The organism is Shinella sp., assembly GCF_049651085.1.
Classification (GTDB): Bacteria; Pseudomonadota; Alphaproteobacteria; order Rhizobiales; family Rhizobiaceae; genus Shinella.
Genome location: NZ_JBASBL010000033.1, coordinates 1 through 55806, shown reverse-complemented (window position 1 = coordinate 55806; position 55806 = coordinate 1). Strand labels below are relative to the sequence as shown.

54 protein-coding genes, 2 tRNA genes and 3 pseudogenes (1 of these 59 only partly in view) are annotated in these 55806 nt (G+C 61.0%); 26 read left to right on the top strand and 33 right to left on the bottom strand.

What is annotated here, in order from left to right; translation table 11 throughout:
- Window positions 1-1475, bottom strand: partial view of an NAD-glutamate dehydrogenase gene (locus tag WA950_RS22670; RefSeq protein WP_424554005.1) — the 5' portion only. 3307 nt of this gene lie to the left of the window's left edge; 1475 of the gene's 4782 nt are visible here — the first part of the coding sequence; its start codon is at window positions 1473-1475; its stop codon lies beyond the left edge, outside the window.
- Window positions 1476-1752: 277 nt separating this feature from the next.
- Here WA950_RS22670 and pdxY point away from each other — a divergent pair, with 277 nt between their 5' ends.
- Entirely contained in the window at window positions 1753-2628 is an 876-nt protein-coding gene (pdxY, locus tag WA950_RS22665; RefSeq protein ID WP_424554004.1) for a pyridoxal kinase PdxY, read from the top strand.
- A gap of 107 nt (window positions 2629-2735) precedes the next feature.
- Complete coding sequence (locus WA950_RS22660) at window positions 2736-3377, top strand: carbonic anhydrase (RefSeq protein ID WP_424554003.1); 642 nt, start codon at window positions 2736-2738, stop codon at window positions 3375-3377.
- A gap of 95 nt (window positions 3378-3472) precedes the next feature.
- Here WA950_RS22660 and WA950_RS22655 read toward each other — a convergent pair whose 3' ends face one another.
- Both WA950_RS22655 and WA950_RS22650 read right to left on the bottom strand, forming a co-directional pair.
- Window positions 3473-4294 carry a lytic murein transglycosylase gene (locus tag WA950_RS22655; RefSeq protein ID WP_424554002.1) on the bottom strand — a complete coding sequence of 274 codons (822 nt, stop codon included), beginning with the start codon at window positions 4292-4294 and terminating at the stop codon, window positions 3473-3475.
- Window positions 4295-4512: 218 nt separating this feature from the next.
- Window positions 4513-5547, bottom strand: a complete 1035-nt coding sequence (locus WA950_RS22650; RefSeq protein WP_424554001.1) for an aspartate-semialdehyde dehydrogenase — start codon at window positions 5545-5547, stop codon at window positions 4513-4515.
- 487 nt (window positions 5548-6034) lie between these two features.
- Between WA950_RS22650 and WA950_RS22645 the strand changes: the two genes are divergently transcribed.
- Complete coding sequence (locus tag WA950_RS22645) at window positions 6035-7924, top strand: MFS transporter (protein WP_424554000.1); 1890 nt, start codon at window positions 6035-6037, stop codon at window positions 7922-7924.
- Window positions 7925-7981: 57 nt separating this feature from the next.
- Here WA950_RS22645 and WA950_RS22640 read toward each other — a convergent pair whose 3' ends face one another.
- The 5 genes from WA950_RS22640 to WA950_RS22620 form a co-directional block, all read right to left on the bottom strand.
- Complete coding sequence (locus WA950_RS22640; protein WP_424553999.1) at window positions 7982-8680, bottom strand: phosphatase PAP2 family protein; 699 nt, start codon at window positions 8678-8680, stop codon at window positions 7982-7984.
- A 122-nt stretch (window positions 8681-8802) separates the two neighbouring features.
- A complete protein-coding gene (gene leuB, locus WA950_RS22635) occupies window positions 8803-9912 on the bottom strand; it encodes a 3-isopropylmalate dehydrogenase (RefSeq protein WP_424553998.1) in 1110 nt (369 codons plus the stop codon).
- Window positions 9913-10063: 151 nt separating this feature from the next.
- Complete coding sequence (locus tag WA950_RS22630) at window positions 10064-10444, bottom strand: RidA family protein (RefSeq protein WP_424553997.1); 381 nt, start codon at window positions 10442-10444, stop codon at window positions 10064-10066.
- Window positions 10445-10448: 4 nt separating this feature from the next.
- Window positions 10449-11054, bottom strand: coding sequence for a 3-isopropylmalate dehydratase small subunit (gene leuD / locus WA950_RS22625; RefSeq protein ID WP_424553996.1), 606 nt, complete (start codon window positions 11052-11054; stop codon window positions 10449-10451).
- A gap of 154 nt (window positions 11055-11208) precedes the next feature.
- On the bottom strand, window positions 11209-11466 hold the full coding sequence (locus WA950_RS22620; RefSeq protein WP_424553995.1) for a hypothetical protein: 258 nt from the start codon (window positions 11464-11466) through the stop codon (window positions 11209-11211).
- A 106-nt stretch (window positions 11467-11572) separates the two neighbouring features.
- Here WA950_RS22620 and WA950_RS22615 point away from each other — a divergent pair, with 106 nt between their 5' ends.
- Together WA950_RS22615 and WA950_RS22610 are read left to right on the top strand one after the other, a co-directional pair.
- The gene (locus WA950_RS22615) at window positions 11573-12484 is read left to right on the top strand and encodes an HpcH/HpaI aldolase/citrate lyase family protein (protein WP_424553994.1); all 912 of its coding nucleotides are present in this window, start codon (window positions 11573-11575) and stop codon (window positions 12482-12484) included.
- Entirely contained in the window at window positions 12481-12687 is a 207-nt protein-coding gene (locus tag WA950_RS22610) for a DUF1737 domain-containing protein (RefSeq protein ID WP_424553993.1), read from the top strand. The genes WA950_RS22615 and WA950_RS22610 overlap by 4 nt, the downstream gene beginning before the upstream one ends.
- A 22-nt stretch (window positions 12688-12709) precedes the next feature.
- Here the strand turns inward: WA950_RS22610 and WA950_RS22605 are convergent, their stop codons facing one another.
- Entirely contained in the window at window positions 12710-13144 is a 435-nt protein-coding gene (locus WA950_RS22605; RefSeq protein WP_424553992.1) for a metallopeptidase family protein, read from the bottom strand.
- A 349-nt stretch (window positions 13145-13493) separates the two neighbouring features.
- On the opposite strand from WA950_RS22605, the gene WA950_RS22600 reads away from it, so the two are divergent.
- Together WA950_RS22600 and bfr are read left to right on the top strand one after the other, a co-directional pair.
- Entirely contained in the window at window positions 13494-13847 is a 354-nt protein-coding gene (locus WA950_RS22600; protein ID WP_424554093.1) for a (2Fe-2S)-binding protein, read from the top strand.
- Window positions 13813-14298, top strand: coding sequence for a bacterioferritin (gene bfr, locus WA950_RS22595; RefSeq protein ID WP_424553991.1), 486 nt, complete (start codon window positions 13813-13815; stop codon window positions 14296-14298). Before WA950_RS22600 ends, bfr begins: the two co-directional genes overlap by 35 nt.
- 55 nt (window positions 14299-14353) lie before the next feature.
- Here bfr and WA950_RS22590 read toward each other — a convergent pair whose 3' ends face one another.
- The 10 genes from WA950_RS22590 to obgE form a co-directional block, all read right to left on the bottom strand.
- Complete coding sequence (locus tag WA950_RS22590) at window positions 14354-14881, bottom strand: RNA pyrophosphohydrolase (protein WP_424553990.1); 528 nt, start codon at window positions 14879-14881, stop codon at window positions 14354-14356.
- Between the two features lie 9 nt (window positions 14882-14890).
- Window positions 14891-16093 carry a divergent polysaccharide deacetylase family protein gene (locus WA950_RS22585; RefSeq protein WP_424553989.1) on the bottom strand — a complete coding sequence of 401 codons (1203 nt, stop codon included), beginning with the start codon at window positions 16091-16093 and terminating at the stop codon, window positions 14891-14893.
- Between the two features lie 73 nt (window positions 16094-16166).
- The gene (locus WA950_RS22580; protein WP_424553988.1) at window positions 16167-17489 is read right to left on the bottom strand and encodes a S41 family peptidase; all 1323 of its coding nucleotides are present in this window, start codon (window positions 17487-17489) and stop codon (window positions 16167-16169) included.
- Window positions 17479-18867, bottom strand: coding sequence for a murein hydrolase activator EnvC family protein (locus WA950_RS22575; protein WP_424554092.1), 1389 nt, complete (start codon window positions 18865-18867; stop codon window positions 17479-17481). The genes WA950_RS22580 and WA950_RS22575 overlap by 11 nt, the downstream gene beginning before the upstream one ends.
- A gap of 238 nt (window positions 18868-19105) precedes the next feature.
- Window positions 19106-19588 carry a 23S rRNA (pseudouridine(1915)-N(3))-methyltransferase RlmH gene (gene rlmH, locus WA950_RS22570; RefSeq protein ID WP_424553987.1) on the bottom strand — a complete coding sequence of 161 codons (483 nt, stop codon included), beginning with the start codon at window positions 19586-19588 and terminating at the stop codon, window positions 19106-19108.
- Between the two features lie 132 nt (window positions 19589-19720).
- Window positions 19721-20152, bottom strand: a complete 432-nt coding sequence (rsfS, locus tag WA950_RS22565) for a ribosome silencing factor (RefSeq protein ID WP_424553986.1) — start codon at window positions 20150-20152, stop codon at window positions 19721-19723.
- An 81-nt stretch (window positions 20153-20233) separates the two neighbouring features.
- The gene (locus tag WA950_RS22560) at window positions 20234-20842 is read right to left on the bottom strand and encodes a nicotinate-nucleotide adenylyltransferase (RefSeq protein WP_424554091.1); all 609 of its coding nucleotides are present in this window, start codon (window positions 20840-20842) and stop codon (window positions 20234-20236) included.
- 40 nt (window positions 20843-20882) lie between these two features.
- The gene (locus WA950_RS22555) at window positions 20883-22160 is read right to left on the bottom strand and encodes a glutamate-5-semialdehyde dehydrogenase (RefSeq protein ID WP_424553985.1); all 1278 of its coding nucleotides are present in this window, start codon (window positions 22158-22160) and stop codon (window positions 20883-20885) included.
- The gene (gene proB, locus WA950_RS22550; RefSeq protein WP_424553984.1) at window positions 22153-23325 is read right to left on the bottom strand and encodes a glutamate 5-kinase; all 1173 of its coding nucleotides are present in this window, start codon (window positions 23323-23325) and stop codon (window positions 22153-22155) included. Before proB ends, WA950_RS22555 begins: the two co-directional genes overlap by 8 nt.
- 1 nt (window position 23326) lies before the next feature.
- Complete coding sequence (gene obgE / locus WA950_RS22545) at window positions 23327-24337, bottom strand: GTPase ObgE (RefSeq protein ID WP_424553983.1); 1011 nt, start codon at window positions 24335-24337, stop codon at window positions 23327-23329.
- Between the two features lie 85 nt (window positions 24338-24422).
- Between obgE and WA950_RS22540 the strand changes: the two genes are divergently transcribed.
- Entirely contained in the window at window positions 24423-25283 is an 861-nt protein-coding gene (locus WA950_RS22540) for an endonuclease/exonuclease/phosphatase family protein (RefSeq protein ID WP_424553982.1), read from the top strand.
- 39 nt (window positions 25284-25322) lie between these two features.
- Here WA950_RS22540 and WA950_RS22535 read toward each other — a convergent pair whose 3' ends face one another.
- The 4 genes from WA950_RS22535 to rplU all read right to left on the bottom strand — a co-directional run bounded on the left by WA950_RS22535 (window position 25323) and on the right by rplU (window position 27335).
- Window positions 25323-25913: a GNAT family N-acetyltransferase gene (locus WA950_RS22535; protein ID WP_424553981.1), complete on the bottom strand. Its 591-nt coding sequence runs from the start codon at window positions 25911-25913 to the stop codon at window positions 25323-25325.
- On the bottom strand, window positions 25910-26542 hold the full coding sequence (locus WA950_RS22530; RefSeq protein WP_424553980.1) for a GNAT family N-acetyltransferase: 633 nt from the start codon (window positions 26540-26542) through the stop codon (window positions 25910-25912). The genes WA950_RS22535 and WA950_RS22530 overlap by 4 nt, the downstream gene beginning before the upstream one ends.
- A 126-nt stretch (window positions 26543-26668) precedes the next feature.
- Window positions 26669-26938, bottom strand: a complete 270-nt coding sequence (rpmA, locus tag WA950_RS22525; RefSeq protein WP_134648437.1) for a 50S ribosomal protein L27 — start codon at window positions 26936-26938, stop codon at window positions 26669-26671.
- A 25-nt stretch (window positions 26939-26963) separates the two neighbouring features.
- Window positions 26964-27335, bottom strand: coding sequence for a 50S ribosomal protein L21 (gene rplU / locus WA950_RS22520; RefSeq protein ID WP_306033028.1), 372 nt, complete (start codon window positions 27333-27335; stop codon window positions 26964-26966).
- Between the two features lie 344 nt (window positions 27336-27679).
- Here rplU and WA950_RS22515 point away from each other — a divergent pair.
- Window positions 27680-27769 (top strand) — tRNA-Ser (locus WA950_RS22515).
- Window positions 27770-27821: 52 nt separating this feature from the next.
- Here WA950_RS22515 and WA950_RS22510 read toward each other — a convergent pair.
- The 3 genes from WA950_RS22510 to WA950_RS22500 all read right to left on the bottom strand — a co-directional run bounded on the left by WA950_RS22510 (window position 27822) and on the right by WA950_RS22500 (window position 30492).
- Window positions 27822-28544 carry a DUF6998 domain-containing protein gene (locus WA950_RS22510; RefSeq protein ID WP_424553979.1) on the bottom strand — a complete coding sequence of 241 codons (723 nt, stop codon included), beginning with the start codon at window positions 28542-28544 and terminating at the stop codon, window positions 27822-27824.
- Window positions 28545-28572: 28 nt separating this feature from the next.
- Entirely contained in the window at window positions 28573-28902 is a 330-nt protein-coding gene (locus tag WA950_RS22505; protein WP_424553978.1) for a DUF2322 family protein, read from the bottom strand.
- 318 nt (window positions 28903-29220) lie between these two features.
- On the bottom strand, window positions 29221-30492 hold the full coding sequence (locus WA950_RS22500) for a PAN domain-containing protein (RefSeq protein WP_424553977.1): 1272 nt from the start codon (window positions 30490-30492) through the stop codon (window positions 29221-29223).
- A 181-nt stretch (window positions 30493-30673) separates the two neighbouring features.
- Between WA950_RS22500 and WA950_RS22495 the strand changes: the two are divergent.
- Window positions 30674-31664, top strand: a pseudogene (locus WA950_RS22495) (integrase).
- Between the two features lie 874 nt (window positions 31665-32538).
- A complete protein-coding gene (locus WA950_RS22490) occupies window positions 32539-33636 on the top strand; it encodes a hypothetical protein (protein ID WP_424553976.1) in 1098 nt (365 codons plus the stop codon).
- A gap of 340 nt (window positions 33637-33976) precedes the next feature.
- Here the strand turns inward: WA950_RS22490 and WA950_RS22485 are convergent, their stop codons facing one another.
- Together WA950_RS22485 and WA950_RS22480 are read right to left on the bottom strand one after the other, a co-directional pair.
- Window positions 33977-34126: a hypothetical protein gene (locus WA950_RS22485; protein WP_424553975.1), complete on the bottom strand. Its 150-nt coding sequence runs from the start codon at window positions 34124-34126 to the stop codon at window positions 33977-33979.
- 81 nt (window positions 34127-34207) lie between these two features.
- Window positions 34208-34420 (bottom strand): annotated as a pseudogene (locus tag WA950_RS22480) (recombinase family protein); the annotation flags it as partial.
- A gap of 367 nt (window positions 34421-34787) precedes the next feature.
- On the opposite strand from WA950_RS22480, the gene WA950_RS22475 reads away from it, so the two are divergent.
- Window positions 34788-35222, top strand: coding sequence for a hypothetical protein (locus tag WA950_RS22475; protein WP_424553974.1), 435 nt, complete (start codon window positions 34788-34790; stop codon window positions 35220-35222).
- A 23-nt stretch (window positions 35223-35245) separates the two neighbouring features.
- On the opposite strand, the gene WA950_RS22470 is transcribed toward WA950_RS22475, so the two are convergent.
- Both WA950_RS22470 and WA950_RS22465 read right to left on the bottom strand, forming a co-directional pair.
- A complete protein-coding gene (locus WA950_RS22470) occupies window positions 35246-35389 on the bottom strand; it encodes a hypothetical protein (protein WP_424553973.1) in 144 nt (47 codons plus the stop codon).
- A gap of 165 nt (window positions 35390-35554) precedes the next feature.
- The gene (locus WA950_RS22465) at window positions 35555-35734 is read right to left on the bottom strand and encodes a hypothetical protein (protein ID WP_424553972.1); all 180 of its coding nucleotides are present in this window, start codon (window positions 35732-35734) and stop codon (window positions 35555-35557) included.
- A gap of 319 nt (window positions 35735-36053) precedes the next feature.
- Between WA950_RS22465 and zorA the strand changes: the two genes are divergently transcribed.
- From zorA to WA950_RS22440, 5 genes are all read left to right on the top strand, one after another.
- Entirely contained in the window at window positions 36054-38213 is a 2160-nt protein-coding gene (gene zorA / locus WA950_RS22460) for an anti-phage ZorAB system protein ZorA (RefSeq protein ID WP_424553971.1), read from the top strand.
- A gap of 7 nt (window positions 38214-38220) precedes the next feature.
- On the top strand, window positions 38221-39165 hold the full coding sequence (locus WA950_RS22455; RefSeq protein WP_424553970.1) for an OmpA family protein: 945 nt from the start codon (window positions 38221-38223) through the stop codon (window positions 39163-39165).
- Entirely contained in the window at window positions 39162-40574 is a 1413-nt protein-coding gene (locus tag WA950_RS22450; protein ID WP_424553969.1) for an EH signature domain-containing protein, read from the top strand. Before WA950_RS22455 ends, WA950_RS22450 begins: the two co-directional genes overlap by 4 nt.
- A 9-nt stretch (window positions 40575-40583) precedes the next feature.
- Window positions 40584-43550: a DEAD/DEAH box helicase gene (locus WA950_RS22445; RefSeq protein WP_424553968.1), complete on the top strand. Its 2967-nt coding sequence runs from the start codon at window positions 40584-40586 to the stop codon at window positions 43548-43550.
- 119 nt (window positions 43551-43669) lie between these two features.
- Window positions 43670-43759, top strand: a tRNA-Ser gene (locus WA950_RS22440).
- Window positions 43760-43937: 178 nt separating this feature from the next.
- On the opposite strand, the pseudogene WA950_RS22435 reads toward WA950_RS22440, so the two are convergent.
- A pseudogene (locus tag WA950_RS22435) lies at window positions 43938-44055 on the bottom strand (SAM-dependent methyltransferase); the annotation flags it as partial.
- Window positions 44056-44260: 205 nt separating this feature from the next.
- On the opposite strand from WA950_RS22435, the gene WA950_RS22430 reads away from it, so the two are divergent.
- Window positions 44261-45004 carry a YbaY family lipoprotein gene (locus WA950_RS22430; RefSeq protein ID WP_424553967.1) on the top strand — a complete coding sequence of 248 codons (744 nt, stop codon included), beginning with the start codon at window positions 44261-44263 and terminating at the stop codon, window positions 45002-45004.
- A 13-nt stretch (window positions 45005-45017) separates the two neighbouring features.
- A complete protein-coding gene (locus tag WA950_RS22425) occupies window positions 45018-46010 on the top strand; it encodes an alpha/beta hydrolase (RefSeq protein ID WP_424553966.1) in 993 nt (330 codons plus the stop codon).
- Between the two features lie 179 nt (window positions 46011-46189).
- Here the strand turns inward: WA950_RS22425 and WA950_RS22420 are convergent, their stop codons facing one another.
- Window positions 46190-47251: a class I SAM-dependent methyltransferase gene (locus WA950_RS22420; protein ID WP_424553965.1), complete on the bottom strand. Its 1062-nt coding sequence runs from the start codon at window positions 47249-47251 to the stop codon at window positions 46190-46192.
- A gap of 151 nt (window positions 47252-47402) precedes the next feature.
- Between WA950_RS22420 and WA950_RS22415 the strand changes: the two genes are divergently transcribed.
- The gene (locus tag WA950_RS22415; RefSeq protein WP_424553964.1) at window positions 47403-48071 is read left to right on the top strand and encodes a pseudouridine synthase; all 669 of its coding nucleotides are present in this window, start codon (window positions 47403-47405) and stop codon (window positions 48069-48071) included.
- A gap of 11 nt (window positions 48072-48082) precedes the next feature.
- Entirely contained in the window at window positions 48083-48730 is a 648-nt protein-coding gene (locus WA950_RS22410; protein WP_424553963.1) for a class I SAM-dependent methyltransferase, read from the top strand.
- On the opposite strand, the gene WA950_RS22405 is transcribed toward WA950_RS22410, so the two are convergent.
- A complete protein-coding gene (locus WA950_RS22405) occupies window positions 48693-49634 on the bottom strand; it encodes an NAD-dependent epimerase/dehydratase family protein (RefSeq protein ID WP_424553962.1) in 942 nt (313 codons plus the stop codon). The genes WA950_RS22410 and WA950_RS22405 overlap by 38 nt on opposite strands.
- Before the next feature lie 279 nt (window positions 49635-49913).
- Between WA950_RS22405 and WA950_RS22400 the strand changes: the two genes are divergently transcribed.
- The 5 genes from WA950_RS22400 to WA950_RS22380 all read left to right on the top strand — a co-directional run.
- Entirely contained in the window at window positions 49914-50870 is a 957-nt protein-coding gene (locus WA950_RS22400) for a UDP-glucuronic acid decarboxylase family protein (RefSeq protein WP_424553961.1), read from the top strand.
- The gene (locus tag WA950_RS22395) at window positions 50867-51550 is read left to right on the top strand and encodes a cytidylyltransferase domain-containing protein (protein WP_424553960.1); all 684 of its coding nucleotides are present in this window, start codon (window positions 50867-50869) and stop codon (window positions 51548-51550) included. The genes WA950_RS22400 and WA950_RS22395 overlap by 4 nt, the downstream gene beginning before the upstream one ends.
- Complete coding sequence (locus tag WA950_RS22390; protein ID WP_424553959.1) at window positions 51547-53793, top strand: N-acetylneuraminate synthase family protein; 2247 nt, start codon at window positions 51547-51549, stop codon at window positions 53791-53793. Before WA950_RS22395 ends, WA950_RS22390 begins: the two co-directional genes overlap by 4 nt.
- Window positions 53793-55316, top strand: coding sequence for a lipopolysaccharide biosynthesis protein (locus tag WA950_RS22385; protein WP_424553958.1), 1524 nt, complete (start codon window positions 53793-53795; stop codon window positions 55314-55316). The genes WA950_RS22390 and WA950_RS22385 overlap by 1 nt, the downstream gene beginning before the upstream one ends.
- 33 nt (window positions 55317-55349) lie before the next feature.
- Window positions 55350-55806, top strand: a 457-nt coding sequence (locus WA950_RS22380) for a hypothetical protein (protein ID WP_424553957.1), incomplete at its 3' end; no start/stop codon positions are given.

The following is a 55806-nucleotide window of genomic DNA, read 5'->3' as shown; positions in this document are numbered from 1 at the left end:
GAGAGCGCTTCGAAGCGATCCGTCCAGCGCGTTGCGATATCGCGCACGGCCTGTTCGAGCTTGCCCTGCGCAATACGTGGCGTCTTGCCGCCTGAACGGCCGATGATGAAGTGCACGCGGGCAAGCCCGCCCTCCGGGAAAGCCGGATAATAGGCCGAGACGCGGCCGTCATAAGCCGATTTCAGATAGTTGCCGATCTTTTCGCGGACATCGGAATCATACTGTTCACGCGGCACGTAGACGATGACCGAGACGAAGCGATCGAAACGGTCGATGCGCGGCAATACGCGGATGCGCGGCCGGTCGGACAGTTCGTTGATCTGTTCGCAGAAGCTGGCGAGCAGGCCGGTGTCGATCTGGAAGAGATCGTCGCGCGGATAGGACTCCAGCGTATTGATCAGCATCTTGCCGGAATGGCTCTTCGGATCGAAACCGAAATGCTCGATGACCGTCTCGGCCTTCGAGCGCAGCAGCGGGATCTGGCTGGCGGCATGGGTATAGGCGGTGGAGGTGAAGAGGCCGACGATGCGCAGCTCGCCGATCACCTTGCCCTTCTCGTCGAACCGCTTGAGGCCGACATAGTCCATATAGGCACGGCGGTGCACGACGGATTTCACATTGGCCTTGGTGACGATCAGGAAATCCGGGCCTTCGAGGAATTCGAGGATTTCGGGCGTCGTCGTCACGGCGTCCTTGCCGAGGCGCAGTACCCGCACATCAGGATCGGAGAGGATGCCGAGGCCTTCACCGCCGCGTTCCACGGTCGCGCTCTCGCCCTTGCCGGAATAGCTGTATTCTCGCATTCCGAGGAAGGTGAAATTGTTGGCGCGCAGCCAGGTGAGGAAGGCGAGCGCCTCGTCCTTTTCGGCCTTTGCCTTGGAGTAGCGTTCCATGTCGGCCATGGCGCTGTCGAGCTTGTCCACCATGGCGTGCCAGTCGTCGACGGCGAGATGGACCTGATCGAGCACGTTGTTCATTCGTTCGACGAGCGAGGCGGCCTCGGCCGGCGAAAGCTCGGAAAGATGAATCTCGATATGGCTGACCCGGTGCGCGGGATCGCTCTCCTCGTCCGGGGAGAAAAGTTTCGGGGCTTCGCCCGGCGTCACGACGAGGATCGGGTGGATTGCAAGGTGGATGTCGCGATAGGTGCTCGTCACCTCGCCCATAACCGAATCGTAGAGGAAGGGCTGGTTACGGTCCGTGACGGAAAGCACGCTGACAGGCTGGCCCTTGGGTTTTACGCCGGGCAACGTTGTAACGGTGACGCGCGGCTGGGTGCCGTCCCAGGCCTCGATCTCGGCCAGCGCGTGGGCGGCGGCAACCGCCAGCATTTCGCCGGTATAGTGCTCGATATCGTCCTTGCTGGCGCGCCCGAAAAGGATATCGGGGTTGAGCGTTTTTGCCCCGAGGGCAGCTGCTGCGGCCATTGCCGCCTCGATGTGTTTTCCCCGCTTCACGTTGGTCCTCGCACCCATGGAATTCTCCTCGAAACCGATCGGCCGGACGTTAGCAGAAGAAAAAAGGCGCGCGACGAAATTTGTGAAATTACGAGAAAATTCAATCGATTTTGTCCGGAATAGGTCAGTTTTACTGTCGTTTTGACATGAATTTCGTGCTTTTTCGTCGAAAAGCAGCCAAAAACCGTCCGGGACGGCTCAAATCCGTCTTGCGGGTGGAGGGCAATCAGAGGGCGGGCGTTGACAGGAAAAGACCCCCTTGCCATCACGTCGGGGGAAGCGAAGGGAGCCGGTTATGAACGACAGCGACAAGGGCGCGGTCATCGTCATTTCGAGCCATGTCGTGCGGGGCGCCGTCGGCAATCGTGCTGCGGTCTTCGCGCTGGAGACGCTTGGCCATCCGGTCTGGGCGCTGCCGACCGTCGTCCTGCCCTGGCATCCCGGCCATGGCCCGGCAAGGCGGGTCGCGATTTCGGCCGATGATTTCGATGCGATCATTTCCGATCTTATCCGCGCGCCCTGGCGCGGCGAGGTGAAGGCGGTGCTCTCCGGCTATCTCGGCAGTGCGGGGCAGGCCCGCTCCGTCGCGCGGCTCGTCGAAAGCCTTCGCGTCGACAATCCCGATCTTCTCTATATGTGCGATCCGGTCTGCGGCGACGAGAGGGGTCTCTACGTGCCGGAGGAAACGGCGGTGGCGATCCGCGACAGCCTGATCCCGCTTGCATCCGTCGCGACGCCGAACCGGTTCGAGCTGGCCTGGCTGGTCGGCGCGCCGCTGGAGACGAATGCCGCGATCATGGATGCGGCCCTGTCGCTGGGCCCGGCCCGCATGCTCGTGACGTCCTCGCTGCCGCTCCTGGCCGGCAGCACGGGCAATCTCTACCTGTCGGGCCGCAATGCGCTGCTTGCCGAGCACCGGCTCGTGCCAAACCCGCCGAATGGCACTGGCGACCTGCTGGCGGCGATCTTCCTTTCGCGGCTGATGGAAGGCGTGCCGGAAGAGCGGGCGCTGATGACGTCCACCGCCAGTGTCTTCGAGATCGTCGCGCGCACCGCCAAGCGCGGTGCCGACGAGCTGACGCTGGAACAGGATGCGGCCAGCATCTCGACGCCGATGGCCATGGTGCAGATGCGGCGGCTTGTTCATCCCGCCCAAACACGTCGATCGTGATAGGCGATCCTGACGGATCCGATCTTGCGTCATGCCTTTCGGAGTGGTTTATGCAAAACTGGATGGGGCCTCATCCGGTAGATCGTTCCCACGAGGTATTCCGAACCATGAACCGCTTTCCCGACCGCCTTCTGAATGGCTACCGCAATTTCATGTCCGGCCGCTATGCCGAGCAGTCGGCCCGCTACCGGGCATTGGCCGAGACCGGCCAGAAACCGAAGACACTGGTGATTGCCTGTTGCGACTCCCGCGCCGCGCCGGAGACAATCTTCGACAGTGGCCCGGGCGAACTTTTCGTCGTGCGAAACGTCGCCAATCTCGTGCCGCCCTATGAGCCGGACGGCCAGTTCCACGCGACATCGGCGGCCCTTGAATTCGCCGTTCAGTCGCTGAAGGTCAGCGACATCGTGGTGATGGGCCACGGCCGATGCGGCGGCATTTCCGCTGCGCTCGACCCGGATGCCGAACCGCTGTCGCCCGGCGATTTCATCGGCAAGTGGATGGGCATGCTGAAGCCGGTCGCCGAGCAGATACAGGGTGCCGAGATTCTCACGCAGGCAGAACGTCAACGCGCGCTGGAGCGCGTCTCCATCCGCAACTCGCTCGCCAATCTCAGGACGTTTCCCTGCGTGCGCATCCTCGAGGAAAAGGGCCGGGTACAACTGCACGGCACCTGGTTCGATATTTCGACCGGCGAACTCTGGATCATGGACGCCAAGACCGGCGATTTCGTCCGGCCGGGCGCGTAGAAAAACAACCACGCACGCCTGCTGAAACTGCTGCAAGAAAAAACCCGGTGCGACAGGTCGCACCGGGTTTTTCGTGGTTCAAGTGTGCCCGGCGATCAATTGCCGTCGATTTCCGCACCGATGATGGCGATTGCCTGCTGGTAGACGCTGGCCGCGTTCCAGCCCTGAATTGCGCCGAAATTGGCCTGGCCCGGCTGGTAACCGCCGCCGGCGTTCCAGCCGTGACCGCGCAGGAAGTTTGCGGTAGAGGCGAGCGCATCGGCCTTCGAGCCGACGAGATCGATGCGGCCGTTGCCGTCGCCGTCGACGCCGTATTTCAGGACGTTTGCCGGCAGGAACTGCGTCTGGCCGATTTCGCCATGCGCCGCGCCGCGCGCCGAGGTGCTGAGCGTGCCGTTCTGTACGAGCTGCAGCGCCGCATAGAGCTGATTGGTGAAGAATTCCGAGCGACGGCAGTCATAGGCGAGCGTTGCGACGGCCGAAACGGTGTGTTCCTTGCCGAGGAAGCCGCCGAAGCCGGTTTCCATGCCCCAGATCGCCAGAAGCGGACCGGCCGGCACGCCATAGCGGCTTTCGATGCGCTTGAAGAGGGCCGCATTCTGTTGCTTCAGGCTCTTGCCGCGACGGATGATCGCCTGGCCGCCACGCTTCTGCATGAACTGGTCGAGCGAGAGCTTGAAGCTCTTCTGGCCGCGGTCGGCGCGGATCGTGGCGCGGGCATAGCTGACATTGCCGAAAGCCTTGTCCAGCGTCGAGCGGCTGATGCCGCGGCCGGCCGCCTCATCCTTGAATGCTTCCACCCAGGCCGGAAAGCCGCTCGCATCGTTGCCGCACTTGGCAGCTTCTGCCACCGCCGGCACCGCTGCCGTGGCGATCATTGCGGCCAGCACCTTGGCCACGCTCTTTGTCATGCCCATGAAAAACCCCGTAATCTTTATCGTGTTCCGCTGCGGGAGCATGGCATGCTCCCCTGTTCCTGTCACCGCATCACGCCGTGAACCGCTCCGGTTCGAAGCGAAGTCCCGATTGCTCTCAGACGGAACAATCGGGACTTTTATTTAAAGTCGGTTAACGGAACGTTGCCACTTTTCATCAAAATGCGGAAACGTTCCGATTGTCTTCTTGCCGTTACGGCTCAGGCGGCCTGCTTCTTCGCCTTGATCAGGCCCCGGGCGACGAGCAGTTCCGCGATCTGGATGGTGTTGAGCGCGGCGCCCTTGCGCAGGTTGTCGGAGACGATCCACATGTTGAGGCCGTTTTCGACCGTGGCGTCCTCGCGGATGCGCGAGATGTAGGTGGCGTCTTCACCGGCCGATTCGTACGGGGTGATGTAGCCGCCGTTCTCGTGCTTGTCGATGACCTGGCAACCCGGCGCCTCGCGCAGGATCTCGCGGGCTTCGTCCGCCGTGATTTCCTTTTCGAACTCGATGTTGACCGATTCGGAGTGACCGATGAAGACGGGCACGCGAACAGCCGTGCAGGTCACCTTGATCTTGGGGTCGAGCATCTTCTTGGTCTCAGCCAGAACCTTCCACTCTTCCTTCGTGTAGCCGTCTTCCATGAAGCTGTCGATGTGCGGAATGACGTTGAAGGCGATGCGCTTGGTGAACAGCTTCGATTCGATCGGATCAGCGACGAAGACGGCGCGGGTCTGGTTGAAGAGCTCGTCCATGCCATCCTTGCCGGCGCCGGAGACGGACTGGTAGGTCGAGACGACGATGCGCTTGATCGTGGCGCGGTCATGCAGCGGCTTCAGCGCGACGACGAGCTGAGCGGTCGAGCAATTCGGGTTGGCGATGATGTTCTTGCGGCTGAACAGCGAGATGGCGTCCGGGTTCACTTCCGGAACGATCAGCGGAACGTCGGCGTCGTAGCGCCAGGCCGAGGAGTTGTCGATGACGACGCAGCCCTGCGCGCCGATCTTCGGCGAATACTTTTGCGAAATCGTGCCGCCGGCGGACATCAGGCAGATGTCGGTGTCGGAGAAATCGTAGTTTTCGAGGTTCTGGACCTTCAGCGTCTTGTCGCCGAAGGACACTTCGGTGCCGATCGAGCGGCTGGATGCGAGCGCCACGACTTCATCGGCCGGGAAGCCGCGTTCGGCCAGGATGTTCAGCATCTCGCGGCCGACATTGCCGGTCGCGCCGGCGATTGCGATCTTGAAACCCATATCTAAAGCTCTCTTTCTCTGTCTCTCCGCGGGTCAGGAGGGGAAACCCGCCGGCCTCGACGCGGGTTTCGGTCCCCGGCCATACCGGGGAGAGAGCGGTGGGCCAGAGACGTCAGACGGTTTTCGTCGTCGTTTTGGCCGTTGTTTTGGAAATCGATACGCCATGGTAAACCCGTCCGGCGTTGAAGGCCGGAGCGATCATGCGGGCGATGGACAGTCCAAAGCGATACATGGCGGTTCCCTTGCGTGCGTGCTGAATACGCTCATCTCGCGAAGAGTCAAGCGTTCCGTGGCAGAACGGGTGTTTCGGCCCTGCCCGGCGCCTTCGACCTAAGTCTTACGCCAAAAGACATAAGCCCAAAGCAGCGCTGATGTCACAAAGCGTTTTCTGCCATCCTTTCACAAGGCGCACCCCGTCCGGCGTTTTAGGGAGAAACTCCGGACTGTCATGGGCTGCCCGACACGCCGTTTTGTGGAGGACAAACAAATGGCAAATGTTTCGACGGTGGGCGACGCCAAGGCGGCACCCATGACGAGCGAGCAGAAGAAGGTGATCTTCGCCTCTTCGCTCGGCACTGTTTTCGAATGGTACGATTTCTATCTTTACGGTTCGCTGGCGATCTATATCGGCGCGACCTTCTTCAGCCAGTATCCGGAAACGACGCGCAATATCTTCGCGCTGCTCGCCTTCGCTGCGGGCTTCCTCGTGCGCCCGTTCGGCGCGCTGGTCTTCGGCCGCCTGGGTGACCTTGTCGGGCGTAAGTACACCTTCCTCGTCACCATTCTCATCATGGGCTTCTCGACCTTCCTCGTGGGTCTCCTGCCCGGCGCCGCCACCATCGGCATCGCTGCCCCGATCATCCTCGTGCTGCTGCGCATGCTGCAGGGCCTGGCGCTCGGCGGTGAGTATGGCGGTGCTGCGACCTATGTGGCGGAACACGCTCCGAAGGGCCGTCGCGGTTACTTCACCTCGTGGATACAGACGACGGCGACGCTCGGCCTGTTCATGTCACTGGTGGTCATCCTCGCGGTGCAGTTCCTGCTCGGCAAGGAAGCTTTCGCCGCCTGGGGCTGGCGCATTCCGTTCCTGCTTTCGGCATTCCTGCTCGGCGTTTCCGTCTGGATCCGCTTGAAGATGAATGAATCGCCGGCCTTCGCGAAGATGAAGGAAGAGGGCAAGGGCTCCAAGGCCCCGCTGACCGAAGCCTTCGGCCAGTGGCGCAATGCCAAGATCGCATTGCTCGCCCTGTTCGGCGCTGTCGTCGGCCAGGCCGTCGTCTGGTATTCCGGCCAGTTCTACGCCCTGTTCTTCCTGACGGGCGTGCTGAAGGTCGATGGCCAGTCGGCGAACATCATGGTCGCCATCGCGCTGCTTCTCGGCACCGGCTTCTTCGTCTTCTTCGGCTGGCTGTCGGACAAGATCGGCCGCAAGCCGATCATCATGGCCGGCCTGCTGCTCGCCATGCTCACCTACTTCCCGCTGTTCAAGGCCTTGACCTGGGCCGGTAATCCGGCGCTGGCACAGGCACAGGCAACGATCCGCGCGACCGTTACCGCCGCTCCGGGCGACTGCAAGTTCCAGTTCAACCCGACCGGCACGGCGAAATTCACCACGTCGTGCGATATCGCCACGTCGTTCCTTACGCAGAACTCCGTACCCTATGACGTCGTCACGACGGCGCCGGCCGGAACCGCTGCAACGGTGAAGATCGGCGATGAGACGGTCACGAGCTACGACGCCATCGCCGCCGGCGACCAGGCCAAGGGGCTTGACGCGGCCTTCCGCAAGGGTATCAACATCGCCCTCCACGACGGCGGTTATCCGCTGGTTCGCGGTGCCGCGAAGGTTCCCGACAGCAAGCTCGACGCTTTCGTTGCAGCCAATCCGGAACTTGCGCTCGATGCCGCCGCTATTCGCGCCGGCGAGAAGGCGACCATGCCGTCTGCCGACCTGGTTACGGCCAAGCTGCTGACGGCCGATGAAGCCGCCGGCGTCACGGACATGGCTGTCTACACGGTCGACAAGGGCGGCGCCTTCACCATGGTCGCCGATCCGGCTGCCGTGAACTGGACCACGATCATCGCGGTTCTGACGGTCCTCGTGATCTACGTCACGATGGTCTACGGCCCGATTGCGGCCCTGCTGGTCGAACTCTTCCCGACCCGTATCCGCTACACCGGCATGTCGCTGCCCTATCACATCGGCAACGGCTGGTTCGGTGGTCTGCTTCCGGCAACGGCCTTCGCGATGAGCGCGGCCCAGGGCGATATCTACTACGGTCTCTGGTACCCGATCGTCTTCGCTGGCATCACGCTCGTCATCGGCATTCTCTTCCTGCCGGAAACGAAGGACCGCGACATCAACACCATGGATTGATCATCCCCCTTCCGATGAGTTCATGGTGACCCGGCTCGTGGCAACACGGGCCGGGTTTTATTGTGGCTTGTTCTGCGCCATGGATTTCGGCCGTGGCCAGCCGTGCGCGTCGAGGCGGAAAAGCCAGTCCTTTCGGGCAAAGACACAGGCCAGGGCAACGGCCGTCCAGAGGCCGAGCAGCAGGCCTGCGGCAACGTCGCTCGGATAATGTGCCCCGACAATGACGCGCGAGACGCCGATCATCAGCGCGCCGACGAGGAAGAGCGGCCGCAGACGCGGCGCCAGCATGGAGAAGGCGCCGAAAAAGGCGCCGACGGCCGCCGAATGGCCGGAGGGAAAGCTGGAATAGAGATCGTCATAGGCAAAGGGCGTCAGGCTGTAGGCGCCGTGCTCGGCAAAAAGCGCGGGCCTTGCCCGGCCGACGATCAGTTTGAACAGGTGGACGAGCGCACTCGTCGCACCGATCGTCACGAAGAAGTAGAGCGACAATCGTAGCGCCGTTCCGGCACGGCCCGTCATCGTCTCGTTGCGGCTGACCCGCTGGACGATATAGGCGGCAATGATGAGGAGGCCGGAGCTGTAGATCATCCAGGCGAAGGTGCCGAAATCCGTGATGCGTGCGTTGAAGCTGACGATTGCGCCCGGCAGGCCTTGCGCGCGCTGCGACAGCACCGGGTCGAATGGAACGAGGGCCGTGACGAGCAGGACGGTGGCGGCGAGGATCCAGAAGAGGGAGGCGGCGTGCGGTCGGTTCATGGTCGTCCTTCGAAAACGCGGTGTTTCCCATGTGTTGGCGAGCGCCGGCATTTCAAGGGACCGAAACGAAAAAGGCTCCCGGAGCGCTTGCGCCGGGAGCCTTTTCAGTCACGTCGCCTGTGTCAGGCGGAGAGCTTGCGGAAGGCGGCAAGGATCGCGTCGCCCATCTCGGTGGTGCCGACCTGGCGGCTGCCGTCGGACATGATGTCGCCAGTGCGGATGCCGCTGTCGAGGACGTCGGCGATCGCCTTTTCTAGGTTGTCGGCTTCCTTGACCATGTTGAACGAGTAGCGCAGGCACATGGCGAAGGAGGCGATCATGGCGATCGGATTGGCGATGCCCTTGCCGGCAATGTCCGGTGCCGAGCCGTGCACGGGCTCGTAGAGCGCCTTGCGCTGGCCCTTGGCGTCCGGTGCGCCAAGCGAGGCGGACGGCAGCATGCCGAGCGAGCCGGTCAGCATGGCGGCGACGTCGGAGAGCATGTCGCCGAACAGGTTGTCCGTCACGATGACGTCGAACTGCTTCGGCGCACGAACGAGCTGCATGCCGCCGGCATCCGCCAGCATGTGCTCGAGCCCGACGTCGGAATAGCTGCGCTTGTGCGTTTCCGTCACGACCTGGTTCCACAGCACGCCGGACTTCATGACGTTGCGCTTTTCCATCGAGCAGACGCGGTTGCCGCGTGTGCGGGCGAGTTCGAAGGCGACGCCAGCGATGCGTTCGATCTCGTAGGTGTCGTAGACCTGCGTGTCGATGCCGCGCTTCTGGCCGTTGCCGAGATCGACGATCTCCTTCGGCTCGCCGAAATAGACGCCGCCCGTCAATTCGCGCACGATCAGGATGTCGAGGCCTTCGACGAGCTCGGCCTTGAGCGACGAGGCGTTTGCGAGCGCCGGGTAGCAGATTGCCGGACGCAGGTTTGCAAAGAGCTTCAGGTCCTTGCGCAGACGCAGCAGGCCCGCTTCCGGGCGCACCTCGTAAGGAACGTCATCCCACTTCGGGCCGCCGACGGCGCCGAACAGCACGGCGTCCGCCGCAAGCGCCTTTTCCATGTCGCCTTCGGAGATGGCCGCGCCATGGGCGTCATAGGCCGAACCGCCGACGAGGCCTTCGTCGGTTTCAAAGCCGGCGCCGAGCTCGGCGTTCATATAGGCGATGATCTTGCGGACTTCCGCCATGGCTTCCGGGCCGATGCCGTCGCCGGGCAGGAGAAGAAGGTTGCGCACTGTCATGGAATTTTCCTTGATGTACCAAGTGTCACGGAAGGGTTGGGCGCTTCTTAGCGCAACTTCCGTTCAAGGAAAATCGCCGGGAAGAAAGAATTTTGCGTCGCGGCGGCTTCACCGGTTCGCTGCGCCCTGTCTGGTTCCCGCTGAAACCGTCCTAGGAGCGGCGCAGTGCCGTAACCTCGATCTCGATCAGCATTTCCGGGCGGATGAGGTCGCAGACGATCATGGTGGCGGCGGGGCGGATCGAGCCGAACGTTTCGCCGAGGATCGGGAAGACGCGGTCGGCAAAGGCTGCTTCGGTCACGTAGTAGTGGCAGCGCACGGCATCGGCGAAGGAAAAGCCTGCGTCTTGCAGAACCTTGCCGATGGTGGCGAGGCAGTTGCGCGTCTGCGCTTCGACGCTTTCGGGCATGGTCATGGTGGCATAGTCGTAACCGGTCGTGCCGGAAACGAAGCACCAGTCGCCCTGGACGACGGCGCGCGAATAGCCCGCCGTCGTTTCGAAGGGAGAGCCGGACGAGATCAGCCGGCGCACGAATTTACGCCCAGGGACGCGAAGACGCGTTGGTCTTCTCGAAGCTGTCGATCGAAGCCGCCTTTTCCAGCGTCAGGCCGATATCGTCGAGGCCGTTGAGCAGGCAGTGGCGGCGGAAGGCGTCGATCTCGAAGCCGATGCGGCCGCCATCGGGACCGGTGATTTCCTGGGCTTCCAGGTCGACGGTCAGGACGGCATTGGAGCCGCGGCTGGCGTCGTCCATCAGCTTGTCCAGGTCTTCCTGGCTGACGACGATCGGCAGGATGCCGTTCTTGAAGCAGTTGTTGTAGAAGATGTCCGCAAAGCTGGTGGAAATGACGCAGCGGATGCCGAAATCGAGCAGCGCCCACGGGGCGTGCTCGCGCGAGGAGCCGCAGCCGAAATTGTCGCCGGCAACGAGGATCGAGGCGTTCTGGTAGGCGGGCTTGTTCAGCACGAAGTCTTCGTTGACGCTGCCGTCATCATGAAAACGGGCTTCGGCGAAGAGGCCCTTGCCGAGACCCGTGCGCTTGATCGTCTTCAGGTAGTCCTTCGGAATGATCATGTCCGTGTCGATGTTGACAACGGGAAGCGGCGCGGCGACGCCGGTCAGCTTGACGAACTTTTCCATGGCGAGGACCCTCGAAATACGGTGCTATCGGTTCGGCCAAGCGTTTAGATCAGTTTCCCCGGAATTTGAAGGAGAATCTTCACGAAAGCGGGCCGGAGAACGCAAAAGCCGGGCGCTGCGCGCGCCCGGTGTTCCTTCCTGGAAGGAATTAGACCTAGAGGTCGATGATCGTGCCGCGCCCGTCGTTCCAGATGCGCGGTTCGCGCTGCTGGCCGGGGGGCGTGCGGTCGTTGCGCGCGCGCGCCGTTGCCCGGATCGGGCTCGGCTGGAGCTTGCCGGCAAGCATGCTGCCGAGCATCAGCACGGCGACGATGCCGGCGATGGCAAGACCGATGGAGGCGGCGAAGAGGAAGGTCGCGCCTGCGATCAGCATGGTGAAGACGGTAAAGACGATAGAGCGGATGCGCTGCATTGATTTGCCCTTTCTGTGAACAACAATGTGGGGGGCGATTTTGTCCATTGCAAGGCCGAACTTCGTAGTGCTTGCGGGCTGCGTCAAAGAGCGGCACAAGGGATGGATGAACAGGACACCGCACCATCATCCGCTTCGCCTGCGCCGCTCGGTGCTGAGCGTTCCTGCCGCAAATGCCCGGGCGCTCGCCAAATCCGCCCTGCTCGATTGCGATGCGATCATCTTCGACCTGGAAGATTCCGTCCTGCCCGAAAAGAAGGCGGAGGCGCGGGCTGCCCTCATCGAACATTTCAAGACGCTCGACCGGTCGTCTGGCTGCGAGCATGTCATCCGCATCAACCCGATCGACGGACCGGACGGCGTGCTCGACCTCGAGGCGGTGCTCGACTGCATGCCGGATGCGGTATTGCTGCCGAAGGTCTGCGAGCCGCAGGACGTGCTCACTGTCGCCGATTGGTTTTCGGAGGCGGGCACTGACGACGGCCTGCGGCTCTGGGCAATGATCGAAACGGCGGCTGGCCTTCTCAACGTTGCCCCGCTCGCCGAGACGGGCCGCACCCATGGCGGCCGGCTCGACTGCTTCGTCGTCGGCCTCAACGATCTGCGCAAGGAAACCGGCATCGCCGACATTCCCGGCCGCCCCTTCCTCGTGCCCCTGCTGCTGCAGGTCGTGGTGGCGGCGCGCGCCGCCGGGCTCGATGTCATCGACGCCGTCTTCAACGATTTTTCCGATACGGACGGGCTTGAGGCCGAGTGCCGGCAGGGCCGCCATATGGGATTCGACGGCAAGATGCTGATCCATCCGGCACAGATCGCCGCCGCCAACGCGGCCTATGGCGTGACGGAAGCCGAGGGGGCCGAGGCGCTCGCGATCGTCGCCGCTTTCGCCGCGCCGGAAAATGCCGGCAAGGCCGTCGTCAATCTTGCTGGCCGCATGGTCGAAAAACTCCATGCCGAACAGGCCGGGCGTCTCCTCGCCAAGGCTGACCTGATCAACGAGCGAAAGAAGAAAGCATGAAAGTCTACCGTTTCCTGACCGCCCCTGACGATGCCTCGTTCTGCCACAAGGTGACGCTGGCGCTGAACAAGGGCTGGGAGCTGCACGGCTCGCCGAGCTATGCCTACAATGCCGAAGCCGGAATCATGCAGTGCGGCCAGGCGGTCGTGAAGGATGTTCCGGGCAAGGAATACACGCCGGATATCAAGCTTTCCGAACAATAGGCTCGAAAACAGGCGCGGCGGGTCAGCCCGCCGCGATCTCGGCGCTCGCCTCGATGCGCTCCATGTCGTCGTCCGACAGGCCGAAATGATGGCCGATCTCGTGAATGAGGACGTGACTGACGATGTCGCCGAGGGTTTCCTCGTTCTCCGCCCAGTAGTCGAGAATGGGTCGGCGGTAGAGGGTGATGCGGTTCGCCATTTCGCCGGTCTCGACGGTGAAGCGCTCGCTGATGCCGCGGCCCTCGAACAGTCCGAGCAGGTCGAAGGGCGTTTCCAGTGCCATGTCCTCGAAGACATCATCGCTCGGGAACTCGGAAATCTCGATAATCAGGTTGCCCGTCAGCGCACGGAACTCTGCCGGCAGGTGGCCATAGGCCTCCAGCGCCAGGGATTCGAACGTGCTGATGGTCGGGGCGTGGCGCGTCCGCCAATCGTCTGTATGGTCAATGCGGGCCATAGGCTCTCCTTTGACCGTCATATAGACGATTTCCAGCAATTTTCGAGAGTTGAATTTGCATGCCTGCCTGCCTGCACGAGGTGCGGGGGGTAAGGGCCGCACGAGACGATTCGATGGCCCTGATCCCGATGAGGAAGAGGGTGCCCGGGAACCAACCCGGCCTCGAAGGGAGTTTTGCAACAAAACGTGATCGGTCAGTTTGACACAGCCCCAAACGGATTCCGGCTCGCGCTTCAACTATAACCTCATGAAAATACGACATTTTTAATCAAGATTAGAACGGGTCTAAATTATTGAGTCAACATGGCTGACCTGTTCATTCTTGACAGTGAATGTCCTCTTTTGCTTAATCCCGGAAACTCAGTACTTTGCGTATGGCAGGCAAGACGAAATGCTGGTGTGCAGCTGCAACTTCATTACCGACAAGGAAATCGTTGACGTGATCAACAGCCTCCTCGACGAGGACTGTTGGCAGCTCATCGTGCCTGCGAAGGTCTATCACGCGATGCAGAAGCGCGGCCGTTGCTGCGGCTGTTTCCCCAATGTGGTGGACATCATCATCCGTACGACCGAGCAGTACCACGCCCGCCGTGACTCGACGGACGACGAGATATTTGATTTCATGACCCGCCTCAAACAATTCCACGAAGAAAACAGGAGAGCGGACCTTGAAAGGCGACAAAAAAGTCATCGAGCAGCTTAACGAAGCGCTCTATCTCGAGCTGGGTGCTGTCAATCAGTACTGGCTGCATTACCGCCTTCTGGAGGACTGGGGTTACACGCTTCTCGCCAAGAAGGAGCGCGCCGAATCGATCGAAGAGATGCAACATGCCGACAAGCTCGTCGCCCGCATCATCTTCCTCGAAGGCCACCCGAACCTCCAGACCGTCGCACCGCTGCGCATCGGTCAGAACGTCAAGGAAGTGCTGGAAGCCGACCTTGCCGGCGAATACGACGCCCGCGCTGCCTACAAGAAGTCGCGCGACATCTGTCATGATGCCGGTGACTACGTCACCATGAAGCTGTTCGAAGAGCTGCTGATCGACGAGGAAGGCCATATCGACTTCCTCGAGACGCAGCTTGAGCTTCTCGACAAGCTTGGCGAGGAAAAATACGGCCAGCTCAACGCATCGCCGGCCAACGAAGCCGAGTAAGGCTTCTACCTATCCAGAATGCGAAAATCCCCGGCTTGCCGGGGATTTTTGTTTGTCAGGGCGTCAGATGCGCGAAGGCCTCGACCACTTCCTCGTAGACCTTGCGCTTGAAAGGCACGATCAGATCCGGCAGGTCGCGCATCGCCTTCCATTCCCAGGCGTCGAATTCTGCCTCGTGGCCGCCCGGCGGCGGGTTGATGGCGATCTCGCTCTCCTCGCCCTCGAAGCGGAAGGCGAACCAGCGCTGCGTCTGGCCGCGATACTTTCCCTTGAGGCCGATGCCGATGAGATGCGGTGGCAGGTCGTAATTGATCCAGCGGCCGGCGTCGGCGAGCAGCGAGGCGCTTTTGATGCCGGTTTCCTCGTAGAGTTCGCGCCAGGCCGCTTCCAGCGGATCCTCGTTTTTGTCGATGCCGCCTTGCGGCATCTGCCAGAGCTGCGGCGAGCCGTCATATTCGGAATTGCCGACGGGAATCCGCCGGCCGGCCCAGACCTTGCCCTGCGCATTCAGCACCATGATGCCGACACAGGGGCGATACGGCAGGTCCTCGGCCCGAACCACCTTGTCCTTTTCCTTGCCCATCGAAAATTCCTATTGCTTGGCGGGAACGGCTGCGAGTGACGCGACGCCGACGATCTCGATGCCTCGGCTGGCTGCTTCCTCGCACCATTTTCTGATCGCGTCCACACTTTCGTCGAAGGCCGAGGCGATGCCGATCGCCGTGCCGTTGCGCCGCGCGATGCGCTCCAGCTCGTCGAGTTTCTTCAGCACCGCTTCTTGCGAAAGGTTGGCGTCGAGCTGAAGGTCGGCGAAGGCATGCGGTGCCTCGATCGCTCCGGCAAGGGTGCCGGAGAGCGACTGGGCCGTGCTGGCGTCATCGAGGAACAGCAGGCCGCGGCTGGCGATGTCGCGAATGACCGGCTCCAGCGCATCGGCATCGGACAGGAAGCGGCCGCCCATGAAGGTCACGATACCGGTATAGTTGGTGATCTTCGCCATGGCGCGGTGCAGTTCGGCAAGGTTCTGCGCGTCGCCGAGATCGGTGCGCAATGTGTAGGGGCCGGGATCGTTCTGCGGGTAGTCGAAGGGCTCCAGCGGCATCTGCAGCAGGATTTCATGGCCTTCGCGGCGCGCCTCCTGCATCCAGCGCGGCAGGCTGTTGCCGCTGGCGGCAAAGGCCAGCGTCACTTCGCCGGGCAGTTCGCGGATCGCGCGCTGCGTGCCCGTCTGGCTGAGGCCGAGGCCGCCGACGACGATGGCGATGCGTGTGCCGCGCGCGCCGGACCAGGGACGGGCATATTGATCCATCGGCCGCGTGCCATCGAGGCCGATGACCGGGATCTTGCCGTCCGACGTCACTTCCAGCAGATCCTCGTTCGGGAATGCCGCCGTGCGGGAATCCTGCCCGATCCGGTTCGCCTCGATGAGGAGCGGGCCGGTGCCGTCGCGCGTTCCGGGCGAATATTTGCGCACGACACTGCCGTTGTCGGTCAGCGTTTCATCGACGCGGGCGCCGGAAAGCCCGTTCGCGCGGCGCACGCCGTCCTTGGCCTCCGCGGTCTTCTGGCCGGTCCTGTCGCCGGCCGGCGTCCGGGATGAGGCTTCTTCAGCGGGAACGGCAAGCGGCCCGGTGCGCAGACCGCTCGGCGCGGTGGCGGTCCAACCGGAAAGGCCGAGAAGGCCGGCAATCGCGACAGCGAACACGACATTGCCGGCGGAAAACCGTGACGGTCCCGACGGTCCTGGCCTTGCCTTGCGGTCCTGGCCGAGAGGTGCGTGAATGTCTGTGCCCAAGGTCAGTCCGTGCTGGCCGGAAGGTGCGGGAGGCAAACAGGGCCCGTGCGATCACGGGCCCTGTGCAGGCGGTTTACTTCTTCAGCTCGGCCTTTTCCGGATTGGCCGGGAAGGACGGGTCGGTCTTCTCGCCGCGCAGCAGTTCCAGCGCGTATTGAAGCTGCAGGTCGTCCTTGGCTTCCGGCGGGACATAGGCGGACGAGCCCGAACCGGATTCCGTTTCGCTCTGGCCCTGGATGTGGCCGCGCAGGTTCGATTCGCCGGCGGATTCCAGCTTGCCCTGCAATTCGGCCGGCAGCGGCTGTTCGACCGTGATGTCCGGGGTGATGCCGGTGCCCTGGATCGATTTGCCGGAGGGGGTGTAGTAGAGCGCGGTGGTCAGGCGTAGCGCGCCCGCGTCACCCATCGGAATGATGGTCTGGACCGAGCCCTTGCCGAAGGACCGCGTGCCGAGCACGGTGGCGCGGCGCAGGTCCTGCAGCGCGCCGGCGACGATTTCCGAAGCCGAAGCCGAACCACCATTGACCATGACGACGACCGGCTTGCCGTCGGTGATGTCGCCGGGCGTCGCGTTGAAGCGACGGGTCTCGTCCTCGTTGCGGCCGCGGGTCGAAACGACTTCGCCGCGCTCCAGGAAGGCGTCGGAAACATTGATCGCCTGGTCGAGCAGGCCACCCGGATTGAGGCGCAGGTCGAGCACGTAGCCCTTCAGCTTGTCGGCAGGAACCTCTTCCTTGATCTTGGTGATGGCGGCTTCCAGATCGTCATAGGTCTTCTCCGTGAAGGAGATGACGCGCACATAGCCGACATCGCCCTCGACGCGGGACTTGACCGCCTTGACCGCGATGATGTCGCGCATGATGGTCAGCTCGATCGGCTTGTCGGCGCCCTTGCGGATCAGCGTCAGCTTGATCGGGGTGTTGACCGCGCCGCGCATCTTCTCGACGGCTTCCTCGAGCTTCAGGCCGCGGACCTCGGCGCCATCGATCTTTGAAATGAAGTCTCCGGCAAGTACGCCTGCACGGGAGGCCGGCGTATCGTCGATCGGGGCGATGACCTTGACGAGTTCGTCTTCCATCGTGACCTCGATGCCGAGGCCGCCGAACTCACCGCGCGTCTGGGTGCGCATGTCCTCGGCGTCCTTCGCATTCATGTAGGAGGAATGCGGGTCGAGGGAGGTGAGCATGCCGTTGATGGCGTTTTCGATGAGCTGGTCTTCCTTCGGCGGCGTCACATATTGCGCGCGCACGCGCTCGAAGACGTCGCCGAAGATGGAAAGTTCGCGATAGGTCGACGAGCCGGCGGCTTCGGCAGGCAACGTTACCGTGTTGATGACGCTCATGGCCGTGGCACCCATGAGTGCACCGACAATAACAAGTGAAGCCCTACGTATCATTGCGTGCCTTTCCAGAATTTTTTGCGGACCACCACGGCCGGGAATCAACCGGTTTTCCGTTCTTTCGGAATTCAATGTAAAGTGTCGGCTTGTCTGTTTCCAGCGTCAAAGCGTTGACACTCGCGACCCTTTTTTCACCCATCACGGCGAGTGGTTCTCCCGCCACGACAAACTGCCCCTCGCGCACGCTCACCTTGTCCATGCCGGCAAGGACGAGATGGTAGCCCTCCCCTGCATTCAGGATGATCATGCGCCCGTAGCTGCGGAACGTTCCGGCAAAGACGATCCATCCATCCGACGGGGCCGTCACGAGCGCGCCCGGATTGGCCGCGAGCGTCAGCCCTTGCGAATCATGGCCGGTGCCGTCCGCTTCGCCGAACTGGCGCAGGACGTCGCCCGCCACGGGTAAGTCGAGTTTTGCCTGCAGCTCCTGAAATTCATATGCCGGAGCAATGCGGTTTTTGTCGGGCATCGAATCGCGGGCAAGCGCCCTCGCCTTCTCCCGCTCGGCCTCGCTCTGGCCCCGCCGCTCCTCTTCCTTGGCGCGGGCGAGCGCGGCGGCGTCGCGCACCGAGCCGATCTCGCGCTCGAGGCTGCCGATCAGGCCCTCGAGGCTGGTCGCACGGCCGGCAAGTTCCTCCGCACGGCGGCGCTCGGCCGCAAGCGTGCGGCTGTTCGTCTGCGCAAGCGCCTCGTTCTGGGCAATCAGCAGTTCGGAGCGCTTCTCCTCGTCGATGCGCACCTGCATGACGTCGGTCAGTTCGGTCCTTTCCCGGTCGATATCGCTCTTGATCGACATGAGGGAGGCGAGATCGTCGACAAGCCCGTCCGTTTCCTTGCGGATGCCCGGCACGACGGCGCCGAGCAGGATGGCGCTGCGCACGGAGGAAAGCGCATCTTCCGGCGTCACCAGCAGGGCCGGGGGCGGGTTCCGGCCCATGCGCTGAAGGGCGGCCAGAACTTCGGCCAGAAGGCCGCGGCGCTCGTACAGAGAGGCGCGCACGCCCGCTTCCTCCTCGCGCATGCCTTCCAGCCGCTTTTCACCGGCCAGGATCTTTTCTTCCATCTCCTTACGAAGGGTGGCCGACTTGACGATTTCCTCGCGCAGGTTCTGCCGCGTCTTCTCGAGACTGGCGATCTCGGCCTCAAGCTGCTTCGTCTTCTCGTCGGATACGGTGATCGACTGGGAAAGCGTTTCCAGTTCCCGGCGCGTGCTGTCGCGGCGAAGCGCAAGGGCGGCAGCCGGGTCGGGCTCGGCCCTCGGCAGCGAGCCGGTCTTTTCCAGCGTGACGGCGGCCTCGTCCGGCTCGGCGGCAAGAGGGTGGGACAGCAGCACCAGCGACAACAGGGCAGCCGGGAGCAAGGCCGGCCGCAGCAGGCGGCTGACACCATCACGCGGTTTGGCTGTGCCGGTCTTCCTCATCGTTCCCCGAACGTCCGTTCCGTCCGCTCTATGCTGATTTGGCGATTTCTCCAAGAAATCAGTTGCCCAGCAAACAGCGCCAAAAATACGGCCTCCGCGATCCTGCGCCATCAGCCTTGCGCGGCGGTGACGCCTGGAGCGTTTCCGCTTTTCCTCGAAAAGCGAGAATGCTGCGCACTTTTGCCGGATTGCTCTAGCTGCGATGATAGGGATGGCCGGAGAGGATCGTGACCGCGCGATAAAGCTGTTCGGCCAGGAGGATGCGCACGAGCTGGTGCGGCCAGGTGAGCTTTCCGAGGCAGAGCGTGGCATTGGCGCGCTCGTAGAGCGCGGGGTCGAGCCCGTCGGCGCCGCCGATGGCTATCATCAGGTCACGCTTGCCGCCGTCGCGAAAGCCCGCGATCAGATCGGCAAAGCCGGGCGAATCGAGCGATTTGCCGCGTTCGTCGAGCAGGATCAGCACGGCGCCGTCGGGCAGCGCCTTTTCCAGCATCGCCGCTTCCTCGCGCTTGCGCGTCTCGGCATTGCCGGCGCGGCTTTCGCCCACTTCCGCAAGCTTGCCGAGTTCGAGGCCGATGGCGGGACCAGCCTTCGCGAAGCGATCCAGATAGCGGGCCGCAAGATCCTTCTCAGGGCCGGCCTTCAGCCGTCCAACCGCGAAAAGTCCAACCCGCATCGCCTGAAATCCTGTCCGTTTCGGGAACGCTTGCGCCGCGCTCCCTTCCCTCGCCGGACAGGTGCCCGGCGCTATGTATAGGCATCCAGCGCAATTCCGGGCGCAAAACCGCGTCGCGCCCTGCTGGAATTGCTAGTGTACGGTGCCGTCCTCGATCTCGGGAGCTGCCCACATCCGTTCGATGTTGTAGAACTCCCGGATTTCCGGCCGGAACACGTGGATGATGATATCGCCCGTGTCGATCAGCACCCAGTCGCCCGCTTCGAGGCCTTCGACGCGGGCATTGCCCAGGCCTTCGTCCTTCATATCGGAGATGAGGTGATCGGCAATCGCCATGACATGACGGTTCGAGCGTCCGGACACGACCACCATGTAGTCGCCCAGCGCCGATTTCCCGGCAATGTCGATAGTGACGATATCTTCTGCCTTTGAGTCCTCGAGGCTTGCGAGGACCAGTTGAAGGGCCCGGTCGGCGGCATCATCGCCCCGTCCCGTGCTCTTGGAGGAAACGCCGACGACGTTTCCCTTAGCGTGCATTGTTGTCAGGTTCGTTCCTTTCCGCATAACAAAACAGCACGTCCCGTACCGGCTGAACGCGCCGGTACCTACCAAATGTAGGCACCGATGGGCACCGGTTTCAAGACGTCACTTCTCAAGGATGGTTTTCTCTAGGGCTGCGCCGGTGCGCAAGGCCGTGGAACTGAGCGGCGAACGCGGCCCGTGGATGAAGGTCCAGGCCGGCGCCGGCCGGCCTGGCAGGGACATGGCATGCTCCTCGTCGACGCGCGCATAGTCGAAGGTTTTCGCCATGCGCGAGGAGAGATAGGAGAGCGTCGAGCCCGGTCGGTCGATGACGGCGATGGGGAACGTGCAGGTGATCTTCTGCCAGTTCTGCCATTTATGGAAGCTGCCCAGATTGTCGGCCCCCATGATCCAGACGAAGTGGACCCCGCGGTTCAGCGCCTGGACGCGCTCCAGCGTCTTGGCCGTATAGCTCTGGCCGAGCCGTTTTTCGAAGGCGGTGACCTTGACGCGTGGGCCCGGCGCAAGCGTCTCGCTGAGCCGGATGCGGTCTGCCAGCGGGGCCAGCTCCCGGTGGCTCTTCAGCGGATTGCCGGGCGTCACCATCCACCAGAGCTGGTCGAGGCCAAGCCGGCGCAGGGCGATTTCGGCAACGAGCGCATGACCCTGGTGCGGCGGATTGAAGGAACCGCCGAACAGGCCGACCGCCATGCCTTTTTCGACATGGGGCATCCTCAGATAGCGTTCCGCGATCCCGTCCGCTGCCGTCACCTCAGGGCCGCACCTGTCCGGCGCCGCGCACCCGGTATTTGAACGAGGTGAGCTGTTCGACGCCGACAGGGCCGCGCGCATGCATCTTGCCCGTCGCGATGCCGATCTCGCCTCCCATGCCGAATTCGCCGCCATCGGCGAATTGCGTGGAGGCATTGTGCAGCAGGATCGCCGAATCGATTTCGGTGAAGAAGCGCTCGACAACATCAGGGTCCTCGGCGACGACGGCTTCCGTATGGGCTGAGGACCAGCGGTTGATATGGTCGATCGCGCCGGAAATGCCATCGACCAGCGTGACCGAAAGGATGGCGTCGAGATATTCTGTCGACCAGTCCGCTTCGCTCGCTGCAGTGAGGCCCGGTATGCGGGCGCGAATCTCGTCCGTCGCGCGCACTTCGCAGCCGGCGGCAAGGAGCGCCTCGACGAGCGGAGCCAGATGCGTATCGGCCACGGCGCGGTCGATCAGCAGGGTTTCCATCGCGCCGCAGATGCCGGTTCGGCGCATCTTGGCGTTGACGACGATCTTCCTGGCCATTTCAAGGTCGGCGGACCTGTCGACATAGATGTGGCAAAGGCCCTCGAGATGGGCGAAGACCGGCACGCGCGCCTCGCTCTGCACGCGGGCGACAAGGCTCTTGCCGCCGCGCGGCACGATGACGTCGATGGTGCCGCCAAGGCCGGAGAGCATGGCGCCGACGGCGGCGCGGTCCGTCACCGGCACATACTGAATCGCGTGTTCCGGCAGGCTCGCCGCCTTGAGGCCGGCGACGAGGCAGGAATGGATAGCCTGCGATGAATTCGCGCTGTCCGACCCGCCGCGCAGGATCACGGCATTGCCGGCCTTCAGGCACAGCGCGCCGGCATCTGCCGTCACGTTAGGGCGGCTCTCGTAGATCACGCCGATGACGCCGAGCGGCGTGCGCACGCGTTCGATATGCAGGCCGTTCGGCCGGTCCCATTCGGCAATGACATCGCCGACCGGGTCCTTGAGGCCCGCGATATCGCGGATTGCGGCGGCAATGCCTTCGATGCGCTCGGCCGTCAGCGTCAGCCGATCGATGAAGGAGGCGGCGACGCCACTTTCCTTCGCATTGGCAAGATCGATGGCGTTGGCAGCGAGAATGGCGTCGCGGTTTGCCGAGATTTCGGCCGCCATGGCGCCGAGCGCGCGGTTCTTCTGTTCGGCGGTGGCAATGGCGAGCGGCCGGGCGGCGGCACGGGCATTGCGGCCGATTTCGGCCATGAGGCTGTCGATATCGGTTCTGACCTGATCAAGCATGGCTCACGTCCTTTTCCGTCTCGGCGGCAACGGGCACGGCAAGCCCTGTCACCACGAGGTCGTCCCGGTGCACCATAGCGGCGCGGCCGGCATAGCCGAGGATGGCGGCGATATCCGCCGACTTCTTGCCGACGATCAGCCGGGCCTCGTCCGCATCGTAGCCGGCGAGCCCGCGGGCGATCTCGCGGCCGTTCGTGCCGTAGATCGAGACGGTGTCGCCGCGGGAAAACGAACCCCAGACGCCGCGCATGCCGGCGGGCAGCAGGCTTTTGCCGGATGTGAGCGCCGTTTCCGCCCCGGCGTCGATTTCGAGCCGGCCGGCCGGCTGCAGTTGTCCGGCAATCCAGGTTTTGCGCGCGGTCACGGGCGAACCCGATGGCGCGAACCAGGAGGAGCGGGCGCCCTCTTCGATGGCGCGCAGCGGATGGTCGACCTTGCCGGAGGCGATGATCATGGCGCAGCCAGCGCCCGTCGCGATCTTGCCGGCATCGATCTTGGTGCGCATGCCGCCGCGCGACAGTTCCGAAGCCGCCCCGCCGGCCATCGCCTCGATCTCCGGCGTGATGGCGTCGACCGTGTCGAGGAAGCGGGCGGCGGGATCGAGATGCGGCGGGGCCGTATAAAGACCGTCGATATCGGAGAGCAGCACGAGCAGGTCGGCGCCGGTCATCGTCGCCACGCGGGCGGCCAGCCGGTCGTTGTCACCGTAGCGGATCTCGGTGGTCGCGACCGTATCGTTCTCGTTGATGATAGGTACGGCGCCCAGCTTCAGCAGCTGGTTGATCGTGGCGCGGGCGTTGAGATAGCGGCGGCGCTCTTCGGTATCGCCGAGCGTCAGGAGAATCTGGCCGGCGACGATGCCGTCGCCCGACAGGCTCTCCGACCAGGCGCGGGCAAGCGTGATCTGCCCGACGGCCGCCGCCGCCTGGCTTTCCTCAAGCTTCAGCGCGCCCGACGGCACCTTCAGCACGGAGCGGCCGAGCGCGATGGCGCCGGAGGACACGACGAGCACTTCCGTGCCGCCGGCCCTCAGCGCCGCGATGTCGGCGCACATGGCATCGAGCCATGCTTTCTTCAGGCCCGTCGCGCGATCGACCAGCAGGGCCGAGCCGATCTTGATCACAATCCGGCGGTACTTTCCGAGCGGTTTGCGGTGCTTCGTCATCTCAGTCGTCGGATCCGCTGTTCTTTGCTTGAACGATGATGTCGCGCAGCGCCCGCAGCGTGCCCGTCATGCCGACATTGGCGACGGCGGAAAGCTGCAGCGGGGTCTGGCCGCAGGCCTTGGCCAGCGCCTTGGACTTCTTCTTCAACTCGTCCTCGTCGAGAATGTCGATCTGCGACAGCGCAACGATCTCCGGCTTGTCGGTAATGCCGCCGCCATAGGCTTCGAGCTCGCGCTTTACCGTCTTGTAGGCCTTGGCGACGTCCTCTTCCTGCGCGGAAACGAGGTGGAGGAGCACGCGCGTGCGCTCGACATGGCCGAGGAAGCGGTCACCGAGCCCGACGCCGTCATGCGCGCCTTCGATGAGGCCCGGAATGTCGGCGAGGATGAATTCGGCGCCGTCGATCGTCGCAACGCCGAGATTGGGATGCAGCGTGGTGAACGGGTAATTGGCGATCTTGGGCCGCGCACGGGTGCAGGTCGCAAGGAAGGTCGACTTGCCGGCATTCGGAAGGCCGACGAGACCGGCATCGGCAATCAGCTTCAGCCGGAGCCAGATCGTCTTTTCGTCGCCCGCAAGGCCGGGATTGGCCCAGTTCGGCGCCTGGTTGGTCGCGGTCTTGAAGTGGGCGTTGCCGAAGCCGCCATTGCCGCCGGCGGCCAGCCTGAAGCGCTGGCCTTCCGTTATAAGGTCGACGATCAGCGTCTCGTTGTCTTCTTCGAAGATCTGCGTGCCGACCGGCACTTTCAGCGTCACGCTTGCGCCGTTTGCGCCGGTGCGGTTGCGGCCCATGCCGTGGATGCCGGTCGAGGCCTTGAAGTGCTGCTGGAAGCGGAAATCGATCAGCGTGTTGAGGCCGTTGACGGCCTCCACCCACACGTCGCCGCCGCGTCCGCCGTCGCCGCCGTCCGGGCCGCCGAATTCCACGAATTTTTCACGGCGGAACGAGACAGCCCCTGCCCCGCCGTCGCCGGACCGGATATACACTCTTGCTTCGTCCAGGAACTTCATCGGCTCGCCGTTCGCTCTACTTTGATCGTCATGGTCATTTTGCCGTCTTCGATATAGCCGCTTCCCGCAGAGGTCAAAGACTATCGTGAAATTCGTCAGCTACAACGTCCAGTACGGCATCGGTCTCGATGATCGTTTCGACCTGCCGCGCATCGTCTCCAGCATCCATGGCGCCGATATCATCGCGCTGCAGGAGGTGACCCGCAATTTCCACCGCAACGACCATGTCGACATGGTCGCGGAATTGCAGACCCTGCTCGCCAACCACTATTCCGTCTTCTGGCCGGCCTGCGACCTCGATGCCGGCTCGGCCATCGAGAAGGGCCGCGTCGTCAACCGCCGCTTCCAGTTCGGCAACATGATCTTCTCGCGCTGGCCGATCCTCTCGACCCGCCTCATTTCGCTGCCGCGCACGCGGACCCTCGACAAGCTGAACCTGCAGCGCGGGGCGACGGAGGCGGTCATCGCGACGCCGGGCGGGCCGCTGCGCGTCTATTCCGTGCATCTCGACCACGTCCATCGCGACGAGCGCATCACGCAGATCCGCTTCCTCAAGGACCGCGCCCGGCTCTATGGCGTCGAGGGTGGCGCGATTTCCGGCGCGCACGAATTCGGCCTTGCCGAGCCGCCTGTGCCGGAGGATTACGTGCTGATGGGCGATTTCAACATGGTGCCGGAATCGCCGGAATATTGCGAAATGGTCGGCGGGGTGGATGCGCTCTATGGACGACAGATTCGCGCCACCAATCCGGTGGATGCGCTCGCCGGCCTTGGCAAGCGCCATGCCGCAAGCTTCAGCTGGATCAATCCGAAGAACCATGCCGATCGTCTCTTCCTTGACTACTGTTTCCTCAGCCACGGGCTGGTGGAGCGGCTGAAGGACGCCTGGATCGACGAAACCGCCTTCGGCTCCGACCACATGCCGGCCTGGTTCGAGCTGTCGTGATCTGCGAAAGACGGGGCGGATTGCTCCGCCCCGTCTTTTTTACCGCCGCGGTGCTGCCGGGCGGAAATCGCCCGGCTCGAGCCGTGTTTCGATATGCGGAACCATCGCGCCGCGCGCCGCGCAGAACAGGTCGCTGCATCCGGTGATGCGAAAGCCCGCCCGTTCCTGCACCCGCAACGAGGCCGGATTGTCGGCGAAGATGCCGGAGCGGATTTCCGTGCCCGGCATGCGCATCAGGAAACGCGCCAGTGCCGCGTGCACCGCCTCGCTCATATAGCCTCGCCGCCAGTAAAAGCGGTTGAGCCAGTAGCCGAGTTGCCAGGCGCCGTCGCTCCATTCGAAGGAGACGCAGCCGATATGCACGTCGTCCCCGGCGGTGATGGCGAAAGCCCAGCCCGCGTTGAGATCGGTGGTGGCGACGGCAAGCCATTCGGCCGCGTCCTGCCGGTCATAGGGCGCGGGCACCCGCGCCAGCATGCGCGAGACCTGGAAGTCGCCGAGCGACTGGGCGATGGCGTCGGCATCCGACATGCGGTGCGGGCGCAGCACGAGGCGGGCCGTCGTGACCGTCGGGCAGGGCCCGGGGCCGGCGGCGCGCTGGCGCTCGATCGGGGGCTGCATGGCGTTCATCGCATGCCTCCCCAGCTCTTCAGCGAAACCCAGGTCTTGCGGTCGAGCCGGTACCATTCGACGGGCACCATGCCGCCGACGGCAAGGCTCTGCACCATGCCGGTCGCCTGGAACTGGAAGCCGCACTTCTGGATGACCCGCCGCGACGGGATGTTCATGACCCGGCAGCGCGCATCGATCTGCTCGATGTCGCGGGTGCGGAAGACCATGTCGATCAGCGCGTGGGCCGCCTCCGTCGCATAGCCCTGGTTCCAGTGCGGTTCGCCAAGCCAGTAGCCGAGCTCGACCGTGCGTCCGTCCTCGTGCGGTTCGATCCCGCAGCAACCGAGAAAGGCGCCGTTGTCGGCTTTGGTAATGGCATAGACGCACTTGCCAATCGCGCCGGCGCGTGTGCGTCGCACGAAATCGGCGGCATCCGCCACCGTATAGGGGTGGGGCATGCGGGCGACCATGTTGGCGATGTTGGCGTTGTTGGCGAGATGGGCAAGGGCGTCGATGTCTTCTTCGTGCGGGGCTCTCATGACGAGCCGCGGCGACAGCAAGATAGGGCAATCGGTCCTTGACCGTTCAGGCCTCAGCCTTTCCTTGGGAGACCGTGATTGGTCGTCCCTCAACAATTCGGTCTGCATGGCTCGTTCCTCCAGAGCAAAAAGGGGAGATAAGGTCTTGCCTCATCTCCCCTTTTGTCTTCAGGTCCGAAACCTGTGGCGTCAGCCGGGTCAATGAGACGCCGGCTGTTTTAGAGCGCTACCGGCTTATTCCGCTGCTTCCGCTTTCGGGGCTACAGACACGTAAACGCGACCGTTGGCCTTCGTACGGAAATTCACATTGCCAGCTGTAAGAGCGAAGATCGTGTGATCCTTGCCGAGGCCGACATTGGCACCGGGATGCCACTGCGTGCCGCGCTGGCGGACGATAATGTTACCTGCGAGGACGGCTTCGCCGCCAAACTTCTTCACGCCAAGGCGCTTGGACTCGGAATCGCGACCGTTGCGCGAGGAGCCGCCAGCTTTTTTGTGTGCCATGGGAGTTCTCCTTTACCTGTCCGGATTATTCGGCTGCAGCTTCGGCAGCGGCTTCAGACTTCTTGGAAGCCTTCTTAGCCTTGCCGGCGGCGGCGATGTCGAGAATGCGGACGGTCGTGTTGTGCTGACGATGACCGCGCGAACGCTTCGAGTTCTGGCGACGACGCTTCTTGAAGGCGATGACCTTCTTGGCGCGGCCGTGCTCGACGACTTCTGCGGTGACGATGGCGCCTTCGACGAAGGGCGCACCGATCGTGGCATCGGCGCCGACGCCGACCATCAGCACTTCGGTGAATTCGATCTTCGCACCAGCGTCGCCCGACAGCTTTTCGATCGTCAGGACGTCATTGGCGGCCACGCGGTACTGCTTACCGCCGGTCTTGATGACTGCGAACATTTTATATCCTTTCATGTTCGTGCCGGCTCTTTGCCCCCAAGGGGCACGGCCGTCTTTTTGTCAGTCGTTAAATGACGATGCATTGGCGCATCGCCGGCTCGGGCGGTTCCCTCCGGCACGTCCCGCTTGAGAAAGACAGGGATATGCGGCACAAGAACCTTCATCGCGGCACAAGACAAGCCTATGCCACTGCACCTTGCGCAATAGGCGAGGCCCTGTGAACTGTCAAGGAGATTTCCGTCACCGTTGCAATTAGATGCGCTTTCTGGCGACAGGCCCCCTTGCAAGCCCGCCCGACACCCGCTATGTACCGCCCCGCGCTGAAAGGCGCCGACCGACTATGCGGAGAGGTGGCAGAGAGGTCGAATGCACCGCACTCGAAATGCGGCATACCTGCAAGGGTATCGTGGGTTCGAATCCCACCCTCTCCGCCATTTGGGCCTTCGACCGCAAGGCTTTCCTGAAATCTGCTAAGGTTGCTCGATCTTAGTTTCTGGTGTCGGAAGTGGCTAGGGCCACACTCGAGGCGCGTCCTCTTACGTTGAGCGCCCGAATCACATCGGCTCCCAACTGCTGGGTGTTCTTTGACCCGCCCTTCGAATTAAAAATATCCACGCCGACCTCAGCCGCAATCGATCGTAGCAAGCCTTTAACGACTATCGGCTGCTCTTCGCCATCCCGGAAGATCCGAATGGCACCGCTCTCATATCTAACAATTTCCAGGTCAGAGTAAGGAGCCTTGTCTATTATATCCAAAGATTGAACAGCTCGTGCTTCGCGAGTTCCCCGACTTACGGGATAGACAAGCTTCCCGCCCTGCTCGCGCATCAGTTCCAGCGCGTCTGTTGCCGATGTATCCAAAAGTTCTTCGACCGATACGCCTCTATCATCGTCAACATTAACGCGAAGAATCATCACTCGGTCGACATGAATGAAAGTGCTTGGGTTGAACCCAACATGCGTCGAAGACGTGATGGTTTTGACGGAGATCCGCTCATTCGAGGCGGAAACGACGTCATAACCACGCTGGTTCGTATCCAGTGCCATCTGCCCACGGGTGATCATCGCGGCGTATAGCTCACCTATCCGGCCAGTGAGGTGGTTCAGCTCGCCTGGGCTTACCCCCCAACCGAGTTCCTTTTCAAACCAGGACAGGGCTTCGGCTAGCGACTGGATGATTTGAACCTGGCTTAGAGTTGGTCGGTCCATCGGCATCTCCCAAGCCTGACAAGGCTCTTTAGCGAGCAACAATCTGGATGCTCAATGGGGCGGCGCCTCCGATGATGTCCAGCAGGCGGTCGATGTTGGGGTGGGCGCCGGGACGGTTTTTTGCGTCCGCGGTGTGTTCGGCGAAGATGTCGAGGGCGTAGGTCGCGGATTCCTTATCGAGTATCCCGAAACTTTTCTGGAGATATTGATAGACAGCGAGCGATCCCTGCTTGCCTGGCTGGTTTTCGATCGTCGTGACAATGACGCCGGCTTGGTTGACAAGGTTTATGCGAGCGAGGCCTTCAACCGACGGCAGCTGCTGTAAATTGTCTCTGAATGAAGCCGTAGGCTGGATCATTGCCAGTTCCTTTTCTCGTGGCAGGTTTGTTTTGCATTTAGCAGCATCGGTTCCATGGCGAGATCGCTCAAGGCGTTATGCTGCAGCAGGCTGGAGCCGACAGTTCGTCATCGGTCAATTGTTCAGCTTTCTTCATAAACCGCTCCTTGCGTAGGCCACACGTTATGCTGCAAGCATTAACGGTTTGCCGCCATAGGGTTGTTGGCCGGAATGTTCCTTGGCCCCCTCGAAGGGCATCCTACGCATGATCTCCGACACAACAGGAGATCACATGGCGACGGTCAGAGACTTCAGAGGCGATGGTAAGCACAGGTGAGCTTAATCCAGACTGATGACCTTGGCCGGTGAGAAGGTCTCAAGCTTTTTTACGCCGGATACCATTTCCTTGCCGAAGACGGGCGAGCCGATCGCGCCCTTTAGCCAGCACTCTCGTTTAGCCTTGATGTATGTGAACGCGATGCAAAGCGCTTCGTCTACGCAGGCTAATCGACAGGCGAGCGGCGTTTTCGCTGACTGATGAGGACGCCGTGAAAGATCACCACCCGGCAAATCGACATTGTCAAACAGCGCGGTTTGAGGATCGATGACGCCCATTGTGAAGGCGGAAGGATCGGCTTCAGCTCCGCTCAGAAAGCGCCCCGAAAAAGCTACGCTGTTTCCATCTGCCCGGCCAGCGCTCGACTTTAAGAAGCAATTCGGTCCCTTCCGGAGTCTTGGATTCGTATTAAACGTGAACGCCTTGCACTGGCCTTCCATGACTAGGCAGCTCTTTGCGCATGCCGCAGCATCGTCGACACGAATGGAAGAGATGTCGTCACCGAACAGATCGAGGCCGGTGTAGATGGCTACCCGATTTGGTCGCTTGGTAAACTCTTCGATCGGGGAGAGAGGCAGGCTGGCTTGGAGAGAGTCGGGTGTTGGCTGATCAGAGGTTGCCGGTTGTTTGTCGGACGATTCGCCTCCGTCGATAGGTTTGGTGGTCGTTAGCGGTTCGTGACTGGATGCGGCCAATTCATCCGATCGCCGGCTTGCAGTTCGGTTCAATCCGTAACGTCCAATCTCGTCTTGACTGAATACGTGCATGTCATCAGGCGGGGTCTTGAACATGACGTGCATCACGTCCATCGGCGTGCTGAAGCGGTTCAACACTTCAATAATGTCCGAGATCGCCAGCTGCGCGCCGACGAGATCGGGTGAGCCGGAGGAAATCTGATGGACACCCAGGGCTCCGTCGACCTTCCTTTCGGCACCTGCAAGAAAGATGAAGGCGCATGCTGAGAAGCACTTGCTGTCGCTCGGAATGTAGGTTGCCAGCTTACGTTGATGGATGTCGTCTGCAATCAGCAGGCCCATCTGCACGTTACCACCGAGACTGTTCAGGGTGATGAGCTTGGCTGTCGGGGCGGCTTGAAGAGCGCGGCGAAAGTTCAGGCCAGCGTTAATGTCGATCTCACCGTTTAACGTGATGACGTCCGGCTTGGTGTCGTCAACCGTGAAGGGGCCGAATACGCTCTCCCCCGCGCCCGCGTCGCAAATAGAAGCGAACGACAGAAGAATGCTAGCGAACGCAGCTCGAAGTTGATTGCGCATGACAATATACCCTTACCCCTGCCTATAAAACTACATCGGTCTGGAAGGGGCAAGGCTAGGATGATGCTGGTTCAATCTACCTTGAAGTGCAGTTACCACGACCTATACGCGCGCCGGAATTATCCTTGGCGCCCCTGTGGGGGCATCCTACGCATGATCTCCAACACAACAGGAGATCGAAATGGCAACCATCAGAAAGCTCAGGGGACGCTGGCAAGCCCAGGTCCGTCGGAGGGGTATGAAGCCCCGCGCCAAGAGTTTCGATAGCAAAGCAGACGCCGAGAAGTGGGCGCGCGATCTGGAATCTCAGGTTGATCGCTTCGGGGCAGCCCCGGACACGAAGATCCTTGAGACCACGACACTCGGCGCGCTCCTGGAGCGCTACCAACGAGAGATCACGCCTACCAAGCGTGGTGCAGTCCAGGAGGATCAAAGGATCGACGTCCTGCGGCGTCACGACCTTTCTCACCGAACGCTGATCGGCCTTAGCCAGCAGGATGTCGCGACGTTTCGTGACGAGCGTCTTCAGTCGGTAGCTCCATCTACGGCAGTGCGGGAGATGGCGATCCTTAGCCATGCTCTGGAGGTTGCAACGCGCGATTGGGGCATGCCGCTCGCAAAGAACGTCGTGAAACTCGTGCGCCGCCCCGTGATCCGCAATGAACGTAGCCGTCGCCTGACTGGCGATGAGGAGCAGCGCCTGCTCGACGGCTGCGACAGCGGGAAGATCCCTTACCTCAAGACGCTGGTCATTCTCGCCATCGAGACAGGGATGCGCCGTGGTGAGATCCTGGGACTTGAGTGGTCGGATATCTCGCACAATCGCCGGGTGATCACGTTGACGATGACGAAGAACGGTTCCGGGCGAGAAGTGCCTCTGTCTCAGCGTGCATTTGACGCGCTGACGGAATGGAAGGGCTGCGTAGAGGTAGATCAATCTACCGTCTTTCCTATGAGCCTGGCGCACTTGAGCAGGCTTGGCGTCGTCTCCTGGTCCGCTCGAACGTCAAAGCTTTGCGCTTCCACGACCTGCGTCACAAAGGGGTAAGCCGTATGTTCGAGCGCGGGCTGAACGTGATCGAGGTCAGCAGCATCTCAGGTCACAAGGAGCTGCGGATGCTGAAGCGCATACGCATCTCGCCGCTGACGATCTCGTTGCTCGTCTTGGGTAGATTGAGCTACCGGAGTTGGCGAGCGTGCTGCGCTCGCCCATTGGCCTCTTGGGCGGGTGCACTTCATGCCTCTGCCGTCAAGCTAAGTCCTAGAAAACCCCGTGTTACCGAAGGGGATGTCTCGGGTCTCCACCGACATTCCGGCGTCGTGACCACCGCTCCCTACCTTTCCCTTTGCAATATGCCAACATGATCGCTGTCCGGTGCCGCTTTTGGGTCGGAACAACATGGCACAACAGCCGCCGCGATTGGCCAAGCTTCTTAATGGAAATAAGATGTTCGTTTCCCCTATCTTTCCCATAAGTTGACACGAGCAGCAGAATTTCTGAATTTACGGCGCCGTATCCGGTATCTTCCGTATGATGTGAGCATGAAAACGATCCGGAGGTGCGTGAAATCGCTTCCTTGCTGGGTTTTGGTCATCGCAAAAACTCCTGATCACCACCGGGGCATCAGGCTGGCGTCCTGCACGAACATCCCTTCCCTGTCTTTGCTATAAGTAGTCGATAGCCGGAAATGTCACGCGTGCGGCTTGATCAAAAGCTCAGGGAAACGCGCTGGCGCGCGCCGTGGTTGACGAAGACAAAGAGGCATTGAACGCGCTGAAGCGCGCCATGGAGGACCCTCGAGTCAAAGAGAGCATGTTGGCATGCTGATGCGATCTGCGGCGTGTTTCGCCTTCTCTGATCGCCGGCAATCAGAGTAAGTGAGGAGCCGTGAAGGCAGGAATATGACGATGAACAATCTCACCCCAGATCTGCATGTTCCTTTGATTTCAGCCAAGACACCTGCTTTGGTCGGCTATCTCGACTATCGCAGAATGGAGCTTTCGAAGAAATAGAAGCGGTTCGATGGTCGATACGCGCTTCGACCCGTGATCGATCTGAAGCAGTTCACGAGCCGGGCAGTCATCGACTGGATCACGATTGGCGTTCTGCTGAACTGCAATACGCAATTTCAATGGCTTCAGCGGGAGCTGAAAAGCGTCATTGGACGTGCACCCTATGTCGAGAATATCTTCGGCGACAAGAATGCTTCGTCAAACGGCTTCGATATCAGGTTTCAGGAGCCGGAGATATCTATTGTGCTCAAGGCAATGGCTGCGATTCATGCGAAATTCGGCTTAGGGCTGGATCCGATCGTTCGCAGCGTTGAGATCAGCGTCGATTTCACGCCGAAGACGCCGAACGATCTCGCACGCGCTAGGATGGCTCGTGTGTTGATGAACCATCTTCAGGTGAACGAAGATGTGATCTCGAAGGTGAGAGATCGACCGAGGACGGTGTGGGGGCGGGAAGAGGGTAAAACCAATCGCCTGCTGTATGATTCCCAACCCTTGAACAGTGAAGAGAATAAGCGCTTCCTGATCGAGACGGACTGGGATCGCGCTCCATATACTGATGGCACCCTGGAGGTCGGCGAGAAAAATGCGCTGGTGACATGGCGTGTGATGGACAAGATTCTCGATCGGCAAAACATAGCTGCCGGCACCTTCATCTCGCTTGATGACATATCGAAGCGGGTCCGGATCGAGGTGACGTTGGATCGACCGAAGGTGAAGGCGTTAGGGATAACGTATCTGGACGATCTGAGAGGGCTGAACTTCACGCGTCTTCAGGGACGATATTTCCAGTTCATGCTGCCAACGTTCATCAACTACGCAAGCCAGAAGACGGGTAAGCGGAAGGCGATAGCTGCCGCAAGCAATCCGGAGCGGGCTTCAAAGTTCTTCAAGACCGGCGTGATTGGTTTGAAGGCAATGGATGAGGTTCGTGCCGAGCGCTGGCTTCAGATGAGGCGAACGATTCTTCCGGACATTCATGAACGTGGTTTGCGCTTATCACCTATCGACAGGACGGCAAAGGGAGTGGCGGGAACGTTCGTAGCTTACGATGAGTTGAACGACCGTGTTCGCATCGCTCTTAGGAACCTCGGTAGCCGTGTCGGCGCGGACTTTTTGTCTGGAGCTTGAAGTTCTTGGTAGGTGTTGGTCTGTGTAGTAGGAAAGCGTAAGGGGTTATAGAAGTTATTAGGTTGTCGGATTGCCTCATTTCCATGGTGCCCAAGCATAGCAGCGGCTTTGATCTGTTGGACTTGGGCTAGGCAGCCCCGGTGTCAGTCAGAAAAATTTGCAAAAAGTTGGTGAAGAGCATTTCTGTCCCTCTCGTGAATTCGGTGCCTAAACTGTCCCAGCTCAGTTTCTTGTTCTGAGATCACGCCCCTGACACACGCAGACTCACTGGCTTGCGTCTGCAACTGGACGCATATTTCCTCATCTCACACGCCGGAGGCAGCCAGCGAGCGCCTGTGAGTCAAGCAGGGGCATCCTGCCGACGATCGTCAGCTTTGAGGGGGCGCAGCAATGTTCTCGGATGAATGCCATGCCGTTCAGCGATCACCTCAACCGTGGCCGAGCCGTTCGCGATAGCCAGACGAGCTTCCCAGCGTTGATCGTCGGTCATCGGTGGTCGTCGTCCAATACGGCTTCCACGCGCACGAGCAGCAGCCATTCCGGCGTGGGTTCGTTCGCTGATCAGAGAGCGCTCGAACTCAGCCATGCTGGCGAGGACGTGGAGTAGCAGCCGTCCCGCCGACGTGCTGGTGTCCAGGTTCTCATTCAGCGACCGGAACTCGACACCGCGCTCGTTGAGATCGCGGACGAGCTTAAGCAGTTCAAGCAGCGAGCGTCCCAGACGGTCAAGGCGCCAGACGGTGAGCGTGTCACCCCGGGGCAGGGTTTGGAGTAGCTTGGTCAGTCCAGGGCGGGAAAAGTCGGATCCGGAATAGCCATCGTCGGTAAGGATTTTCGCAACCAGCAGCTTTCAACGCCGAAACCTGAAGGTCGAGATTTTGCTCGACGGTGCTGACCCGTCCATATCCGATGTTGCGCATATAGGTCTCGTTCCGTTTCCATGCTCGTCGCGACTGCTCTTTCAAGATACCCGCCAAGTCCTTGATTAAAAGGAACCTTTTCGTGCAGCTTGGATTATCTGTTGACCACGGAAACGGCGCCGAAGGAAATCAGCATGTTAGCGTTCAGCGTCAGAACCCAGGTCCGTTATGACGGAACCCTTCCCTTTCGTGCGGTGACTATGATCGAAGTCGCACTGGATTGAGGGGCGCATGCGTAGTCCGGAAAATCAAATTAGGTCAGGTCTCACGGCAAAAGCAGCCTGGATGCTACATCCGGTCGTCATTGTCGCAGCTGTGCTGAGTGGTGCGCCTGCCTATGCCGATGGACTGAACACAGCCTATTTTCTCGCCATGCAGCCCTATGCCGTTTTGAAGCGGGCATCGGCAGCGTGCGGAAGGCCAATTGAGGAGCATGTTTCCTACAAGCAAAGGATGCTTGAGATCCTTAGCGGTGTTCCTGATATCGATATACGAGCAGCAAGCCGGGATATCGAAAAAGCCTACCAGACGGACGCCGACCTGGGCGGACTCGATTGCACTGATGGTCTTCAGGATCGATACAAGCAGATAATCGACAGAGGCGTCGACCGGGACCTTGAGTATTTGGCAGAGGAAGTTCGCAATCGGCAGCAGAGGGGCAGGTAGATCAATCTACTTGACGAGGACGCCTATACCAATGCGTTCGCAGTAAGCCATTTTTCCAGAGCCTCAATGACCTTCAGCCGAAGTCCATGACCATTTAACAGGGCGTTGCCAAGTGAGGCATCCAGCTTTGAAAAGCCCATCTCACCCATGATGTCACCCGTCGTCATTCCGTGTTTGGTCTTGATGTGGTTGATGCGTGCGATTGTTGCTGGGAGCAGATACCGGCCGGTGGTTATGGATGTGCTGTTGGTCGAAGTGCTCGACGCTGCCGTTGGCAAGACACCAGTCGCCGTAAGCCAGACCAGGAAGTTACTGCGCTCCGCATTGTCGGCCTAGCTCCAGGCATTCTTCAGTTCAAGCAGTCGCGTGCGAGGCTTTTTCAACCGTGCAGCGATCGCGGCTTCCGTCACTGTTTGGTATTTTCCATTGATCAGTTCAGCGTAGATCGCGGGATGGTCTCGTTTCAGCCGCTCTTCGTAGTATGCCCTGTCGCGCTTCTGTTGCTTCGTCATTTCAATATCCAGTCCAGCATCGTTAGGTGATCTGCTCGATCACCTCCAGCGGATTGACGATGCCGCCAGCCCAGAAGGCATTCCAGACCTGATCGACCTTCGAGCGAATTTCATCTGTGAGCATCCGTTGAGTATCCCTGCAAATCATTTCGCCGCGACATTATCCATTTCAACAAAGTAAACCGATTGTTATCTGGACAATCCCTGCATTTAGCGGGAAATAAAAACAACCGGTGCGTTTGCATCGCACAGCATTTCAGTGACATTGGGCCGCTGGCGCGCATCGCGGACCAGCTCTAGTGAAATCGTGGGTAGGGGCATGGGGCATCTCGTTAATTTGTGCTGGAACTGGTTTGTAAGGCTGGTGGCATTTTGGGTGTTGGCAATGGGGATTGTCTTCGCGCTAAGCTTTGCGTTGCCGCCGCTCAATATCGGTTTGATCGGCGAACGCGTAAGCAATGGTTTGGCGTTGCTGAATGGTCGGGTTGGTGCGCAAGAAGCAAGAGCTGCGCTGGACGCACTGAGCCAGACGGATTTCATCTTCAGTCTCGCGTCGCTTATCTTCGCGGTGGCCATTTCTTTGATGGCGACTTTCGGCATACTCCATGTCGCAGCGATCATCGGCGCGCTCTACAATCTTCGCCGCGTTGTCTTACGCCAGAAGACACGTGCTGATTTTGCCAACGAATACGACCAGTCGATCTATCACCACTTGGAGGGCAGCAAGCTGCTTGGCCATGCCTGGCGTGAATTCGATGAGACCCTGATAAAGCAGTCAGCCGGTGAGCCGCCGCTGATCAAAAACACGGTGCGACCTCAGAGCTTCATCCATTTCGGCGCGATTCGGGACCGTTTTTTTGGCCTGAAGATGATGGCGAGCATTCCCGGGTATTTTGTTGCCGTGGGCTTGCTGCTGACATTTGCAGGCATAGTCTTGGCACTCTACAAAGCGGGAAGCGCTTCCAGCGCGGGCAATGTCGACGACATGCAGGTGGCAATGACCGAGCTACTGCAGATCGCATCCTTCAAGTTCACTACTTCCATCGCCGGGCTGGGTTGCTCGCTTCTTCTATCAATCGTGTTCAAGGTCTATACGATCTGGCTCGAGGCCAGCGTGCACAAATTTTGCGAGGCTGCGGAGAGCAGGCTGAGATATGTCCCACCGCAATCGGTTGCCATCGAGATAGCCGAAGCGGCCAAGGAACAGCGGGATCAGCTGAAGGAAATCAACAGCGACAAGTTCTTTGCCCAAATGGGCCGTCAACTCGAGCCGCAGATCCAGTCGGCCTTCGCGTCTGCAATGGCGCCGATCAACGACAGTATCACCGGTGTGCTCGGCAAGATCACTGAGAGCAGCCAGAGCGGCATCAACGACATGCTCGCGCAATTCTCGTCGAGCGTCCAGGGCAGCGCCGGCACGGAATTGCGCCAGCTTGCCGAAACCTTGGGTGCCATGCAGGCGACGCTTGCGGATATGCAAACCGGCGTCCGCGGTTCGGGAGAGGATTTCGCGCGTCGTATGAGCGAGGCAGCGGAAAATCTCAACCGACTGGTCGCCGATGCCGCCCGCTCGATGGACGACGGTGCCAACCGCAACCGCGATGGGCTTGCGGAGATTCTCGCCGCCATGAAAGCCACATTTGACAAGGCGAGCGAGCAGGTCGACGCGGAGCTAGGGCGTGCTGCGGGTGGTGCTTCGGAGCGGATCGAGGCGGCCATGGGCCGAGTGATGGAGAAGCTAGAAATTCAGGTCAGCACCCTGACCGGCAGCATGACTTCTCTCGACGGCGACCTGCGGGATGGCGTGGCAAAGACGCAGGAGCAAATCAGAACCGCGCAGGAAAGTGCGGTCTCGACCGTCAGCGCGGTCGCAGCGGGAGCCGCCGAAGCTATCAAGACAGGCCTTGCCGAGGCAATCGCCACGATCCGCCAGGAAGTGGACCGTTTCGAAAGTGCATTGCGCGGATCCAATTCCGCACTCTCTTCACAGGCCAATGCCCTGGGCGAAGCAACGTCACAAACGCGCATTGTCTCCGATGCTTTTTCAAAGACGGCAACCGATATCCGCTCGGCATCGGCACCTTTGCTGCAGTCTGGTGAGAGGATTGCCTCAGCAACGTCCAGCTTTGAAGATTCGCTGCGCTCAGCCGTCGAGGCGCTTGCGGCAAGCCAGGCTGCCTCACAGCAGCTGAACGGATCGCTGCGCGAGCAATCCGAGAGCATGGCCGCGATCTGGAGCAATTATGAAGCACGGTTCGCCCGCATCGACGAAGCGCTGGCGAAATCGGTAAGCGACCTCGCGACAGCGACCGAGCGGCAGGGCGACACGCTGAGCCGCTATGCAACCGATATTGATCGCGGGCTTGCCAATGCGGTCAATACGCTATCGTCGTCGGTAAAGGAAATGAGCGATTCGTTTGACGAATTCTCCAGCTCGATCTCAGACCTGCGATCGTCTGTGGGGCCTGCGGCGGAGTAAGTGAGCTATGCTGGCATTTGACGATGCTGCCGGTAAGCCGGCGGTTGAGGAGGAAGAGGAAAATTACTTCGTGTCGATGACCGACATGATGGTTGGTATCCTTTTCATCTTCATCATCATGTTGATGGTTTTCGCGCTGCAGTTTCAGAAGCAGACTGACGAATCCGAAAAGCAAGCCGATAAATCGAAAGTGCAGATCGAAGAAGTCCTGGAGAAGGTCAGGCAGGTAAGCGAGCAGCTTCATAGCTTGCGATCCGAGATCAACGAAGAGCTTGAGGATCTCAGCCAGTCGCAGCGTGAGCGGACCGCATTGCTGAACGATCTTGAGCGTGAGTTGAAAGCCATGGGTCTCGACGTTCAGATCGATCGTGAAAATGGCGTTCTGCGCTTGACGGAAAACGCAATTCGCTTTTCCACCGACAAGTCAAACCTGAGCGCGCAGGCTTCAGGTAATGTTAGAAAGCTTGCTGCTGTGCTGGCGCGGGTGTTGCCGCGATACACAAGTTGCGTCGTTTCGAATAGTGCAACGGATTGCAAGCAGCTCGCGCCTAGCGCCGCAATCGACACCGTTTTCATTGAAGGCCACACCGACAAACAAGGGTCGGAGACAGCCGCCGGTGATAGCCGGAATTGGCAACTATCGACCGAACGGGCTGTCGAGACCTACAGAACGCTTACTGCCTTCGAGCCATCGCTCAGAGCGCTTAGGAACCCAGAGGAGAAGGAAATCCTCTCCGTTTCAGGCTACTCCTCGACGCGGCCGATACCGGGAACAGAAATGCCTGCGCAAGGCGCTGATATTGCTCAACAGGCCTGGGAGAAGAACCGACGTATCGACATGCGCTTTGTCATGCAGGTTGACCCTTCCGATCGACTGAAAGACGTGCTCCGTCTCACTGACGACATGGAGGGACAGATAGAGAAACTGCGGGAGGCGGCGACACTCAGATGATTGGGCTGTTCCGCGAAGCTTGCACAGGCATGACGGTCCGCGCGTCCGGGCTCTCCGGTCATGACGTCATACCCAAACACGCCTACGTGCATGAAGCAGCTCTATCAATTGGCGCAACCGGTATTGATGATGCCGCAAGGCATGACGTCGTTTCCATCAATGAAATTGCCGCGCGACTGCTGCCGCTGCTGCTGGCAGGCGATGCTTTGTCAACAAAAGAGCTTCGCGATGCCATCTGGTGCCTGTGGGAAGCCAGGACGCCACTGGCCGACCATCCGGCGGCCCTGAAGCGGATAGTCGAGGAAGTGGATCGAAGCGACAAGCGCAAGCTGTTTCGAACGCTCGCGGCAGTGTATTTGATACAGTTTCGCTCAGACAGGCCAGGACTTGAGTTCGTCAGTTCGACCTTGCAACGAGGCAGTCTTCGCTGGGGCGGGTTATTCGCGTCATATCAAAACGACCATGCACTTTACGATCCGGTGCGTGGCCCGAAGAATATCGCTGCCCTGGCATTGCGTCAGGCTATGTCGCCTTCCGACACGATGCGATCTCTCGGGTTCGGCGCGCTCGACGCGCAGTCCGGCTTCACGGAAGCGATCACCCGAAACCTGTTGGTGCAACTCGGCGACGGGGCAGAGCCCGACCATATGAAGCGCCTGGAGATGGTCAGATCATACGCGCTCGACAGCCGGAACGAGCTTGTCTTCAAGGGACTTGATCTGGAGATAGCCGAAGCGTTGATCAAGCCGTTTCTCGGAAAGCCTCCCGAGAAGGCGATAAAAGACATTTTCCTGAATTTCATCGTTTCTATTTTCAAAGATCCTCGGACCTATCCCGGCCGATGGGAACGCTTCCCACAGATCAGGGCATTGATAGTTTCGTGGCTCACGGAGCAATCGCTTCGGCAGTTCCTTGATATCGTGGGACTCACCGTAAAGGATCCGAACGACGCTCAGATGTGGCGATATCGACGTGCGTTCTGGGAAGCCGCGCACCGGAAAGGCATCATCAGGGGCGCGTGGGTGGTCTTCGCGGAGGATGGCGCCCGATTGGCGCGTAGTCGTTTTGGCAAGAATGTGGACTTTGCCACATTTGTCAGTGCTGGCTCCAAACCGATCCAGCGCACGCACGCAGTGCTACTCCTTGAGGTCGGTCAAGGAATTGTTGCCGACTGGAGCCACAATGGCAAGGTGAACATATGGTCCGATGCGTCTGAGCGAGGCGCGCCGAAGCTCTATCAGAGAAGCTATAGTTCGGACGATGTAACAATCTCAAAAGACGATATCGAAACCTCGCGCTATCTCGTCAAAACGCATAGCTCGCCCAAAACCTACAGCTGGCAGCGTGTAGTCGCCGAACGAATTTACCGGATGACGAATACGAGGTTGCAGCCCAATGACTACAAATAGGGATCGATCATGAGTTTCACGTGCGTCCCGCAGCATAACGGCGCTCTCATCAAGTTCGAACAGCGAAGCCTGCTCGGCAAGAAAGCAATTCCGTATCAGCAGTGGGGAGACAAGGCCGCCGATGCAGATCACGGCTTTCGCTTTCTATCGCATGCCGTCGCAGCCGGTGACCTCGTTCCTTCAGGTGATGGTGTCTTCGGAAAGCCGGAATTCATCTTGTCTTTGTCTGTGACGCAGGCCGCTATGCTGCGCGTGCCAAAACTGGTTGGTCTTTCGGTCAGCCTTTCCATGCGCGGTCGGATTGACAACTCCGACAGCACCCTACTCCTGAGCTGGCAGGACCAGAACTCGCGGCCCATCACCCCGAACTTTCACGGCCCCTTCCTCCGCGTGGGTGGCGACTGGGCGCGATTGTCTCGCCCGCTCTACGACATCCACATCGCAGTCCGCGACTACAACAATTCCGCCGGCAAACCCTTCGCCGAGCGCCTTCCTTTCTGGCGGCAGGTTCAGGATAAACTGAAGGCCCATCTTGGCAGCGAAGTGCAGGCCGACAAGTTTGTGGGTTCTCTGACGATTTATCAGGCCGGCGCATTCGGCCTTGATGTCCGCGAAACCGCTCAGGGAACCGATTTCCTGCCGGTGCTGATGTCGCGCACGGTCGAGCCTGAGCTTGGCGAGGTGGACGACGGCAACGATGCGCCGGAAACCGATGGCGACGATGCCTCGACTTGGGCTTCGGACACCGAGAAGCGCAGCAACGATGCCGATGCGCTGTTGCCGCCAATCCTCCAGGACACATTTTACGAACAGGCGCTCTCCCGGCCCGGCAGGACCGAAGCGGCTTATGTGGTTGCCCGCAATACCTACCTTTTGCTGGAGCCAACGCTGCGCACCGCCCTCGACGTGGTCAAGCAGATGCGTGGCGCATCGCCCGAAGCCCGCAGAGAGTTCCTGAAGAACCCGCGCACCCGTATTTCAGCGGCGCTGGGCGATGACGGTGACGTGCTCGCCTCCAGCCTGTTCGTCGAGACGGCGCAATATTCCGATCGGATCGAAGGCTTGGGCCTGTGGCAAAAACCAAGCCTGCCCTGGATCAAGAAAAAGTCCAACCAGTGGCTGCCGGAAAACTTCGTCGTTCGGATCGGCGGCAAGACGCTCAATGCCACTCCGGACAAGATCGAGGAGCTGCAAGTTCTCTGTGACCAGGCGGAGCAGGACCACTCCAAGGAGATCAATTTCGAGCAGGAGCTTTATCCAACCACAGATGTTCGAACGATGCTCACGAGGCTCGATGAAGACGGCGTGTCCTATTCCGGCGAGCCGCAGGGCGACAGCGCGCCTCGCGAGGATTCGGACAATGACGTCCTGATCATCAGGCAAAACCTGGAGGAGCTAGACTTCCAGTCCAGACTGGCGAAACGAAGCAGGCTCATCCCCGGCGGCTTTCCAACGCAGAGCATAAGCGGCACACAGCCCAAGCAGCATCAGCTCCAAGGTTTCGACTGGCTTTGCAATTGCTGGACGCAAGGTTGGCCCGGTGCGCTGCTCGCCGACGACATGGGGCTTGGCAAAACATTTCAGGCGCTCGCGTTTCTTGCCTGGATCAGAGACAACATGGCGGCGAGGCGAGGCTCCTATCGAGCGCTGCAGGGCCCGATCCTGATCGTTGCTCCAACGTCCCTTCTCGACAACTGGAAAAAAGAGGCGGACATCCATCTCAAGCCGGGCAAGCTTGGTTCCTGTGCGGAGGCATTCGGCTCTGGTCTGAAAGCACTTAAGACTCGCAAAAGCGCCGGATGGACCGAGGAGGACGCGCTGGATGTCGATTATATGCGACAGGCAGACTGGATCCTCACGACTTATGAGACACTCGCCCTTTATCACCGCAGCTTTGCGCGCATCGCCTATTCGATCGCAATCTTCGACGAGATGCAGAAAGTGAAGTCGCCGGATTCGATCAACAGCCACACCGCCAAGACGATGAACATCGACTTTGTTCTGGGCATGACCGGAACGCCGATCGAAAACCGGCTGGAGGATCTATGGTGCATCATGGATCGGATCGCGCCCGGCTATCTGGGTGACCTCAAGAGCTTTTCCAGCACGTATGGGGATGAAGATCCGCAGGCCCTTGCCCAGCTCAAGGCGAAGATGGATCGGCCTCAGGGCAATGCACCAGCCATCATGTTGCGGCGTATGAAGGATGACGTCGCAAAGGATCTGCCAGCCAAGCATATCTTGCCATACACCGTGGCGATGCCAGCGAGCCAAGCAAGGGCCTATGATGACGCCGTCGCAGCCGCACGCGCGGGTTCGAAAAGCCGCAAGAGCATGCTTGAGACCCTCCATTTGCTCCGAGGCATATCCTTACATCCTGATCGCGCAGGCGAGGCCAATGCGTATGATGCAGCCTGGCGCATGTCGTGGATCAACAGTTCTGCTCGAGTGCAGAAGGCTGTCACTCTTCTCGAGGACATCCGCGGCGGATCGGAAAAGGCTCTTGTTTTCCTTGAAGACCGGGCCATGCAACAGACGTTTGCAGCAGCGATCGCGGAGCACTTGAATCTGCCGGCGCGACCACCCATCATCAATGGAACGATGATCGGCCGACAGCGCCAGGAGATCGTCGATGCCTTCCAAAAGGCCCCGACAGGTTTCGATCTCCTTATCCTCTCGCCGAAAGCCGCGGGGATCGGCCTCACCATCACGGCGGCGAATCATGTGATCCACCTCAGCCGATGGTGGAATCCGGCGGTCGAGGATCAATGCAACGACCGCGCCTTTCGCATCGGTCAAAACAAGGATGTCACCATTCATCTGCCCATGGCGATCCACCCCACCCATGGGGCGGGCTCGTTCGACCAGAAACTGCACGATTTGCTGGAGCGCAAACGATCATTGTCGCGGGACATGCTGGCACCGCCGACTTCAGAACGAGATGTCGATGGCTTGTTCGCGGACGTGGTTGGATGAGGTGACGACGGGCATTCGAGGCACGCCTCGGCCACACTGCCGGTGCCGAAGTCAAAATTGCCATCTCAAGCATCTGCCGCTATGTAGCCACCGCGCTGAAAAGCGCCGACCGACTATGCGGAGAGGTGGCAGAGAGGTCGAATGCACCGCACTCGAAATGCGGCATACCTGCAAGGGTATCGTGGGTTCGAATCCCACCCTCTCCGCCATAAACTCAATTTTTTGCTGGATACGTATCGCGCGGCGCGGGTTTAAAACCGACGGGCCTACCTGCCGACCGAGCAGTCCTGTTCGGTGACGAGCCCGTATGTCCGGAGGTGTGGAAGCAGTCTTCGGCGACTCACCTCGCGATGGGCCGCCGATCCTAGTTTTGGACGATAAGACGCATCAGGCCTGCACTTCGAAGACCATGTTGAACGGCGTTTCCTTGGCGCGGCGAAAATGCGAGGATCCCTTGTCGGGCACAACCTCTTCGGAGCTTCATTTCACTGGCCTGCGCACCGAGCTCGGTGACATCGGCATCGGGGGCACGTTCGATCTGGGGGACCTCACGGACCTGCTGTCGAGCATCAAGGAGGCTGTCGTGGAAACTTCCTATGATGGCGAACGCATTTCGGCTCGCCATCCCGAGAGCATGATACAGTGTCAGTTCGAATCTGTTTTCGTCTAAATCGACTCAGCAATAAAGCTCTGAGATGTGGGGTTTCGTGATGGAAAATGTTGTCAATTTCGCAATTTCTACTCTCTTTTTAGCGGCCGCGTTTTTCCCGATGGCTGCGATGGCGGAAACCCGGACCTTGAGCGGCAATGTCATCTATCGCGAACGGATTGCGTTGCCGCCTTCGGCTTCGGTCGAGGTCAAGCTGGTCGACATTTCCCTTGCCGATGCACCAGCCAAAGTGCTGGCTGAAGTCACGCTTACCCCGCAGGGACAGGTTCCCATTCCGTATACGCTCGAGTACCGGGCCGGTGACATCCAGCCCCGCCACAGCTACGCGGTGCAAGCGCGCGTCACCGTCGATGGCCGCCTGATGTTTATCAACACCACGCGCCACGAAGTCTTCACGGGGGGGACCGACCAGACCGACATTCTGGTCCAGCGCGTTACAAGCAGCGCAGAACTGCCAACAGGCTCGTGGCTGGCCGAAGATATCGGTGGAGGTGGTGTTATCGACCGGCTGCAAACGGTTCTGGAACTGGCCGAGGACGGCGCGGTTTCGGGCACGGGCGGCTGCAACCGGATGAGCGGCCGAGCAACAATTTCAGGTGAGAACATCGCCTTTGGGCCGATAGCAGCCACCAATATGGCCTGCACGCCCGCCGCGATGGATCAGGAAGCGAAATTCTTCGCAGCCCTGGGTGAGGTCAAAACCTGGCGCATCGATGCCGTCCAGCAAAAGCTGATGCTGCTGGATGCCGGTGGCAACACAGTGATCTTGCTGACCCGTCAATAACGATCCATATCCGATGAAGCGCGTTTTCATATGGGGCTTGGGTGGCTTGGCAGCCCTGCTTGCTCTGGCCGTTCTGGCCTTCATCTTCACGCCATGGCCGTCCGTCGCGCTTGTCCAGTATGTCTTCTCCAGGGGGGATCAGGCGTCTTCGTCGGCACTGGAAAAGCATGTGCCTGCGAATGTCGTCTCTCGCTGGGATCTGACCTATGGTGATGGGCCGGATGAACACTTCGACATCCATATGCCCACCGACGTGACAGGGCCGCTGCCGACCATCGTCTGGGTGCATGGCGGCGCCTGGGTCGCAGGTAGCAAGGGTGCGGTTGCGAACTATCTGATGGTGCTGGCTGGCCGTGGGTATACGACAGTCGGTATCGAGTACGCGCGGGGCTTCGGGGCAACCTATCCCGGACCCGTCGAGCAGGTGAACGCGGCCCTCGGTTATCTGGTGCGCAACGCGGATGCATTGAATATTGACCGCGGGGCCATAATTCTGGCTGGTGATTCCGCTGGCGCGCAGATCGCGGCACAAGTCGCCCTGATCACCACCGATGCCACCTACGCCCGGGGGATGGGCATCTTGCCGGCGCTCGATCCCCGGCAGCTCAGGGCCGTCCTGCTGGTCTCCGGCGCCTTCGACATTGCGCAGGTTGATCTCGATGGCGATTTGGGCTGGTTCGTAAGGTCGATATTGTGGGCCTATTCAGGCACGAAGGACTTTCTGGGCGATGAGCGGTTCGGCCTGGCTTCGGTGGCGCAGCATGTAACCAGCACTTTTCCGGCCGCCTTCATCTCAAGCGGCAATGGCGACCCTCTTGCGCCGCAAGCAGAGGACCTCGCCCAAAGGCTGCGAGTGTTGGGCGTGGACGTGGATGACTTGTTCTTTCCCGCCGACCATAGCCCGCCCCTGCCGCATGAATATCAGTTCAACCTCGACATACCTGCCGGACAGGAAGCGCTTGAGCGGATGACTGGCTTTCTTCGGCGAATATTGCCGCGTGGGTAACGAAGTAGACGCAGTTCTCCGTTTCATCGGCTTCGGCCCGACAGAAACTCATTTTTCAGCTGGATACGTATTGCTCGGCGCGGGTTAAAGCCGACGGGCCTATCTGTCGGCCGAGCCGTCCTCATCGGTGACCCACCCGGCCATGGGCCGCCGATCCTGGTTTTGGTCGATGAGACGCTTCAGGCCCGCACTTCGAAAACCATGTTGAACGGCGTTTCCGTGGCGCGGCGGAAATGCGAGAAGCCGGCGTCGAGCGCAACCTTTCTGAGCTTCATTTCACCGGCCTGCGCACCGAGCCCGAGCCCGACCTCCTGGGAGAGCGACGCCGGCGTGCAGATCATCGTCGATGCCCCATAGAAGACGCGGCCCACTGGATTGAGATTGTCCTTTAGATGATCATGGGCAAAAGGCTCGACGATCATCCATGTGCCGTCCCTGGCCAGCGTTTCCCTGACATGTTGTCCAGCACCGACTGGATCGCCCATGTCGTGAAGGCAGTCGAACATGGCGATCATGTCGTAGCCGTGCCCGGGATATTCCGCCGCCGAACTTTGCTCGAAGCGCACGCGATCCGCCACGCCTGCGTCCTGAGCGGCGAACCGCGCCTTTTCGATCGATGGGGCATGATAGTCGAAGCCGGAGAATCGGGAGGCCGGATAGGCCTGCGCCATCAGGATGGTGGACGCTCCGTGACCGCAGCCGACGTCGGCGACATTGGCGCCAGCCTTTAGTTTTTCCTCGACGCCGTTCAGGGCCGGAATCCATTCGGCGACGAGATGGCTGTTGTAACCCGGGCGGAAGAACCGCTCGGTTCCCCGGAAAAGGCAGGTGCTGTGCTCATGCCAGCCGACGCCCCTGCCGGTGCGGAATGCATCCGCGATCTTTGGTTCATCCATCCACATCGATTGGACGACCTCGAAGGCTCCGACGAAAAAGGCGGGGCTGTTCTCCTCGGCAAAGACCATGGCCTGTTCCGGTGTCAGGCTGAAACGATCGGTTTCCGCATGATAGGTGACATAGTCGGCGGCGGCCTGGGCGCTGAGCCATTCCCGCAGGTAACGCTCCTTCACCCCGGTTTTCGTCGCCAGTTCCCGCGTCCCTACGGGCGCGCCATCGGCCATCGCCTTGAAAATTCCCAACTGGTCGCCAAGTACGACCAGGGCACCCGATACCGCTGCGCCGACATCCCCGACAAGGCGCCCGACGAGCGTGTCTAGTTTTTGCAGATCTGGCTCACGCATGAAAACCTCCCTGACAAAATATGAAGATAATGTAAATTAGCGCACAATGATTCACAGTCAATCGATCGTTGATTTCAGTGCGTCGCTCCGACGGGCTGAAAACTGTCTTCCAGGACCTCACGCCCGGACAGAATTGTGGTAGAGGGCCGCCATGAATTCGTTTTCAGATGTCGCTCCTGTCTATAATCCGCCGCTGGATCCTTCCCTCTCGCTTCTTCACGAGGATGCGGATCTGCTGGTGTTCGACAAGCCGAGCGGCCTGCTCTCGGTGCCTGGACGCCACCCCGCCCTCAGCGACAGTCTCCTGACGCGCGCGCAGAAGGAGTATCCGCAAGCGCTGATCGTTCACCGGCTGGACAAGGATACGTCCGGTGTGGTCGTCATGTCGCGCAACCGCAAGGCGCATGCCTTTGTCGCTGCGCAGTTCGAGGCGCGCACCACCTTGAAATCCTATGTGGCCGTGGTCTGGGGACGGGTTGAGCAGGAGGAGGGAGTGGTCGATCTGCCTCTGGCGATCGATCCGGACAACAAACCCAGGCACCGGGTCGATACCGCCCACGGCAAGCCGGCGCAAACGCGCTGGCAGGTCATTGCCTATGGTGACAACACGACACGCCTTCGCCTGTTTCCGCTGACCGGACGAACGCATCAGTTGCGCGTGCATATGAAAGCGATCGGCCATGTCATCCTCGGCGATGAATTCTATGCGGACGGGCTTGCGCTTTCTGCCGGGAACCGCTTGCATCTGCATGCAGATGAATTGGGCTTGCGTCATCCTGACGGGACCGATGTCATCTTCAAAGCGCCCATTCCCTTCTGAGACCGGACATCGTGCAGAAACTCGAAAAATCGCCGTTGATCGTCGACTTCGTTGGCGGGGCAGTTGGCCACCGGTTCCGTGCCGGCGAGGGGCGTAGCCAGGGGTTGGCGAAAGCTGTCGGGTTCTCCCGCGGCGTGATACCGGAAGTCGTGGATGCGACTGCGGGTCTGGGGCGCGATGCGTTTCTCCTGGCCTCCCTTGGTGCCCATGTGACGCTCATCGAGCGGTCCGCGACGATGCATGCCCTTCTTGCCGAGGGGCTTGAGCGCGCCCGGGCGGAAGGCGGTCGCTATGGCGAAACGGTCGGCCGGATGACGCTGATACATGGCGATTCCCGCGAACTGCTTCCACAACTGAGCCCGCAAGTCGTTCTGATCGATCCGATGCACCCGCCACGCGACAAAACGGCACTGGTGAAGAAGGAGATGCGGTTGATACGGGAAATCGTCGGCACCGATCCCGATGCTGTGCAACTGATGCTTGTCGCGCTGGAGGCCGCGCAAAATCGCGTGGTGCTGAAATGGCCCCTGCGTGCCGAGCCGATGCCGGGCGTGCGCAAACCGTGCCATCAGATCCTGGGCAAGAGCACCCGCTACGACGTCTTCGTCAAGGCGAAGATCGTCAATGCTGCCGCGTCGGAGCCTCACGAGCCGAACTGACGGCGCGGGCGAGGCCTTCGTCTACCGTTGTAGGCGGATGCCAGTTCAGGGTTTCCCGGGTAAAGCGGATATCGAGCTCCAGCGAGGAAAGCAGGCGCTGGGCGAGCGTCGCTTTGCCGAGAAGCCGGGCCGCGCCGTCGAGCAGCGGGGCAGGGACGGGCAGGAGCCTTGCCGGGCGGCCCATCGCGGCGGCGGTGCGGCGTAGGAGGTCGCTCGTCGAGAGGTCCTCGCCATCGGAGACGAGGAAGGTCCGGTTGGCGGCCGCCGGATGGTCGATGGCGGTCAGGACGAGATCGACAAGGTTGTCGATGCCGACGAGGCTGCGCCGGTTGTGGACCGCGCCGAGGGGGAGGGGGATGCCCTTTTTCAGCCAGCCGACCAGACTTGCGAAATTTCCCTTCGCTCCGGCGCCATAGACGAGCGGCGGACGGATGATCACCACCTCCATGCCTGTCTCGGCGGCAATCGCCCGCAATCCTTCCTCCGCTTCGAGCTTCGACAGGGCATAGGCATTGTGCGGGGCGGGCCGGCTTTCATGCGTGAAGGGGTGGCCCGGTGCGGTCTCGTTGCCCAGCACGCCGACCGAAGAGAGAAAGATGAAGCGGCGCGTTCCTCTTTGTGCAAAGGCGCGGGCGATGGCGAGCGGATAGTCGGTGTTGGCGGCACGGAATTCGGCCGCCGGATCGAGGCTTTCCTCCCGCAGCACATGGGCGCGGCCGGCCAGATGGATGATGCAGTCGGCGGGGATTTCCGTTTCGACCAGCCGATCCGCCTGGATGAAGCGCTCCGCGCCGATGCCGCCCACAGGGCGCCGGCTCGAGAGCGCAAAGGGGCGATCGTTCCGCCGCAAGGCGTCTGCCAGATGCAGTCCGATGAAGCCCGAAGCGCCGGTCACGATCAGCATGCTTTTCTCCTTTGCCCTTCCCTAGCAGAGGCCTTTCGGGAAACAAACAGGGCGATGGTGCGCTACCGGCGCAGCGTTTTCAGCCCGACATGGCTTTGCAAGCGCAAGAAAGGCCGTTGTTTCGCGCCGCTTGTGGACAAAAGGGCGGGCTGCGCTTATCAGCAGGATCAGGTCGTTTGCCTTGCTGCTCGTTCCCGGTCCAGAGAAATGAGCCGCGCCCTTTGCCCGGGGATCTCGGACGAGCGCCCCGTTTCCATATGGTCGAGTGAGCGGAATCCCATGAACCGAAATCGTGTCGCAAATCGCAAGAGAATCCTCGTCACCGGCGGGGCGGGTTTTCTGGGGTCCCATCTTTGCGAACGGTTGCTCTCGGACGGTGCCGAAGTGCTCTGCGTCGACAGCTTCTATTCCGGCACGCGCGACAATATCCGGCACCTGCTTGACCATCCCCATTTCGAGGTGCTGCGACACGACGTGTCGGAGCCGCTCATGGTGGAGGTCGATGAAATATACAATCTCGCCTGCCCGGCCTCGCCGGTCCATTATCAGCGCGACCCGATCTATACGATGAAGACCAGCGTGCTCGGCGCCATGAACATGCTGGGCCTGGCGAAGCGGACGGGCGCCAGGATTTTCCAGGCCTCGACCAGCGAGGTCTACGGCGATCCGGAGGTTCATCCCCAGGTCGAGAGCTATTGGGGGCATGTCAATCCGGTCGGCATCCGCTCCTGCTACGACGAGGGCAAGCGGGCTGCCGAAACCCTGTTCTTCGACTACCACCGCATGCATGGCGTGCCCATCAAGGTGGCGCGCATCTTCAACACCTACGGGCCGCGCATGCACCCCAATGACGGGCGCGTCGTCTCGAACTTCGTCGTGCAGGCCCTGCGCGGCGAGGCGTTGACGATCTACGGCGAAGGCAACCAGACGCGCTCCTTCTGCTATGTCGACGACCTGATCGAGGGTTTCGTGCGGCTGATGGGGTCGCCTGACGAGGTGACGGGCCCGGTCAACCTCGGCAACCCGGTCGAATTCACTATCCGCGAGCTTGCCGACCTCGTCACGGAAATGTCCGGGTCCGCGACGACCGTCTCGTCGCTCCCGCTTCCTTCCGACGATCCCACCCAGCGCAGGCCCGATATCGACAAGGCGCGCGCCCTGCTGGGTTGGGAGCCGAAGATCGCGTTGCGTGACGGTCTGGCAAAGACGATCGATTATTTCAGGACACTCGTATGACCTATCTTGCGATCATACCGGCCCGGGGCGGCTCGAAGGGCGTGCCGGGCAAGAATATCCGTGACATGTCCGGCAAGCCGCTGATCGCCTGGAGCATCGAGGCTGCCCTCGGCATCGCCGGCGTGACGGTCATGGTCTCGACCGACAGCGAGGAGATCGCGGAGGTGGCGAAGGCGCACGGTGCCGAGGTTCCGTTCCTGCGGCCGGCGGCGCTTGCCACCGATACGATGGCGACCGAGCCGGTACTGCTCCATGCGCTCGACCACTATGCGGCGAAGGGGCGGCATTTCGACGCCATCATTCTTTTGCAGCCGACATCGCCCTTCCGCAAGCCGGGTGCGGTGAAGTCGGCCCTTGCGGCCTTCGAGGCGGAAGGCGCGGACAGCCTGCTTTCCGTCTGCGAGAACCACCACTTTTTCTGGCGCAATCCGGCCGAACCGGAAGCGCTCTATGATTTCCGCAACCGGCCACGCCGGCAGGACATTCGCCCCGAGGACCGCTGGTATCGCGAGACCGGGTCGATCTACATCACGAAAACAGAGCTGTTCCGGCAGGAAAAAAATCGCCTCGGCGGCAAAATTGCCATGTTTGTGATGACCGAGGAAGAAAGCTGGGAGATCGACAGCCTGGCAGACTTCCAGATTGTTTCCGCCTTGATGTCAGGAGCAGGGGCTTCATGATTATCGAAAGAAATCTTTCGAAATACATCGTCTATTGCGAGGACTCGCTCGTCAGCGCCCTGAGGCGCATCAACGAGAACAAGAGCCGCGTGGTCTTTTCCGTCTCGGAAGCCGGCAAGCTGGAGGGCGTGCTCACGGATGGCGACGTCCGGCGCTGGCTGACCGAAGCCCATCAGGTGAACCTCGATGTGGCGGTGAGCCTCGTCAGCAACAAGCAGTTCACGAGTCTGCCCTTCGATGCCTCGCACGAGGAGATCGAGGCGACGTTCAGCGACCGCATCCAGGTCATCCCGCTGGTCGACAAGCACCAGCATCTCGTCGGCATCGCAAAGCGCGAGCCGGCGGAACTGTGCATCGGCGATTTCGTGATCGCCGACGACCAGCCGGCCTTCGTCATCGCCGAGATCGGCAACAACCACAATGGCAGCATCGAGCTTGCCTACCGGATGGTGGACGAGGCGATCAGGACGGGTGCGGATTGCGCAAAGTTCCAGATGCGCGACATGGCCTCGCTCTATCGCAACGAGGGCAACCCGACGGATTCCAGCGAAGACCTCGGCGCGCAATACACGCTGGACCTGCTCTCCCGTTTCCAGCTTGGTTCGGAAGACATGTTCAAGGTCTTCGACTATTGCACGCAAAAGGGCATCATGCCGCTTTGCACACCGTGGGACAGGGAGAGCCTCGAGCGGCTCGACCGCTACGGCATGCCGGCCTTCAAGCTCGCCTCCGCGGACCTCACCAATCACGAATTGCTGGAGGCGATGGCGCGTACCGGAAAGCCGCTGATCTGCTCGACGGGCATGTCGAACGAAGGCGAGATCGTTGAAGCGGTGCGCGTGCTGCGCCGCCTGAACGCGAAATATGTGCTTTTGCACTGCAACTCGACCTATCCGGCGCCGTTCAAGGACATCCATCTCAACTATATCGATCGCCTGAAGCGCATCGGCGATTGCCCGGTCGGCTATTCGGGGCACGAACGCGGCATTGCCGTCGCGATCGCTGCGATCGCGAAGGGCGCGCGCGTCATCGAGAAGCATTTCACGCTCGACCGCAACATGGAGGGCAACGACCACCGCGTCAGCCTGCTGCCGGACGAATTCAAGGCGATGGTGCAGGGTATTCGTGAGGTCGAGGAAGCGCTGGGCGCCAAGGAAACCCGCCGCGTCACCCAGGGCGAGATGATGAACCGTGAGGTTCTGGGAAAGAGCCTCGTCGTCAATCGCGATGTCAAGCGGGGCGAGACCATCGTCGAGGAGATGATCGAGACGCGCAGCCCCGGCAAGGGCCTGGCACCGTACCGCAAGCGCGAGCTGGTGGGTCTTGCCGCCCGGCGCGACTTCAAGGCGGGCGACTTCTTCTTCCCGTCCGACGTGGATGCGGTTGCGGTTGCGGCGCGGAACTACCGGTTCAGCCGGCCGTTCGGCATTCCCGTCCGCTATCACGACATGAGCAGGATGGCGTCGGCCTCGAACTTCGATCTGCTCGAATTCCATCTCAGCTACAAGGATCTCGATGAGCCGCTGGAGAAGTATTTCTCCGGGACCTACGATCTCGATTTCGTCGTGCACAGCGCGGAACTCTTCGCCGGCGACCACATCATGGACCTGTGCTCGCCCGATCCCGCCTATCGTGAACATTCGATCCGCGAGCTCCAGCGTGTTGTGGACGTCACCCGCCGCCTCGTTCCCTATTTTACCAAGGCGACGCGTCCGCTCATCATCGTCAATGCCGGCGGTTTCAGCCTGGACGGGTTCATTCCCAAGGAACAGCACGGCGGGCTTTATGACCTGATCGCCGAGAGCCTGTCGAAGGTCGACAGCGCGGGCGTGGAGATCATCCCGCAAACCATGCCGCCCTATCCGTGGCATTTCGGCGGCCAGCGCTACCACAACCTCTTCGTCAGCGGCGACGATATCGAAGCCTTCTGCAAGACCTACGGCTATCGCATCTGCCTGGATGTCTCGCATTCCCAGCTGTCGTGCAGCCATCTCGGCCTGTCCTTCAAGGCGTTCCTTGAACAGGCCGCGCAATACTCGGCGCACCTTCACATCGTCGATGCGGAAGGCGTGGATGGGGAAGGCCTGCAGATCGGCGAGGGCAGCATGGATTTCGGCATGGTGGCGGACGTTCTGCAGCGCAAGGCGCCGAAGGCTTCCTTCATCCCGGAGATCTGGCAGGGCCACAAGAATGAGGGCGAAGGATTCTGGATCGCCCTGGATCGCCTCGAAACGTGGTTCTGATGGGTTCGCTTGCGCGCAACACCTACTACAACATTTCCGCTTTCGGCATAAACACGATCCTGTCGCTCGTCGCCGTGACCGTGCTCGTGCGCGGTTACGGCCTCGATGGCTACGGCCTCATCATTCTGGCGCGGCTGTTGCTGCCATCCGGTGTCCTTGGCCTGCTCGAAGCCGGCTTTCCTGAGGTGACGGCCCGTGCCGTCGCCGCCGGGCGGGCGCTCGGCGATCTGACGCAGATCAGCCGGCGGGTTTCTGCTGCAAGCCTGATGGCGGCTGGTATCGGCCTTTCTGCCTCCCTCCTTCTGTGGTTGTTCACCGGCACCATCGTCGATCTTGTCTTTCACTCGGCGGATTCTGGCCGGGCGGCGCTCGAAAATCTCATTCTCATCAGCGCGCTGTCCTTGCCGCTGCAACTGGTGGGCAGCGTCCTGCGGGGCGCCTTCGAGGGCAGCGAGCGGTTTGCGCTCGTGCGCTCCGTCGAAGTGCTGAGCAATCTCGGCTATCTTGCAGTCGTCGTCATCATGCTGCTCGCCTATGATACGACCAGCATCGATGCGGCGCTTGCCTATGTCTGGGTCTGGAATGCACGCAGCCTGCTTTATGTCGGCCTCGTGCTTTTCGGCGGCGGCAAGGAGGTTTCCTTCGGAACGCGTCAGATCTGGACCGGCAATGGGGCCTTCCTGGCGCATGCGTTCCAGCTGTTCTCCGGCAAGTTCTTCTCCATGCTGCTCAATTTCGGCCCCACCATCGTGCTCGGCATCTTCTCGAACGCGGCGACCGTCGGCAGCTACGAAATCGTCATGCGCATTCCCAAAGCCCTCAAGACGGTGAGCGGCATGTTCAATGGCGCCCTGCTGCCTTTCGCAGCGCGGTCCGACGCGCTCGGTGACCGGGCGTCCGTCAGGCGCGTGGTCGAAGAGGGGACGATGCTGGTCGTTGGCCTCGTGGCGACCCTGTGCGTCACCATCATGATCTTCAGCACCGAGGTGCTGCACTATTGGCTGGACATTACCGATCCGGAGCTTTCGCTCTATCTTCAGATCGCGCTTGTGTGGCCGCTCCTGGTGGCGACGATCGGCATCGGTTCGACTATGCTGTTGTCCCGGCGGGCGGCTGCGGCTGCGATCAACCGGCTGTCCATGGTGACGACGCTGGGCTACTTCGTGCTCGCCATCGGGCTCTATCCCTGGCTGACCTGGCGTGCCTTCGTTCTGGCGCTGATCATCTCGCAGGTGGTGACGATCCCCGCCTATTGGCGCCTTCAGGCACGGGAATACGAGGTGGACATCGCGGCCTGGAGCGGTTTTGCCGTCAGGTCCCTGCTCATGGCGGCGTTTGCCTTCTTGTTGAGCGTGGGGATTCGGTTTATCGCTCCGGTTGATGGGCTGGTCATGCTGATCATGCAGGCCCTTCTCGTCGCGTTCCTCATGGGAGCCGGGGTTTGTCTTTTCGGCGCACCACCGGACCTGCGCCGGGCAATTGGACAGTTTTGGAAACGAAGCCTCGGTCGGCTGCGGTCGTGAGCGCCGACAGATTTCTCGAACCAGGAAGAACGGATGCAAGATCTGCCTTGGGACGCCCGCGTGCGGCGGTTCATCGAAAAACTGAAGATCACCGCACTTGTGACCGCGTGCCGCATCGCCGGTCCGCGCTTTGCCGCGAAATTCATCGTCGGCCGGGCGGATTTCGACGGCTATGTGTCGGGTAGGCCCACGGTCGTGGCGCTCACCCGGCCGCTGTTCAGCAAGGACCTTATCGAACTTCGCAAGCGAACCGCGCTGAACTGGGTGTGCATCAACAACGAGTTCCTCGGCCATGTCCAGAAGGCCTGGTGCCCGCCGGAAATGCGCGCCCAGACCGTGTACCAGAAATTCCGCGGCGACCGCTATGCGCGCGCCTGGAGCCGGCTCGATGCCTTTGGCGATCACCTCGTCCAGGAACTCCGCGCCCGCACGCCGGTCGATGCCTTCATGACATCGCATATCGACTATTGGCAGGCGGAAGGCGCCCGGC

Excerpts from the sequence above, each read along its gene's own strand:
- pdxY (WP_424554004.1), top strand. The coding sequence starts at position 1,753 with ATGAACGACAGCGACAAGGGCGCGGTCATCGTCATTTCGAGCCATGTC.
- WA950_RS22660 (WP_424554003.1), top strand. The coding sequence starts at position 2,736 with ATGAACCGCTTTCCCGACCGCCTTCTGAATGGCTACCGCAATTTCATG.
- WA950_RS22655 (WP_424554002.1), bottom strand. The coding sequence starts at position 4,294 with ATGGGCATGACAAAGAGCGTGGCCAAGGTGCTGGCCGCAATGATCGCC.
- WA950_RS22650 (WP_424554001.1), bottom strand. The coding sequence starts at position 5,547 with ATGGGTTTCAAGATCGCAATCGCCGGCGCGACCGGCAATGTCGGCCGC.
- WA950_RS22645 (WP_424554000.1), top strand. The coding sequence starts at position 6,035 with ATGGCAAATGTTTCGACGGTGGGCGACGCCAAGGCGGCACCCATGACG.
- WA950_RS22640 (WP_424553999.1), bottom strand. The coding sequence starts at position 8,680 with ATGAACCGACCGCACGCCGCCTCCCTCTTCTGGATCCTCGCCGCCACC.
- leuB (WP_424553998.1), bottom strand. The coding sequence starts at position 9,912 with ATGACAGTGCGCAACCTTCTTCTCCTGCCCGGCGACGGCATCGGCCCG.
- leuD (WP_424553996.1), bottom strand. The coding sequence starts at position 11,054 with ATGGAAAAGTTCGTCAAGCTGACCGGCGTCGCCGCGCCGCTTCCCGTT.
- WA950_RS22620 (WP_424553995.1), bottom strand. The coding sequence starts at position 11,466 with ATGCAGCGCATCCGCTCTATCGTCTTTACCGTCTTCACCATGCTGATC.
- WA950_RS22615 (WP_424553994.1), top strand. The coding sequence starts at position 11,573 with ATGAACAGGACACCGCACCATCATCCGCTTCGCCTGCGCCGCTCGGTG.
- WA950_RS22610 (WP_424553993.1), top strand. The coding sequence starts at position 12,481 with ATGAAAGTCTACCGTTTCCTGACCGCCCCTGACGATGCCTCGTTCTGC.
- WA950_RS22605 (WP_424553992.1), bottom strand. The coding sequence starts at position 13,144 with ATGGCCCGCATTGACCATACAGACGATTGGCGGACGCGCCACGCCCCG.
- WA950_RS22590 (WP_424553990.1), bottom strand. The coding sequence starts at position 14,881 with ATGGGCAAGGAAAAGGACAAGGTGGTTCGGGCCGAGGACCTGCCGTAT.
- WA950_RS22580 (WP_424553988.1), bottom strand. The coding sequence starts at position 17,489 with ATGATACGTAGGGCTTCACTTGTTATTGTCGGTGCACTCATGGGTGCC.
- rlmH (WP_424553987.1), bottom strand. The coding sequence starts at position 19,588 with ATGCGGGTTGGACTTTTCGCGGTTGGACGGCTGAAGGCCGGCCCTGAG.
- rsfS (WP_424553986.1), bottom strand. The coding sequence starts at position 20,152 with ATGCGGAAAGGAACGAACCTGACAACAATGCACGCTAAGGGAAACGTC.
- WA950_RS22560 (WP_424554091.1), bottom strand. The coding sequence starts at position 20,842 with ATGCCCCATGTCGAAAAAGGCATGGCGGTCGGCCTGTTCGGCGGTTCC.
- WA950_RS22555 (WP_424553985.1), bottom strand. The coding sequence starts at position 22,160 with ATGCTTGATCAGGTCAGAACCGATATCGACAGCCTCATGGCCGAAATC.
- proB (WP_424553984.1), bottom strand. The coding sequence starts at position 23,325 with ATGACGAAGCACCGCAAACCGCTCGGAAAGTACCGCCGGATTGTGATC.
- obgE (WP_424553983.1), bottom strand. The coding sequence starts at position 24,337 with ATGAAGTTCCTGGACGAAGCAAGAGTGTATATCCGGTCCGGCGACGGC.
- WA950_RS22535 (WP_424553981.1), bottom strand. The coding sequence starts at position 25,913 with ATGAACGCCATGCAGCCCCCGATCGAGCGCCAGCGCGCCGCCGGCCCC.
- WA950_RS22530 (WP_424553980.1), bottom strand. The coding sequence starts at position 26,542 with ATGCAGACCGAATTGTTGAGGGACGACCAATCACGGTCTCCCAAGGAA.
- rpmA (WP_134648437.1), bottom strand. The coding sequence starts at position 26,938 with ATGGCACACAAAAAAGCTGGCGGCTCCTCGCGCAACGGTCGCGATTCC.
- rplU (WP_306033028.1), bottom strand. The coding sequence starts at position 27,335 with ATGTTCGCAGTCATCAAGACCGGCGGTAAGCAGTACCGCGTGGCCGCC.
- WA950_RS22510 (WP_424553979.1), bottom strand. The coding sequence starts at position 28,544 with ATGGACCGACCAACTCTAAGCCAGGTTCAAATCATCCAGTCGCTAGCC.
- WA950_RS22505 (WP_424553978.1), bottom strand. The coding sequence starts at position 28,902 with ATGATCCAGCCTACGGCTTCATTCAGAGACAATTTACAGCAGCTGCCG.
- WA950_RS22500 (WP_424553977.1), bottom strand. The coding sequence starts at position 30,492 with ATGCGCAATCAACTTCGAGCTGCGTTCGCTAGCATTCTTCTGTCGTTC.
- WA950_RS22485 (WP_424553975.1), bottom strand. The coding sequence starts at position 34,126 with ATGACCGACGATCAACGCTGGGAAGCTCGTCTGGCTATCGCGAACGGC.
- WA950_RS22475 (WP_424553974.1), top strand. The coding sequence starts at position 34,788 with ATGCGTAGTCCGGAAAATCAAATTAGGTCAGGTCTCACGGCAAAAGCA.
- WA950_RS22470 (WP_424553973.1), bottom strand. The coding sequence starts at position 35,389 with ATGACGACGGGTGACATCATGGGTGAGATGGGCTTTTCAAAGCTGGAT.
- WA950_RS22465 (WP_424553972.1), bottom strand. The coding sequence starts at position 35,734 with ATGACGAAGCAACAGAAGCGCGACAGGGCATACTACGAAGAGCGGCTG.
- zorA (WP_424553971.1), top strand. The coding sequence starts at position 36,054 with ATGGGGCATCTCGTTAATTTGTGCTGGAACTGGTTTGTAAGGCTGGTG.
- WA950_RS22455 (WP_424553970.1), top strand. The coding sequence starts at position 38,221 with ATGCTGGCATTTGACGATGCTGCCGGTAAGCCGGCGGTTGAGGAGGAA.
- WA950_RS22450 (WP_424553969.1), top strand. The coding sequence starts at position 39,162 with ATGATTGGGCTGTTCCGCGAAGCTTGCACAGGCATGACGGTCCGCGCG.
- WA950_RS22445 (WP_424553968.1), top strand. The coding sequence starts at position 40,584 with ATGAGTTTCACGTGCGTCCCGCAGCATAACGGCGCTCTCATCAAGTTC.
- WA950_RS22430 (WP_424553967.1), top strand. The coding sequence starts at position 44,261 with ATGGAAAATGTTGTCAATTTCGCAATTTCTACTCTCTTTTTAGCGGCC.
- WA950_RS22425 (WP_424553966.1), top strand. The coding sequence starts at position 45,018 with ATGAAGCGCGTTTTCATATGGGGCTTGGGTGGCTTGGCAGCCCTGCTT.
- WA950_RS22420 (WP_424553965.1), bottom strand. The coding sequence starts at position 47,251 with ATGCGTGAGCCAGATCTGCAAAAACTAGACACGCTCGTCGGGCGCCTT.
- WA950_RS22415 (WP_424553964.1), top strand. The coding sequence starts at position 47,403 with ATGAATTCGTTTTCAGATGTCGCTCCTGTCTATAATCCGCCGCTGGAT.
- WA950_RS22405 (WP_424553962.1), bottom strand. The coding sequence starts at position 49,634 with ATGCTGATCGTGACCGGCGCTTCGGGCTTCATCGGACTGCATCTGGCA.
- WA950_RS22400 (WP_424553961.1), top strand. The coding sequence starts at position 49,914 with ATGAACCGAAATCGTGTCGCAAATCGCAAGAGAATCCTCGTCACCGGC.
- WA950_RS22395 (WP_424553960.1), top strand. The coding sequence starts at position 50,867 with ATGACCTATCTTGCGATCATACCGGCCCGGGGCGGCTCGAAGGGCGTG.
- WA950_RS22390 (WP_424553959.1), top strand. The coding sequence starts at position 51,547 with ATGATTATCGAAAGAAATCTTTCGAAATACATCGTCTATTGCGAGGAC.
- WA950_RS22385 (WP_424553958.1), top strand. The coding sequence starts at position 53,793 with ATGGGTTCGCTTGCGCGCAACACCTACTACAACATTTCCGCTTTCGGC.